37 protein-coding genes, 1 tRNA gene and 1 pseudogene are annotated in these 46,768 nt (G+C 73.0%); 26 read left to right on the top strand and 13 right to left on the bottom strand.

Annotation, left to right across the window (positions count from 1 at the left end):
* From BG452_RS46205 to BG452_RS32615, 3 genes are all read right to left on the bottom strand, one after another.
* Positions 1-241 (bottom strand): 2-oxoglutarate dehydrogenase E1 subunit family protein (locus BG452_RS46205; RefSeq protein ID WP_317621338.1); only part of this gene is annotated, 241 nt, incomplete at its 3' end.
* A 286-nt stretch (positions 242-527) separates the two neighbouring features.
* A complete protein-coding gene (locus BG452_RS32620) occupies positions 528-1,658 on the bottom strand; it encodes a sensor histidine kinase (protein WP_188307959.1) in 1,131 nt (376 codons plus the stop codon).
* Between the two features lie 81 nt (positions 1,659-1,739).
* Positions 1,740-2,477 carry a response regulator transcription factor gene (locus BG452_RS32615; RefSeq protein ID WP_094742879.1) on the bottom strand — a complete coding sequence of 246 codons (738 nt, stop codon included), beginning with the start codon at positions 2,475-2,477 and terminating at the stop codon, positions 1,740-1,742.
* 560 nt (positions 2,478-3,037) lie between these two features.
* Between BG452_RS32615 and BG452_RS32610 the strand changes: the two genes are divergently transcribed.
* The 4 genes from BG452_RS32610 (at position 3,038) to BG452_RS32595 (ending at position 8,381) form a co-directional block, all read left to right on the top strand.
* Positions 3,038-3,835, top strand: a complete 798-nt coding sequence (locus BG452_RS32610; protein ID WP_188307958.1) for a rhomboid-like protein — start codon at positions 3,038-3,040, stop codon at positions 3,833-3,835.
* A 208-nt stretch (positions 3,836-4,043) separates the two neighbouring features.
* The gene (lon, locus tag BG452_RS32605; RefSeq protein WP_188307957.1) at positions 4,044-6,491 is read left to right on the top strand and encodes an endopeptidase La; all 2,448 of its coding nucleotides are present in this window, start codon (positions 4,044-4,046) and stop codon (positions 6,489-6,491) included.
* An 81-nt stretch (positions 6,492-6,572) separates the two neighbouring features.
* Entirely contained in the window at positions 6,573-7,115 is a 543-nt protein-coding gene (locus BG452_RS32600) for a GtrA family protein (protein ID WP_188307956.1), read from the top strand.
* A gap of 54 nt (positions 7,116-7,169) precedes the next feature.
* Entirely contained in the window at positions 7,170-8,381 is a 1,212-nt protein-coding gene (locus tag BG452_RS32595) for an ROK family transcriptional regulator (RefSeq protein ID WP_188307955.1), read from the top strand.
* A 77-nt stretch (positions 8,382-8,458) separates the two neighbouring features.
* Here the strand turns inward: BG452_RS32595 and BG452_RS32590 are convergent, their stop codons facing one another.
* The gene (locus BG452_RS32590; protein WP_223243056.1) at positions 8,459-9,508 is read right to left on the bottom strand and encodes an ABC transporter permease; all 1,050 of its coding nucleotides are present in this window, start codon (positions 9,506-9,508) and stop codon (positions 8,459-8,461) included.
* Positions 9,509-9,620: 112 nt separating this feature from the next.
* Between BG452_RS32590 and BG452_RS32585 the strand changes: the two genes are divergently transcribed.
* Complete coding sequence (locus BG452_RS32585; RefSeq protein ID WP_317621337.1) at positions 9,621-10,070, top strand: MarR family winged helix-turn-helix transcriptional regulator; 450 nt, start codon at positions 9,621-9,623, stop codon at positions 10,068-10,070.
* 143 nt (positions 10,071-10,213) lie between these two features.
* Positions 10,214-11,767 carry an MDR family MFS transporter gene (locus BG452_RS32580; protein WP_223243055.1) on the top strand — a complete coding sequence of 518 codons (1,554 nt, stop codon included), beginning with the start codon at positions 10,214-10,216 and terminating at the stop codon, positions 11,765-11,767.
* Between the two features lie 72 nt (positions 11,768-11,839).
* On the opposite strand, the gene BG452_RS32575 is transcribed toward BG452_RS32580, so the two are convergent.
* Complete coding sequence (locus BG452_RS32575; protein ID WP_188307953.1) at positions 11,840-12,088, bottom strand: hypothetical protein; 249 nt, start codon at positions 12,086-12,088, stop codon at positions 11,840-11,842.
* A 26-nt stretch (positions 12,089-12,114) separates the two neighbouring features.
* Entirely contained in the window at positions 12,115-13,299 is a 1,185-nt protein-coding gene (locus tag BG452_RS32570; RefSeq protein ID WP_188307952.1) for an inorganic phosphate transporter, read from the bottom strand.
* Positions 13,300-13,659: 360 nt separating this feature from the next.
* Here BG452_RS32570 and BG452_RS32565 point away from each other — a divergent pair, with 360 nt between their 5' ends.
* On the top strand, positions 13,660-15,195 hold the full coding sequence (locus BG452_RS32565) for an NlpC/P60 family protein (RefSeq protein ID WP_223243054.1): 1,536 nt from the start codon (positions 13,660-13,662) through the stop codon (positions 15,193-15,195).
* 87 nt (positions 15,196-15,282) lie between these two features.
* Here BG452_RS32565 and BG452_RS32560 read toward each other — a convergent pair whose 3' ends face one another.
* Positions 15,283-17,568, bottom strand: a complete 2,286-nt coding sequence (locus BG452_RS32560; RefSeq protein ID WP_188307951.1) for an FdhF/YdeP family oxidoreductase — start codon at positions 17,566-17,568, stop codon at positions 15,283-15,285.
* Between the two features lie 232 nt (positions 17,569-17,800).
* On the opposite strand from BG452_RS32560, the gene BG452_RS32555 reads away from it, so the two are divergent.
* Positions 17,801-19,744 (top strand): protein kinase domain-containing protein, encoded by a 1,944-nt coding sequence (locus BG452_RS32555; protein WP_188307950.1) that lies wholly within the window; start codon positions 17,801-17,803, stop codon positions 19,742-19,744.
* A gap of 124 nt (positions 19,745-19,868) precedes the next feature.
* Here the strand turns inward: BG452_RS32555 and BG452_RS32550 are convergent, their stop codons facing one another.
* Positions 19,869-21,794 (bottom strand): FAD/NAD(P)-binding protein, encoded by a 1,926-nt coding sequence (locus tag BG452_RS32550; RefSeq protein WP_188307949.1) that lies wholly within the window; start codon positions 21,792-21,794, stop codon positions 19,869-19,871.
* Positions 21,791-22,756: an amino acid ABC transporter permease gene (locus BG452_RS32545; RefSeq protein WP_188307948.1), complete on the bottom strand. Its 966-nt coding sequence runs from the start codon at positions 22,754-22,756 to the stop codon at positions 21,791-21,793. Before BG452_RS32545 ends, BG452_RS32550 begins: the two co-directional genes overlap by 4 nt.
* 667 nt (positions 22,757-23,423) lie before the next feature.
* Between BG452_RS32545 and BG452_RS32540 the strand changes: the two genes are divergently transcribed.
* From BG452_RS32540 to BG452_RS32510, 7 genes are all read left to right on the top strand, one after another.
* Positions 23,424-24,593: an LLM class flavin-dependent oxidoreductase gene (locus tag BG452_RS32540; RefSeq protein WP_188307947.1), complete on the top strand. Its 1,170-nt coding sequence runs from the start codon at positions 23,424-23,426 to the stop codon at positions 24,591-24,593.
* A 71-nt stretch (positions 24,594-24,664) separates the two neighbouring features.
* On the top strand, positions 24,665-25,159 hold the full coding sequence (locus BG452_RS32535; protein ID WP_317621336.1) for a GNAT family N-acetyltransferase: 495 nt from the start codon (positions 24,665-24,667) through the stop codon (positions 25,157-25,159).
* Positions 25,160-25,169: 10 nt separating this feature from the next.
* Positions 25,170-26,123 carry an ABC transporter substrate-binding protein gene (locus BG452_RS32530; protein WP_188307946.1) on the top strand — a complete coding sequence of 318 codons (954 nt, stop codon included), beginning with the start codon at positions 25,170-25,172 and terminating at the stop codon, positions 26,121-26,123.
* Positions 26,124-26,151: 28 nt separating this feature from the next.
* Positions 26,152-27,156, top strand: a complete 1,005-nt coding sequence (locus BG452_RS32525) for an amino acid ABC transporter permease (RefSeq protein WP_188307945.1) — start codon at positions 26,152-26,154, stop codon at positions 27,154-27,156.
* A 53-nt stretch (positions 27,157-27,209) separates the two neighbouring features.
* Entirely contained in the window at positions 27,210-27,962 is a 753-nt protein-coding gene (locus BG452_RS32520; protein ID WP_188307961.1) for an amino acid ABC transporter ATP-binding protein, read from the top strand.
* A gap of 55 nt (positions 27,963-28,017) precedes the next feature.
* Positions 28,018-29,007 carry an ABC transporter substrate-binding protein gene (locus tag BG452_RS32515; protein WP_188307944.1) on the top strand — a complete coding sequence of 330 codons (990 nt, stop codon included), beginning with the start codon at positions 28,018-28,020 and terminating at the stop codon, positions 29,005-29,007.
* 100 nt (positions 29,008-29,107) lie between these two features.
* Positions 29,108-30,319 (top strand): serine/threonine-protein kinase, encoded by a 1,212-nt coding sequence (locus BG452_RS32510; protein ID WP_188307943.1) that lies wholly within the window; start codon positions 29,108-29,110, stop codon positions 30,317-30,319.
* Here the strand turns inward: BG452_RS32510 and BG452_RS32505 are convergent.
* Positions 30,275-30,973, bottom strand: a complete 699-nt coding sequence (locus BG452_RS32505; RefSeq protein WP_188307942.1) for an MBL fold metallo-hydrolase — start codon at positions 30,971-30,973, stop codon at positions 30,275-30,277. The genes BG452_RS32510 and BG452_RS32505 overlap by 45 nt on opposite strands.
* Positions 30,974-31,264: 291 nt before the next feature.
* Here BG452_RS32505 and BG452_RS32500 point away from each other — a divergent pair, with 291 nt between their 5' ends.
* Positions 31,265-32,116, top strand: coding sequence for a fumarylacetoacetate hydrolase family protein (locus BG452_RS32500; protein ID WP_188307941.1), 852 nt, complete (start codon positions 31,265-31,267; stop codon positions 32,114-32,116).
* A gap of 79 nt (positions 32,117-32,195) precedes the next feature.
* On the opposite strand, the gene BG452_RS32495 is transcribed toward BG452_RS32500, so the two are convergent.
* A complete protein-coding gene (locus tag BG452_RS32495) occupies positions 32,196-32,957 on the bottom strand; it encodes a TetR/AcrR family transcriptional regulator (protein WP_188307940.1) in 762 nt (253 codons plus the stop codon).
* A gap of 163 nt (positions 32,958-33,120) precedes the next feature.
* Here BG452_RS32495 and BG452_RS32490 point away from each other — a divergent pair, with 163 nt between their 5' ends.
* The 4 genes from BG452_RS32490 to BG452_RS32475 all read left to right on the top strand — a co-directional run bounded on the left by BG452_RS32490 (position 33,121) and on the right by BG452_RS32475 (position 38,104).
* Positions 33,121-34,878, top strand: a complete 1,758-nt coding sequence (locus tag BG452_RS32490) for a DUF885 domain-containing protein (RefSeq protein WP_188307939.1) — start codon at positions 33,121-33,123, stop codon at positions 34,876-34,878.
* Between the two features lie 170 nt (positions 34,879-35,048).
* Positions 35,049-36,677 (top strand): MFS transporter, encoded by a 1,629-nt coding sequence (locus tag BG452_RS32485; protein ID WP_317621335.1) that lies wholly within the window; start codon positions 35,049-35,051, stop codon positions 36,675-36,677.
* A 123-nt stretch (positions 36,678-36,800) separates the two neighbouring features.
* Complete coding sequence (locus tag BG452_RS32480) at positions 36,801-36,980, top strand: PfkB family carbohydrate kinase (RefSeq protein WP_317621334.1); 180 nt, start codon at positions 36,801-36,803, stop codon at positions 36,978-36,980.
* 113 nt (positions 36,981-37,093) lie between these two features.
* A complete protein-coding gene (locus BG452_RS32475; RefSeq protein ID WP_188307938.1) occupies positions 37,094-38,104 on the top strand; it encodes a trypsin-like peptidase domain-containing protein in 1,011 nt (336 codons plus the stop codon).
* A 104-nt stretch (positions 38,105-38,208) separates the two neighbouring features.
* On the opposite strand, the gene BG452_RS32470 is transcribed toward BG452_RS32475, so the two are convergent.
* Positions 38,209-38,280: transfer RNA gene (locus BG452_RS32470), tRNA-Arg, on the bottom strand.
* Positions 38,281-38,469: 189 nt separating this feature from the next.
* Here BG452_RS32470 and BG452_RS46200 point away from each other — a divergent pair.
* The 6 genes from BG452_RS46200 (at position 38,470) to thrB (ending at position 45,962) form a co-directional block, all read left to right on the top strand.
* Positions 38,470-38,889, top strand: a complete 420-nt coding sequence (locus BG452_RS46200; RefSeq protein ID WP_317621339.1) for a response regulator — start codon at positions 38,470-38,472, stop codon at positions 38,887-38,889.
* An 85-nt stretch (positions 38,890-38,974) separates the two neighbouring features.
* Positions 38,975-40,636 carry an arginine--tRNA ligase gene (gene argS, locus BG452_RS32460; protein WP_188307936.1) on the top strand — a complete coding sequence of 554 codons (1,662 nt, stop codon included), beginning with the start codon at positions 38,975-38,977 and terminating at the stop codon, positions 40,634-40,636.
* 89 nt (positions 40,637-40,725) lie between these two features.
* Entirely contained in the window at positions 40,726-42,117 is a 1,392-nt protein-coding gene (lysA, locus tag BG452_RS32455; protein ID WP_188307935.1) for a diaminopimelate decarboxylase, read from the top strand.
* Positions 42,118-42,254: 137 nt separating this feature from the next.
* Positions 42,255-43,547 (top strand): homoserine dehydrogenase, encoded by a 1,293-nt coding sequence (locus BG452_RS32450; RefSeq protein WP_188307934.1) that lies wholly within the window; start codon positions 42,255-42,257, stop codon positions 43,545-43,547.
* Between the two features lie 10 nt (positions 43,548-43,557).
* On the top strand, positions 43,558-44,655 hold the full coding sequence (gene thrC, locus BG452_RS32445; protein WP_188307933.1) for a threonine synthase: 1,098 nt from the start codon (positions 43,558-43,560) through the stop codon (positions 44,653-44,655).
* A 368-nt stretch (positions 44,656-45,023) separates the two neighbouring features.
* Positions 45,024-45,962, top strand: a complete 939-nt coding sequence (thrB, locus tag BG452_RS32440) for a homoserine kinase (protein ID WP_188307932.1) — start codon at positions 45,024-45,026, stop codon at positions 45,960-45,962.
* A gap of 680 nt (positions 45,963-46,642) precedes the next feature.
* Here the strand turns inward: thrB and BG452_RS46195 are convergent.
* Positions 46,643-46,768 (bottom strand): annotated as a pseudogene (locus BG452_RS46195) (succinyldiaminopimelate transaminase); the annotation flags it as partial.

The raw sequence follows: 46,768 nt of genomic DNA, 5'->3' as shown, positions 1-46,768 counted from the left end.
CAGCGGCGGGCGCGGGGGCAGCGGCAGGGGTCGGCGTGGGGCCGGCCTGGGTCGCGGCCTGGGTCACTGGGGTCACCTCGGTACCGGGCTTGTAGTCGGCGAAAAAGTCCCACCAGGCTCGGTCGACCGAGTTCGGGTCCTGGAGGTACTGCTGGTAGATCTCATCGACGAGCCACTCATTGGGGCCGAAGCCAGTGGAGCTTGCCGAGCTGTTGGGGGTTTCAGGGGACTGTGGCGACACGGCGGCAACCGCCCTCTTCCGCTTCCTTTTGGGATGTTTGGACAGCGGGGATTAAGGCTACGCCCCTGACCAGTGATCGCGCAGTCCCCGGACCCCAGGCGTCGCCCAGATCACAGTCCTGACCTGCAGGTTGGCTGAAAAACAACGTTAGAAAGCCGTATCTGAGGGGAAGCGATCGGGCCCGATCGCCCCCCAAATCGGGGCGAAAACGGACAAACAACCATACGAATCCATTGACGATCTTCGTATGCGTCTGTGTCGGATCTGTGACAAATGTCCCGGCCGCTCAGGACTGCCCCGGCAGCCGGACCTCGATGCGGCAGCCGCGCGGCGACTCCGCGACGGCGATCCGTCCGCCGTGCAGGTCCACCGCCCAGCGGGCGATCGCCAGGCCCAGCCCGGTGCCGCCGTCCGACCCCGCCCCGGCGGCGGTCGCGGTGCCGCTGCGGCTGAACCGTTCGAAGACCCGGCCGCGGTCCGCGAGCGGGATGCCCGGACCCTCGTCCTGGACCTCCAGCAGCAGGCCGCCCTCCTCGCCCTCGGGTCTGGCGCGCACCGTCACGGTGCCGCCGGGCGGGGAGTGCTTGCAGGCGTTGTCGACCAGGTTGGCGACCACCTGGTGGAGCCGCTCCGGGTCCGCCACCGCGGTCAGCCCGGCCGGGCTGACCTCCAGGGCCAGCCGGACGTCACCGCGCCGGGAGAACGCCCCGCCGGCCGTCGCGCCGTCCACGGTGACCCCGCGCAGCACGCCGTCCAGGAACTCGCGCACCTCGAACGGGCGGGCGTCCAGGTCGACCACGCCGTCGTCGATCTTGGAGAGGTCCAGCAGGTGGGTGACCAGGCGGCCGAGCCGCTCGGTCTGCTCCAGTGCGGCCCCCAGGGTCGCCGGATTCGGCTGGACGACCCCGTCCACCACGTTCTCCAGCACGGCGCGCAGCGCGGCGATCGGCGTGCGCAGCTCGTGCGAGACGTTGGCGACCAGCTCGCGGCGGTGCTGGTCGGCGGCCTGGAGGTCGGCGGCCATGGCGTTGAAGGCGGCCGCCAGCTCGCCGATCTCGTCGCGCGAACTCACCTCGACCCGGCGGCTGTAGTCGCCGGAGGCCATCGCGCGGGCGGCGGCCGTCATCTCGCGCAGCGGGGCGGTCAGCCCGTGCGCGAGGAACTGCATGAACAGCAGCGAGGCGATCATGGAGAAGACCATGATGATCCGGATCTGGGTCTCGGACCGGATCGCGACGACGACCATGCCGGTGGCCAGGAACACGGAGACGATCACCAGCAGGGCGAGCTTGCCCTTGATCGAGCGGACCGGGTCGAGCGGACGGATGTCGGCCCAGACCCGGCTGGCCGCGCGGGCGGCCAGGGTCTGCGGGCGCGCGCCGTCGGCGTCCCCGTTGCGTTGCTGTGGAAAGGTCATTGGTCCCCTGTGATCCCCGCGTGGTGTCACGGCGGTGCCGGGACACGGGCCCCCCGGTGGCCCGTCGCCCGGAAACCCCCGTCAGGAGAGCGGGGCCTCCAGCGCGTATCCGACGCCGTGCACGGTGCGGATCCAGCTGGCACCGATCTTGCGGCGCAGTGCCTTCACATGGCTGTCCACGGTGCGGGTGCCGGACGCGTCGGTCCAGTCCCAGACCTCGGCCAGCAGCTGCTCGCGGGTGAGCACCGCGCGCGGCTGGGCGGCCAGGCAGGCCAGGAGGTCGAACTCGGTCGGCGTCAGGTGGACGTCGCCCGAGGCGAGTCGGACCCGGCGCTGCACGTGGTCGATCTCCAGCTCGCCGAAGCGCAGGCTGCCGAGCGCGGGCGTGCGGGCGGCCTGCTGGGCGCGCTCGACGCGGCGCAGCAGCACGTTGACCCGGGCGGCCAGTTCGCGCATCGAGAACGGCTTGGTCATGTAGTCGTCGGCACCGACGCCGAGGCCGACCAGCAGGTCCGTCTCGTCGTCGCGGGCGGTCAGCATCAGCACCGGCACCGGGCGCTGGGCCTGGATCCGGCGGCACACCTCCAGCCCGTCGAAGCCGGGCAGCATGATGTCCAGGACCACCAGGTCCGGCTGCCAGGTGTGGAAGCCGTCCACCGCGCCGGGGCCGTCGTGGGCCACGGCGACCTTGAACCCCTCCGCGCCCAGCCGGGCCGCGATCGACTCGGCGATCGTGGGTTCGTCCTCCACCACCAGCACTCTGCGCTGGCTGCTCACAGTGCCGCCGGTGTTGGGGTTGTCCTGCTGAATTTCTGTCACGGTCACGCCACCGCCCCCAGGGCTGCGGGCCGGCCACCTGTGGGGATGGCGGGGCTCCGCTCGTAGTCTTGTTCCGTCGTGGACTGTGCCGGGTCCGCCGTCCCGTCGCGCGCCCGGAAGTGGCGGACGGATGGTGTTCCGCCCACTTCTCCCACGCACTTCGCAGCGTACGGACAGCGGATGCTTCCCGGCAGGTGGACCGGACGTTTCCGGCCCGTGGAGCGGCTGTCCAGCCGCCCTCGGGCCCACTGCACGAGTGGGCACGGGCCGATACCTTACCCGGCGAATTTTCTCTGCGTAACGGTACGTATGCAGTCCAGTTGACGCCAAGTCGCCGGTCAGAGGCCCTACTGACGCGTTAATCGGGAGAAGGTCTGGACCAATGTCGGAAATCCGGCCGGTCCCCGCGTCGACGGTCTTCACGGGCTTTTCTCAGGTGCCTCTCAGAACCTCGACGTAGCGTGGCCGCGACAACGCCCCGCAGGGCGGAATCCGGCGTCCGCGCCGGTCCTCCGAGCACCTTCGGACACCGCCGGCCGTGGGCGTGGAGCGGAGGCGTCATGGCGGGACTGCGGCGGGACGCCGTCGGGCGCGCGCTCGCGAGGGCGCCGTACGGAATGCTCCGGCGCGGACTTCGCGGCGGCGCCTTCGAATGGCTGCTGGAACGCGTGCCGACACCCCGGCGCACTCCCTTCACGATCGGATATCTGGTCGTGGTGGGGGCGACTTCCACCCTCACCCGGCTCGCCGATCCGCAACTCGTCCAGCGCTGGCAGGAGGCTTCCAGTTCGGACGGCCACAACCTGCTCCAGCACCCTCTGCGGGCCCTCGTGCTCAGCGGGGTCTGGGTGGCCGGCGGCGACTGGGTGCCCTACCTGTGGGGCTTCGCCCTCACCCTGGCGCCGCTGGAGCGCCGGGTCGGCCCGGCCCGGGCGGCGGCGGTGTTCGCGATCGGGCACGTCGCGGCCACGCTGCTCTCCCAGGGCGCGGTGATCATCGCGGTGGAGGCCGGGCGGATGGCGCCGGAGGCGATGGACCGCCTGGACGTCGGGGTCAGCTACGGCGTGTTCGCCTGCCTGGGCGCGGCGGCCGGAGCGCTGCCGCGGTCCGCGCGGGTGCCGGTGCTGGTCGGCGCCGGGCTGATGATCGCCCAGCAGATCGCCACCGGGAAGGACCTGGTCACGGCCGTGGGGCACCCGGCCGCGCTGCTCACCGGGATGGCGCTGTGGCCCTGGCTGCGCCGGATCGAGCGGCGCCCGCCACGGCCGGGGATCCGCTCGGCGAGGGCCCGGGCGGTGGGCGTCGCCTCGGCCGCCGCGATGGTGCGGGCCGGGGCGCGGCCGTCCGCCGTGCGCTGACGCCGCGGCCCCGGCAGGGATCCGGAGGAGACGGGCCGCAGGGTCCGTGGGTCCTCTTGGGCCGTTCTTTCCCCTCTTTTTGACGGCGCCTCCCCCCGGCTGTTCCGGTGACGGGAGCGTTCGCTCGCAGCGAACAAGGAGTCGGGAACATCCGGCGCGCGTGAAGCCTTAGTCAGGTCGACTCAAGTTCACTGACCGGGGAGAGATCATGGCATCGACGTCCACACCGCTCACCCTGCCCGTGCTGCCACTCGACGACGAGGTCGTCCTCCCGGGCATGGTCGTCCCGCTGGACCTCAAGGACGCCGAGGTGCGCGCCGCGGTCGAGGCCGCCCGCGCGGCGGCCACCGGCTCCGGCAAGCCCCAGGTCCTGCTGGTCCCGCGGGTGGACGGCTCGTACGCGGCGGCCGGCACGCTGGCCACCGTGGAGCAGGTCGGCCGGCTCGCCGACGGCGAGCCCGCCGCGCTGGTGCGCGCCGTGCGCCGGGTCCGGATCGGGGTCGGGACCACCGGCCCCGGCGCCGCCCTCTGGGTGGAGACCACGCCCTTCAAGGAGTCCTCGGTCGGCACACCGGTGGCCGGACGGGCCGCCGAGCTGGTCAAGGAGTACAAGGCGCTGTCCACCCAATGGCTGCGCAAGCGCGGCGCCTGGCAGATCGTCGACCGCGTCGCGCAGATCGAGGGCGTCGGCGAACTCGCCGACAACATCGGCTACGCGCCCTTCGCCACCGCCGAGCAGAAGCTCAAGGTGCTGCTGGAAGCCGACCAGGTGGCCCGCCTGGAGTACGCCCTCACCCTGCTGCGCGACCACCTCGCCGAGGAGGAGGTCAACGACACCATCCGCAAGGACGTCGAGGAGGGCGTGGCCAAGCAGCAGAAGGAGTTCCTGCTCCGCCGCCAGCTGGAGGCCGTCCGCAAGGAGCTGGCCGAGCTGAACGGCGACCCGGCCGACGAGGAGGGCGACTACCGCGCCCGGGTCGAGGCCGCCGACCTGCCCGAGAAGGTCCGCGAGGCCGCGCTCAAGGAGGTCGACAAGCTGGAGCGCTCCTCCGACCAGTCGCCCGAGGGCTCCTGGATCCGCACCTGGCTGGACACCGTCCTGGAGCTGCCCTGGAACGAGCGCACCGAGGACGCGTACGACATCGCCGGCGCCCGCGCGGTGCTGGACGCCGACCACGCCGGCCTCACCGACGTGAAGGAGCGGATCGTCGAGTACCTGGCCGTCCGCAAGCGCCGGGCCGACCAGGGCCTCGACCTGATCGGCGGGACACAAGAGGGGCAGCGCGAAGCGCTTCCCAGGAAGGGCGGCGGAGGGCGACGGGCGGGCGGCGCGGTGCTGGCCCTGGTCGGGCCGCCCGGCGTCGGCAAGACCTCGCTCGGCGAGAGCGTGGCCCGTGCCATGGGCCGCAGGTTCGTCCGGGTCGCGCTCGGCGGCGTCCGGGACGAGGCGGAGATCCGCGGCCACCGGCGCACCTACGTCGGCGCGCTGCCCGGCCGGCTGGTGCGGGCGATCAAGGAGGCCGGCTCGATGAACCCGGTCGTCCTGCTCGACGAGATCGACAAGGTCGGCTCCGACTACCGGGGCGACCCGGCCGCCGCCCTGCTGGAGGTGCTGGACCCGGCCCAGAACCACACCTTCCGGGACCACTACCTGGAGGTCGAGCTCGACCTCTCCGACGTCGTCTTCCTCGCCACCGCCAACGTACTGGAGGCCATCCCCGAGCCGCTGCTCGACCGGATGGAGCTGGTCCGCCTGGACGGCTACACCGAGGACGAGAAGGTCGTCATCGCCCGCGACCACCTGCTCCCGCGCCAGCTGGAGAAGGCCGGACTCGGCGACGGACAGGTCAGCGTCGACGAGGAGGCGCTGCGCCGGCTCGCCGGGGAGTACACCCGGGAGGCCGGGGTGCGCACCCTGGAGCGCTCGATCGCCCGGGTGCTGCGCAAGATCGCCGCCCAGGCCGAGCTGGGCGAGCGCGAGCTGCCCGCCGAAGTCGGCGCGGCGGACCTGCGCGCCCTGATCGGCCGGCCGCACCACGTGCCGGAGTCCGCCCAGGAGCCGGCCGAGCGGCGCACCGCCGTCCCCGGCGTGGCCACCGGCCTCGCCGTCACCGGAGCCGGCGGCGACGTCCTCTACATCGAGGCCTCGCTCGCCGACGCCGAGACCGGCGGCACCGGGCTGACCCTCACCGGGCAGCTGGGCGACGTGATGAAGGAGTCCGCGCACATCGCCCTCTCCTTCCTGCGCTCGCGCGGCGCCGAGCTGGAACTGCCGGTCACCTCGCTGCGCGACCGCGGCGTGCACCTGCACGTCCCGGCCGGGGCCGTCCCCAAGGACGGCCCGAGCGCCGGCATCACCATGACCACGGCGCTCGCCTCGCTGCTCTCCGGCCGCAAGGTGCGCACCGACGTGGCGATGACGGGCGAGGTGTCGCTGACCGGGCGGGTGCTGCCGATCGGCGGGGTGAAGCAGAAGCTGCTCGCCGCCGACCGGGCCGGCCTCAGCACGGTGATCATCCCCAAGCGCAACGAGGCCGATCTGGACGACGTCCCGGCCGAGGTGCTGGAGCGGCTCACCGTCCACCCGGTGGCGGACGTGCGCGAGGTGCTCGCGCTGGCCCTGGAGCCCGCCGGGGTGCTGGTCGCCGCGGCCTGAGCCCACCGGTAGCAGCAGGCGCCCCTTCGGCTCGCTCGCGAATCGACGGGGGACGGCGGCTCCGCATGCCACACTGCGGAGATGCCGTCCCCCACGCAGCGCGCCCTGGCCCGGGTGCCGGCCCGGCTGCGCCCGTTCCTGGTGCGGCACCGCCGGCTGGTGAAGTTCCTGCTGGTCGGCAGCGGCTGCTTCGCGCTCACCACGGTGATCGACTTCGAGCTCAAGTTCACCGTCCTGGCGCACGCGCCGGTGGTGGCGCTGACGGTGGCGACGGTGATCGCCACCGTCGTCTCCTATGTACTCAACCGCCGCTGGGCCTTCCGGACGGACGGGCGCCGACCCGAGGCGCTGCTGTTCTTCCTGGTCAGCGCGGTGGCGGTCGGCGTCAACGTGATCCCGCTGGCGCTCTCCCGGTACGTCCTCGACCTGCGCGTGCCCTACCTCAGCCCGTTCCAGCAGGAGGTCGCGGACTTCCTCAGCGGGATGGTCGTCGGCACCTTCGGCGCCATGCTGTTCCGGTTCTGGGCGATGCGGCGGTGGGTCTTCATCAGCCCCGCCGTGCGGGCGCGTGCCGAGGTGGAACCCGGTTACGCTGCACCCGAGATGCCACGGGACGCGTCCTGAACCGACGAGGTGCGCCGAGACCGTGAGCCGCTCCGAGACCGTGAGGTGAGAGTTATGCGCGGGGAGCCGGACGGCGTCCGGGCCGGGCCCGCCAGCCAGCAGGGGATGCGCCGGGCCAACCTGGCCCTGGTGCTCGGGGTGATCGCCCGCGGCCCCCGCTCGCGCGCCGAGGTGGCCGCCGAGACCGGGCTGACCAGGGCCGCGGTCTCCTCGCTCGCCGAACAGCTGATCTCGGCCGGCCTGGTCGTCGAGGAGGGCCCGGCCGCCCCCAGCGGCAAGGTCGGCCGCCCCGGCACCGCGCTCGGGCTCAACCCGCTGGGGCCCGGCGGACTCGGCGCCGAGATCGGCGTCCGCCACCTCGGCGTCTGCGTGGTCGACCTGCGCGGGGAGGTCCGCGCCGTGCGGCGCCAGGAGAGCGCCAACCACGGCCGGCCGCCCGCCGCCGTGATGACCGACCTCGCCCACCTGATCCGCTCGGCCGTCGCCGAGTCCGGTCTGCGCCCGGCCGGGCTGACCCTGGCCGTGCCCGGGCTGGTCGGCGGCGGAGTGCTCCAGCGGGCCGCCAACCTCGGCTGGCAGGACGTCCCGCTGGCCGCGGCCCTGCGCCCGGCGCTGCGCCTGGCCGGGGACGGCCTGGGCGAGCTGCCGGTCGAGGCGGACAACGAGGCCAACCTCGGCGGACTGGCCGAGCGGTGGCTGGGCGAGAGCCCGGAGGACTTCCTGTACGTCTCCGCCGAGGCCGGCGTCGGCGCGGCCGTGGTGGTCGGCGGCCGGCTGCTGCGCGGGGCGCGCGGCTACGCGGGCGAACTCGGGCACGTGCCCGTCCACCCGGAGGGGCCGCGCTGCGCCTGCGGGGCGCACGGCTGCCTGGAGCAGTACGCGGGCGAGACGGCGGTGCTGCGGGCGGCCGGGCTGGCGGGCGTGCGCGGCGACTGGGTGACGCTGTTGGCCGAACGGGCCGGCGCCGGGGACGAACCGGCCCGGGCGGCGCTGGCCGGGGCGGGCTCGGCGCTCGGCATCGCGGCCGCCGGGGCGGTCAACCTGCTGGACCCGGCCGAGGTGGTGCTGGGCGGCGGCTACGCCCGGTTGGCGCCCTGGCTGCTGCCGGCGATGCGGCGCGAGCTGACCTTCCGGGTGACGGTGCGGCCGTGGGCGGAGGAACGGCTGACGGTCTCCCGGCTCGGCCGGCGCGGGCCGCTGCTGGGCGCGGCGGTGGGCGTGGTGCGCGCGATCGTCGCCGACCCGGGTCCGCTGACGGGCGGCTGAGCCGTACCGGTCCGGAACGCGGGGGAGCCCCCGGCCGCGGTGGCCGGGGGCTCCTCGGTGTGCCGGTGCCGTCGGGCTCAGACCTCGGCGGGGGTCTCGGCGGCGAGCTCGCGGTCGGCGGAGCGCGGGCCGCGCAGGACGGCGAGGAAGGCGACGCCGACGCCGATCACCGCCCAGACCACCAGGACCAGGATCGGCATGCCCAGGTTGGTCGAGCCGAAGTAGGCGATCGACTTGGTGGCGCTGGTGCCGGCGCCGTTCGGGATCAGCGAGCCGATCGCCCGCCAGAACGGCGGCATCATCGGGGCGGGGTAGACGCCGCCGGCGCTCGGGTTGCCGAGGACCACGAAGACCAGTACCGCCAGGCCGATGCCGATGATGCCGAACAGGCACTGCAGCGCCATGGTGAAGGCGCCGACCGTGAACACCACCAGGGTGCCGATGGCGGTCAGTTCCAGGATCGAGCCGGGCATCGCGTCCAGCACCGGACCGGCGATGATCGTGCCGCCGAGGCCGGCGCCGACCGAGTACAGCGCCAGGACGCCGAGGCGGATCAGCAGGCGGTGGACGTTGGCCGGCTTGGAACCGGCGCTGATGCCGAGGATGGAGGCGACCAGGTAGCCGCCGACGCACCAGCCGATGACCAGGTAGAAGGCGGTGAGGCCGTTGGTGTCGCCCTTGGCCAGCGGCACGACGTCCTCGACCCTGACGGTGCGGCCCTGGGACTTGTCGAGCGCGGTGGTGACGCTCTCGGCGGCCTTGGCGGCGGAGGTGCCGCGGGCGCTGCCGGTGAGCAGGGTGTCCTCGGTGCCGTTCGGGTTCACGACCAGCGCGGCGTAGATCTTCTGGTCCTTGATCCACTGGGTCGCCGTCTCGGTGTCCGGCGCGGTGACGGGCTTGACGGCCTCGTCCGGCACCGACTCCAGGGCCTGGACCAGCTTGGGCGTGGCCTGCGGCGGGGCGACCACCGCGATCGACAGCTTGTGCGGGGTCGGGTGGTGCAGCGCCCCGACGTACGAGGTGATGAAGCCGAGCTGCAGCAGCAGCACTCCGATCACCAGCAGTGCCGCACGCGGTGTGACCGCGCCCTTCAGTTCGGCGACGAATCCGTGCCCCGGGGCGGCCATCCACATCTCCTTGCGTATCGGCGGAAAACGGATACTTAATACCATGAACTAGTTGGGTTGTCCTACCTCCCGCGCCGGTTCTCGGCCACTGCCACTGGGCGATACTGACGCGGTGACGGACGAGGAAGCCCTGGTGGCGGTGGAGCGTGAGGTCGGGCTGATGTTCCGGCGGGGCCGCGCGAGAGTGGCCGAACTCTCACGCCGGGTGCACCCCGGGCTGGACGGCATGGCGTACAGCATGCTCGGTTACATCGAGCAGGCCGGACGGGTGCGGATGACGGACGTCGGCGTGCACTTCGCGGTCGGCAAGGCGACGGTGAGCCGGCAGATCCGCGCGCTGGAGGAGCTCGACCTGGTCGCCCGGGAGGCGGACCCGCTGGACCGTCGGGCGGCGCTGGTCTCGCTGACCGAGGACGGCAGGCGGCGCTACGAGTCCGCCCGGGATGTCCGGATGCGGCGGGTGCGCGAGGTGATGGGCGGCTGGCCGCGGGAGGACGTGGACCGGTTCGCCGAGCTGCTGCACCGCTTCAACGAGGTGCTGGAGGAGTCGCCGGCGGAGTGAGCGGGCCGTCCGGGCGCGGTCTTTACTGGAGCTTGAAGAAAGTTGCCTTAGTCAACCATCGGTCGTATGGTTGCTTAAGGCAACAAATTTTCATGCCCGCGTATCCCCGCACCGCACTCCGCCCGCCTCGCCGAAGGACCCAGATGACCGTGACCACCGAGGCCTCGACCGGCACCGCAGCCGCCGTCGACGACCGACCGATGACCCACCGGCAGGTGATGGAGGCACTGTCCGGACTGCTGCTCGGCCTGTTCGTGGCCGTGCTCTCCTCGACCGTCGTCTCCAACGCCCTGCCGCACATCCTCACCGACCTGCACGGCGGCCAGTCCGCCTACACCTGGGTCATCACCGCGGCCCTGCTCACGCTGACCGCCTCCACCCCGATCTGGGGCAAGCTCTCCGACCTGGCCAGCAAGAAGCTGCTGCTGCAGATAGCCCTGCTGATCTACATCGCCACCTCCGCGCTGGCCGGCCTCTCGCAGAACACCGGCGAACTGATCGCCTGCCGCGCCCTCCAGGGCATCGGCGCCGGCGGTGTCGTCGCGCTCGGCCAGATCTGCCTGGCCGCGATGGTCCCGCCGCGCGAGCGCGGCCGGTACAGCGGCTACTTCGGTGCGGTCTTCGCCCTCGCCACCATCGGCGGCCCGCTGATCGGCGGCGTCATCGTCGACACCTCCTGGCTCGGCTGGCGCTGGTGCTTCTACGTCGGCATCCCGTTCGCGCTGGCCGCGATCCTGGTGGTGCAGCGCACGCTCAAGCTGCCGGTGGTCAAGCGCTCGGTGAAGATCGACTACCTGGGCGCGCTGGTCATCACCGCCGCCGTCAGTCTGCTGATGATCTGGATCACGCTGGCCGGCACCAACTACCCCTGGCTGTCCTGGCAGACCGCGGCGATGGTGGGCGGCGGCGTGCTGCTGGCCGCGCTGGCCGTGGTGGTCGAGCGCCGCGCCGCCGAGCCGGTCATCCCGCCGTCCCTGTTCAAGTACCGCACCGTCACCCTGGCCGCGATCGCCAGCGTGCTGGTCGGCGTCGGGATGTACGGCGCGACCACCTTCCTCAGCCAGTACTTCCAGCTGGCCCGGGACAAGTCGCCGACGACGGCCGGCCTGATGACCCTGCCGATGATCATCGGCCTGGCGGTCTCCTCCGCCGTGGCCGGCCGGCTGATCACCAAGTACGGCAAGTGGAAGGCCTACCTGGTCACCGGCACCGCGCTGCTCGCGATCGGCTTCGGGCTGCTCGGCACCGCCCGGGTCGACACGAACTACGGGCTGCTCTCCCTCTACATGGCGATCACCGGCGTCGGCCTCGGCCTGACCAGCCAGAACCTGGTGCTCGCGGTGCAGAACACGGTGCCCCGGCACGAGCTCGGCGCGGCCAGCTCCGTCGTCACCTTCTTCCGCACCATGGGCGGCGCGATGGGCGTCTCCGCGCTGGGCGCGCTGATGACCAACAAGGTCGGCCACTACCTGACCGAGAACCTGGCCGCGGCGCACATCCCGGCCGGGCACGCGGCGGCCGGCGGTGGCATCCCGGACCTGGCGAAGCTGCCGGCCCCGATCCTGCCGCTGGTGACCGACGCCTTCGGCCACGGCGTGGGCACCGTCTTCCTGTGGGCCGCGCCCTTCGCGGCCCTGGCCTTCGTCACCGTGCTGTTCATCCGGGAGACCGCGCTGAGGACCACCCAGGAGAGCTGACCGGCGCGGGGATACGCGCGACGGGCCGGGGAGTGTTCGACACTCCCCGGCCCGTTCGGCGTTCCGGAGGGGCTACGGCGCGGCGATCAGCACCAGGCCGTAGACCACGGCGCAGGCGCAGAGCGCGAAGCAGGCGTACGCGCCGGCCAGCAGCGCGGGCCGGCCGCCGCCGGCCGCCTGGCCGCCCGCCTCACGGGCGCCCAGCGCGGCCTCCCGGCGGGACAGCGCCAGGATGCCGAGGGCGAAGACGGCGACCACGGCGACGGTGACGCCGAAGCTGATGCCGGCGGTCTGGGCCAGGGCGTTCCACTTGATGTGCATGGTGAGTGCTCCTCAGCCTGCGGCGCTCAGGCCGCGACCGTGGTCGAGGCGGGGGTCGGGGCGGCGCCCGTCGGGTTGGCCGAGGTGATCTCGACGGGGGTGATCTCGGGGACGTCGTTGACGTTGTCCGCGCTGACCGGCTGGCGACGGGAGATCATCCACATCGTGGCCGAACCGGCCACCAGCACGGCGCCGACCAGGGCGACGCCCCAGGTGCCCTGGCGGGCCAGTACGGCCGCCCCGCCGGAGACCAGGCCGGCGGCCGGCAGGGTCAGGCCCCAGGTGTAGACCATGCGGCGGACCAGGCTCCAGCGCAGCTCCGGCTTCGGGCCGCCGAGGCCGGCGCCCATGATGCCGCCGGTGCAGACCTGGGTGGTGGAGAGGCCGAAGCCCATGTGCGAGGAGGTCAGGATGACGGTCGAGACGGCCGACTCGGAGGCGAAGCCCTGCAGCGGCTTGATGTCCGCCAGGCCCTTGCCCATCGAGCGGATGATCCGCCAGCCGCCCATGTAGGTGCCGAGCGCGATCGCGGCGCCCGCCGAGATGATCACCCAGGTGGGGGGCAGCGCGCCGTGCGGCAGGGCGCCGACCGAGACCAGGGTCAGGGTGATGATGCCCATCGTCTTCTGGGCGTCGTTGGTGCCGTGCGCCAGCGAGATCAGCGAGGAGGAGAAGATCTGGCCGGTCTTGAAGCCCTTGTCGGTGGCGGCGCCGCTGCCCTTGCGGGTGATCGCGTAGGCCAGCTTGGTGGCGCCCCAGGAGGCGAGGCCGGCGACGATGGGGGAGGCGACCGCCGGGATGATGATCTTGGTGATCACGGTGTCGAAGTTGACGCCGTTCATGCCGACGCCGACGATCGTGGCGCCGATCAGGCCGCCGTACAACGCGTGCGAGGAGCTGGACGGCAGGCCGCGCAGCCAGGTCAGCAGGTTCCACAGGATCGCGCCGGCCAGCGCGGCGAAGATGATCTCGGGGTGGACGCCCGCCTTCTCGTTGACGATGCCGCCGGAGATGGTGGTGGCGACCTTCACGGACAGGAACGCGCCCGCGAAGTTGAGCAGGGCCGCGATGGTGACCGCGACCTTCGGACGAAGGGCCCCGGTCGCGATCGCGGTGGCGGCCGCGTTGGCGGTGTCGTGGAACCCGTTGGTGAAGTCGAAGGCGAGCGCCGTGATGATCACAACGGCTACCAGGAACGAGATGTGTTCCATACCCAAACAATCGTCGTAGTTGTCGCACGGACGTTGGTGACGTCGCGACCGTAGGTCTGCTTGGTAAACGGAAGGTGAACTGGGCCGGGAATCGTGGTTCCGATGGTGTCCCGACGGTGGCCAGGGGCTTTCCGGGGGGTGACCTGGGCCGCGCTGAGCTGGACATTAGCCGAGAACATCCCGGTTCGCCCCCGTTTGCTGAGAGCTGTCTCACAGATCAACAGATCAATCGGAAATTAACCTCCTGGTCCGCGTGCGCTCTGTTTCCGCCGAGTAACCCGTGGGAGGATCTGCGGGTCGTCCCCGGGGGAGCCCGCGGACGGCGCCACCGGGGCAGGACAGGGCGGGGAGGACACACCCATGGGCGGGGCTGCACAGCGCACGGAGACGTCAGGGGTACGCCCCTGGGTACGGGCGGCCCTGCGGTGCGGAGCCGTCCTCGCGGCCGCCGCACTCGCCCTGCCGGCCGCCACCCAGGCCGCCTACGCCGCCCCCGACCCCGGCGCCGGCGTCGCCGTCGCACCCGGAGCCGACCCGCTCGCCGCCGCCAAGGCCACCCTCGGACCGCTGCTCGACCAGCTCCACGGGCTCTACCAGAGCGCCGAGGCCGCCACCGAGCAGTACAACGGCGCGGTCGCCAAGGTCACCGAACAGCAGACCGCGCTCACCGACCTCCAGGGCAAGCTCGACCGGCAGCAGAAGCAGGTCGACGCCGGGACGGACATCGCCTCCCAGCTCGCCGCCGCCCAGTACCGCAACGGCGCCACCTCGGCCTACGCCGAACTGCTGCTCTCCAAGGACCCGTACGAGGCCGTTACCATCGCCGAACTGCTGGCCGCGGCCAGCCGCTCGCAGTCCGAGTTCCTGGACAGGCTGAAGGCCGACCGGGAAGCGCTCGACGGACTGAAGAAGCAGACCGAGGACGCCCTCAAGACCTCCCAGGCGCTGGTCACCCAGCAGGACGCCGCCAAGACCAAGGTCGCGGCCGACCTCGCCTCGGTCGAGCAGCTGGTCTCCTCGCTGACCGGCGCCCAGCGGACCGAACTCGAACAGCTGGAGAAGGCCCAGGCCGACGAGGCCCAGCTCGCCTTCCTCGCCTCCGGGGCCCTCGGCAAGGGCGAGCGCACCCCCTCGCTGACCGGTCGCGGCGCCGTCGCCTTCGCGCTCGCCCAGATCGGCAAGCCGTACCTGTGGGGCGGCACCGGCCCGGACTCCTACGACTGCTCCGGCCTCACCTCGCAGGCCTGGCTGCACGCCGGGAAGGCCATCCCGCGCACCAGCCAGGAACAGTGGGCGCAGCTCCAGCACGTCCCGCTCAACCAGCTGCGGCCCGGCGACCTGGTCGTCTACTTCCAGGACGCCTCGCACGTCGCGATGTACATCGGCGGCGGACTCATCGTCCAGGCCCCGCGGCCCGGCGCCTTCATCAAGGTGTCGCCGATCGGCTCGATGCCGATCCTCGGCGCCGTCCGGCCCGACCCGGACGGCGCGGCGGACGACGCCGGCGGCACCTGGAAGGTGCCGGACCTGCCGAAGGGCTGGGACGCGGCCACCCCGATCGCGCCCAGCCCGGCCAACCAGACCCCGAACCCGCCGGCGCCCGGCGGCACCCCGGCCACCCCCGCCCCGGCCACGCCCACCCCCGGCGGCACCGGCACGCCGACCGACCCGGGCACCCCGACCGGGACGCCCACCGGCACGCCGACGCAGACCCCGACCGGCACCCCGACCCAGACGCCGACCGGTACGCCGACCGGGACGCCCACCGGTACGCCGACGCAGACCCCGACCGGCACGCCGACCGGCACCGGCACCCCGAGCACCACCGGCTCGTCGAGCGCCTCCGTGCCGGGCAGCCCCACGGCCACGCTGCCGCTGGGCGGCCTGCTGCACTGACACCCGGCACCGGCCTGGAGCCGGCCCGGCACGAGGAGGCCGCCCCGCGTCACCGGACGCGGGGCGGCCTTCGGGCTGTCCGGGGGGCTACTCGGCGGTGCCGGTGTCGGGCTCGAAGCGGATGACGACGGCCTTGGAGGTGGGGGTGTTGCTGATGTCCGCGGTGGAGTCGAGCGGGACCAGGACGTTGGTCTCCGGGTAGTAGGCCGCAGCGCCGCCGCGGGCGACGGGATAGTGGACGACGCGGAAGTGCGGGGCGCGGCGTTCGGTGCCGTCCGTCCACTCGCTGACCAGGTCGACGTACCGGCCCTCGGCGAGGTCCAGCTCGGCGGCGTCGGCGGGGTTGACCAGGACCACCCGGCGGCCGCCCTTGATGCCGCGGTAGCGGTCGTCGAGGCCGTAGATCGTGGTGTTGTACTGGTCGTGGGAGCGCAGGGTCTGCAGCAGCAGCCGGCCCGGCGGGACCTCGGGGGCGGTCAGCGGGTTGACCGTGAAGTTGGCCTTGCCGGTGGCGGTGGGGAAGGTGCGGGAGTCGCGCGGACCGTGCGGGAGGGTGAAGCCGCCGGGGCGGCGGACCTTCTCGTTGTAGTCCTCGAAGCCCGGCACCACCCGGGCGATCCGGGCGCGCAGGGTGTCGTAGTCGGTCGCGAAGTCCTCCCACGGCACGGTGTCCCGCGGGCCGAGGACGGCCCGGGCGAGGCGGCAGACGATCGCGGTCTCGGAGAGCAGGCCGGGGGCGGGCGGGCGCAGGCCGCCGCGGGAGGAGTGGACCTGCCCCATCGAGTCCTCGACGCTGACGAACTGGGCGCCGGCGTCGGTGACGTCCCGGTCGGTGCGCCCGAGGGTGGGCAGGATCAGGGCGCGGGCGCCGGTGACCACGTGCGAGCGGTTGAGCTTGGTGGAGACGTGGACGGTCAGCCGGCAGCGCCGTATCGCGGCCTCGGTGACCTCGGTGTCCGGGGTGGCCGCGACGAAGTTGCCGCCCATCGCGAAGAACACCTTGACCCGGCCGTCCCGCATCGCGCGGATGGTGTCCACCGAGTCGTGGCCGTGCTCGCGCGGCGGCTCGAAGCCGAACTCCTTGCCCAGCGCGTCGAGGAAGGCCGTCGACGGCCGCTCGAAGATGCCCATGGTGCGGTCGCCCTGGACGTTGCTGTGCCCGCGCACCGGGCAGACCCCGGCGCCGGGGCGGCCCACGTTGCCGCGCAGCAGCAGGAAGTTGACCACCTCGCGGATGGTCGGCACCGCGTGCTTGTGCTGGGTGAGACCCATCGCCCAGCAGACGATGATCTTCTTCGAGGCCAGCACCAGCCGGCCGAGCTCCTCGATCTGCTCCCAGGGCAGGCCGGTCGCGGCGAGCACCTCGTCGCGCTCGGTCTTCAGCGCCTGCGCCTCGAACTCCTCGTACCCGTGGCAGTGCTCGGCGATGAAGGCGCGGTCGACGCCGTCCTGCTCCAGGACGATCCGGTTGAGCGCGCGGAACAGTGCGAGGTCCCCGCCGAGGCGGATCTGCAGGAACAGGTCGGTCAGCTTGGTGCCGTGGCCGACCAGGCCGCGGGCGTGCTGCGGGTTCTTGAACCGCTCCAGGCCCGCCTCCGGCAGCGGATTGACGCTGACGACGGTCGCGCCGGCCCGCTTGGCGCGCTCCAGGGCGGAGAGCATCCGGGGGTGGTTGGTGCCCGGGTTCTGGCCGGCCACGATGATCAGGTCGGCCTGGTAGAGGTCCTTGAGGCTGACGCTGCCCTTGCCGACGCCGAGCGTCTCGGTCAGCGCCGAACCGGACGACTCGTGGCACATGTTGGAGCAGTCCGGCAGGTTGTTCGTCCCGAGCCGGCGGGCGAACAGCTGGTACGCGAACGCGGCCTCGTTGCTGGTGCGGCCCGAGGTGTAGAAGGCGGCGCCGTCCGGGGTGTCCAGGGCGCGCAACTCCTCGGCGATCAGCGCGAAGGCGTCGTCCCAGGAGACCGGGGTGTAGTGGGTGGCGCCCTCGTCCAGCAGCATCGGCTGGGTGAGCCGGCCCTGCTGGCCCAGCCAGTAGCCGGAGCGCCCGGCCAGGTCGGCGACCGGGTGGGCGGCGAAGAACTCGGCCCGGATCCGGCGCTCGGTGGCCTCCTCTGCGACGGCCTTGGCGCCGTTCTCGCAGAACTCGGCGGTGTGGGTCTTCTCCGGCTCGGGCCAGGCGCAGCCGGGGCAGTCGAAGCCGTTCGGCTGGTTGACCTTGAGCAGAGTGGCGAGGGTACGGCGGGCCCCCATCTGCTCGGCGGCCATCCGCAGGCTGTGGCCGACGGCGGGCAGGCCGGCCGCCGCGTGCTGGGGCGCGGACACCTCGGGGGCGTCCTGCGCCGGGTCGCTCTGCGGGGCCTGCTTGGCCATGACTGCGCTCCTCGGACTGTGCTGGTGCGAGCCCGCGCACCGTTGCGCGGCTCTCCCGTCCATCCTTCCACCCAGGGCGTGTCTTGAGGATCCCTGCCGGGTCCGCGGCGTTGGGGCACGCACCCCAACGCCGCGACCTATCCGACAAGATCCACAAGACGCGCCCGAGGCCGTGCCGGGGGGGAGGGCCGTCGGTAGAGTCTGGGCGTCACAACGGGAGGGGGAGGGGCACGTGCGAGTCGGGGATGTTCTGGACGGCCGGTACGAGTTGCAGGAGAAGCTCGGGCAGGGCGGCTTCGGAGTGGTGTGGCGGGCCCAGGACACCCGGATGCGGCGGCCGGTGGCGGTCAAGGTCATCGGGCACCACGGCGGCGACCAGGCGAAGGCCGCGCTGCGGTTCGTCCGGGAGGCCTGCGCGGCCGGCAACCTCTCGCACCCGCACATCGTCACCGTGCACGACCTCGGGCAGAGCGAACTCGCCGACCAGCAGGTCACCTTCCTGGTGATGGAGCTGCTCACCGGCCGCACCCTGACCGAGGTGCTGCGGGCGGGCCTGCCCGAGCCCGCGCTCAGCCTGCGCTGGGGGCGGGAGATCTGCGGAGCCCTGGCGGCGGCCCACGACGCGGGCATGGTGCACCGGGACATCAAGCCGGACAACGTGATGATCACCGACGCCGGGCACCTCAAGGTGCTGGACTTCGGCATCGCCCAGCTGGACATCGGCGCCGGCGGGCTGACCACCACCGGGACGATCGTCGGCAGCCCCGCCTACATGGCGCCGGAGCGGTGGACCGGCGGCCGGGTGGACGGCCGGGCCGACCTCTACGCACTGGGCTGCGTCCTCGTCGAACTCTTCACCGGGGCACGGCCGTTCAGCGGCGACTCGACGCCGGTGCTGATGTACCAGCACCTCAACGAGCCGCCCCCCGCACTGGACCCGACGCAGTTCGGACTGCCGCCGCAGGTGGCCGGGCTGGTCGCGGAGCTGCTGGCGAAGGACCCGCAGCAGCGGCCGGCCGACGCCCGTACGGTCGAGCGGCGGCTCGGCGAGCTGGCCGGGTGGCGGGGCGGCGGGGCGGGGGCGGCGGTTCCGACGGTGGTGGACCGGGCGGGGCCGGTGGGTCCGTCGACTCCTCCGGCTCCTTCGGATTCCGTCGGGTCCGCCGCTCCGGTGGCCGCGGTTGCGGTGGGTCCGGTGGGTCCGGTGGTGCCGCCCGTGCCGGTGGCGCCTCCGCCGCTGCCGCCCGTCGCCCCGTCCGCCCTGCCTGCTCCGTCCGCCCGGCCCGCCCCGCCCGCGATGCCGCCGGCGCCGCCCGCCGGGATCCCGTCCGTGCTGTCCCCGCTGACCACCCCGCCGGTGGTCGTCGCCGCGCCGGCCGACGACGCCGTCCGGGCCGGGCTGCGCGAGCGCCGGTCGGCCGCGTACCGGGCGGCGACGGCCGGGGAGTCGGCGATCCTGCTGCAGACGATCGCCCGGGAGAGCGTCACCGCGCTCGGGCCGGCCGACCGGGACACCCTGGGCGCCTGGCGGGACTTCAGCTGGTACCTCAGCCGGACCGGCGATCTGGACGGTGCGATCCGGCTGCTGTCCAGCGTGGTGGGCGACATGCGCTCGGCGCTCGGCCCGGCCGACCCGGACACCCTGGGCGCCCGCTACCACCTGGCCTGGTGCATCGGCGAGAGCGGCTCGTCGGTCACCGCGGTCCGGCTGCTGCACGAACTGCTGCCGGACCTCACCGCGGCCTGGGGCCCGCAGGACAGCCGGGTACTGAAGGCCCGGCACGACCTCGCCGTCCACCTGGCCAACCGGGGCGACCTGCAAGGCGCGACGGCGCACCTGCACGCCCTGCTGCCCGAGCTCGCGCGCTCGCTGGGCGAACACCACCCGAGCACCGTCCAGGCCTGGCAGGACCTGGCCGGCTACCAGCAGCGGCTCGCCCAGGCCGGGCGCAAGGGCGGCACCCGCCGCCTCCGGACGCCGAAGATCAGCCGGCTGGAGATGCTGATGCTGGTGCGGCGCCTGCGGGTGTGGGACTTCGCCACCGACCAGGAGGGCGCCGCCCACGTGGCCGCGCTGGAGCGGGGCATCGGCCTCAAGGGCGTCGCCGACGTGGTCTTCGAGGCGCCGGACCACGTCTCGGACGAGGACCTGGTGGAGGAGATCTTCGGCCCCTGAGCGCTCGGGACCCTGAGTGCTTGAGGCCCAGAGCACTTGAGGCCTTGAGCGCTTGAGGCCCTGAGCACTTGAGGCCCTGAGCACTTGAGGCCCTGAGCGCCGTAGCGCCCTTCCCGGGTGCGCCTCACCCCACCAGCGCCGCCGCCGGGAGCGCCGCCAGCGCCCGGAGCAGTGCCCGGGCGGCGGCGTCGTTCTGCCGGAAGCCCGGCGAGTTGGTGCGTGGACGGGCGAAGGCGGCGGCCGCCCGCAGGCTGGTGTGCGGGCCGAGCGCGGTGCGGCGCGGGTGCGGGGCGCCGCCCAGGGCCGGGTCGATCAGCCGGCTGTCGGACGGGTCGATGGTGACCAGGCCGGAGCGGTGGGTGTGCTCCGCGTCGCTGACCACCTCCTCCACCACCCGTCCGGCGCGGTGCAGTTCGCCCAGGACGGGGTCGAGGGTGCGGGCCAGCGCGTGCTTGGGCAGGTAGGCCTCGACCAGCGCGGTGGCGGTGACGGTGTGGCCGGGCACGGTGGCGCCGGAGGCCCGCCAGGTGCCGGTGGGCTCGTCCCGTTCGACCCGTACGTCCGCGCCGAGGAAGCGCACCACCCCGGCCTCGGAGAGCGCGAGCAGCTGGCGCAGCCGGAAGCCGGGCGGGCCGGAGGCGAGGAAGTTGAAGTAGCCGAAGAACCAGCCGTCCACCTCCTCGGCGACCGAGCGGGCGGTGAGCCGGCGGGCGGCCAGCAGCCGGGGGAGCTGGCCGAACAGGGAGAGCAGGGCGAGGAAGGCGCCCAGGTCGGCGCTGTGGGCCGGGTCGGCGTGGCGGTCGGCGTCGGCGGTGATGTAGCCGCGCAGCTGGGCCTGCAACTCCTCGGTGGAACCGAGTCGGAGCCCGGCCAGCGGGTGGTCGAGCCGTTCGAAGTCGATCCGGTCGCCCGGATCGGGGACGGCCTCGGCGACCAGCGCGGCGAGTTCCGGGGAGTACCAGCCGTGCCGGTCGTACCGGTCCAGGAACTGCGGCCAGGGCAGCGCGGTGCGCTCCGGGTGGGCGTGGAACAGCTCGTGGTAGTGCCCGAAGCCGATCTCCTTGGCCATCGACGGCCAGACGTCGCGCCGCAGTTCGAGCGGCCGGCCGGTGGCGAGCAGGGCGTCCACGGCGGCCGCGTCGAAGTACCGGGGGAGCGGGGCGGGTGGCCCCTGGAGCCGGTAGTCGGTCTTGGAGTGGTACGGGACGCCGCGCCGGGAGCCCAGGTGCAGCACCGGTTCGCGGCCGGACGGGAGGTAGCGCAGCGCGGGCCCGTCGCCGGTGGGTTCGAAGCGGCCGCCGCGCCCCTCGGTGAGCATCGCGACCAGGTCGACGGAGGCCAGGCCGAGGCCGCGCAGCACCACCGGCTCGCCGGGCGCGATCCGGGCCAGCTCGGCCTCGATGTCGGTGGAGTAGGCGGGCGGGAGGTGGAAGCGGCCGTGCCGGGCGGCGAAGGCGGCGTCGGCGGCGTACCGGGGGTGCGGGGCGGAGTCGAGGTGGCCGAGGGTGAGGGCGACGTGGTCGGCGGTGAGCGTGCCGCCGTCGAGGTGGACGGTCTGCGGGCCGTCGGCCGGTCCGTCGATCCGCCGTACGGTGCCGCGGTGGACGGTGACCGTGACGTGGGCCGGCAGGTCGGCGACGGCGCGGCGGAACACCCAGTCCAGGTAGGCGCTCTGGGCCCGCCGGGTAGGGAAGTCGGTGGGTGCCAGCTCGCGCAGCTCGGCCCGGACGGCCGGATCAGCGACCTCCCGGTAGGGTGCGAACTCCCGCTGCCGGAGGGCCCATTCGGCCAGTGAGGGGCCGGGCCGGACCGGTCCTTCGATGGTGGCGCGCTCGTCGGTGAACATGGTGACGTCCTCGGCCATCGAGTTCATCCGCAGCAGCGGGGACTGCTCGTGGCGCCAGATCCGGCCCGCGCCGGGCGGGTACGGGTCGACCAGGTGGATCTCCAACGGCCGGTCGGCGGGCAGCAGTTCGGCGGCGTTGGCGGCGATCCGCTCCAGCAGTCCGGTGCCGCGCGGCCCGGCGCCGACGATGACCAGGGACGTCATGCCCGGACCACCTTCCCGAAGGCCGCGCGGGCGCGCTGCAGCGGGGTGGGCGGCAGGCCGTCCCGGGTGGCTCCCCTGGCGAAGTGGCGTTCGAGGTAGTACTGGCCGACGGACAGCACGGTGGTGACCACCAGGTACCAGATGGTGGCGACCATCAGCATCGGGATGACCCGGTAGGACTGCAGGTAGACCAGCTGCACCGAGTAGAGCAGGTCGGAGACGGCCAGCACGCTGACGATGCTGGTGCCCTTGAGCGCGCCGATCAGCATGTTCCCGGCGGTCGGCACGATCGCGCGCATCGCCTGCGGCACCACGATCCGGCGCAGCACCCGCGACCGGCCGAGCCCGAGCGCGGCGGCGGCCTCCAGCTGGCCGCGGTCGACGGAGAGGATGCCGCCGCGGATCACCTCGGCGGCGTACGCGGTCTCCAGCAGGGTGAGGCCGATGACGGCGGTCAGGGTGGGGCCGATCAGGTTGACGGTCTTCACCGTGACGAACTCGGGGCCGAACGGGATGCCCAGGCCGAGGGTCGGGTAGAGCGCGCCGATGTTGAAGAAGAACAGCAGCTGCACCAGCGGCGGGGTGGAGCGGAAGACCCAGATGTAGGCCCACCCGATCGTGCGCAGCACCGGGTTGGTGGACAGCCGCATGGTGGCGAGGACGGTGCCGAACACGAAGCCGAGGGCGAGGGTGACGGCGGTCAGCCACAGGGTGAGGGTCAGGCCGTCGAGCACGGACCGGGCGGTGAACCACTCGGCGACCACGCTCCACTGGAAGGCCCTGTTGCGGATCACCGAGCTGACCGCCATCGCGGCCAGCAGCAGGGCGACACCGGCGGCGATCCACTGTCCGGGCTTGCGGCGGGCGACGATCCGGGCCTCGGGGGCCGGGGGCGGCGGTGGGCCGGCGGCGAGGGTGGAGGCGGGAGCGGGGGCGGGCAGGACGTCCTGCGGGGTGGCCATGGCGGCGGCTCCTGGGCGGAGTGCGGGCGGGGAGAGGTACGGGTGTGATCACGTACGGGCCCTCGGGCACCGGTCCGCGTCCCTCAACACGGCCGGCGCAGCGCACTGCACTCCGCGTCGATCGTACGCATGCGCGATCGACGGCTGTCAAGGGCGATCGGACCGCGATCGGGGTCGGTCCGGGGTCGGTTCGGGGCCGGTCCGGGGTCGCTCGCAACACGCCGGAAACGCGACAGCAGATCGCAACAGTGCGGCAATGATGCACGGTTGACGGACCGCTCGGCCGACTGCTCAACTTGAGGCCATGTACGCCGAGCAGCCTCTGGTCACCCGCGACCACATCGACTTCGGTCGAGTGTGGTCCGCGGCGTGTCGCGGCTGACCCGGCAGCGGGCCGCCCGTCCGGCCCTGATTCTCCTCGGGGAGTCCTCCCTCGGTGTGCCCCGTCGTGGGCCGGGAACCGTCGTCCGTCGCGTCAACTGACGGACCATCAGGCGCACGCTGCCGCCTCGCACTTCACCGCCCTCGCACCGCGCTCCGGCAGTTCCCCCTCGCACGCCCTCGCCCCGTCACCGCTCCACCGCCCGACGGCCGCGCCCCGTCGCGGCTGCCTCCGGTCTGCCCACCCGCAGCCCACCGGACCGGACCCACCCCGAAAGGTTCCGCCATGCCCGTCGAATTCCTCGGCATCGCCGCCACCGGCGACGGCTCGGAGACCAACCCGCGCACCACCGCCTCCTTCGACCGCGACTACACCCTGCGGCTGGCCCGGGCACACGAGGACCACGGCTGGGACCGGGTGCTCTTCGCGTACGGCTCCGGCTCCCCGGAGCCCGCCGCCGCGGCGGCCTTCCTCGCCTCGCACCTCGACACGCTGCAGATCCTGCTCGCGCACCGGCCCAACGTCTCCTACCCGACCTTCGCCGCCAAGACCTTCGCCACCCTCGACCGGATCAGCGACGGCCGGCTGACCGTCCACTTCATCACTGGCGGCACCGACCACGAGCAGCAGCGCGAGGGCGACTTCCTCACCAAGGACCAGCGCTACGAGCGCACCCGCGAGTACATCGGCATCGTGAAGAAGGCGTGGACCAGCCGGGAGCCCTTCGACCACGAGGGCCCGCACTACCGCTTCAACGACTTCGTCTCCGACGTCTTCCCGGTGCAACAGCCGCGCCCGGCGGTCTCCTTCGGCGGCTCCTCGGACGCCGCCTACGCGGCCGGCGGCGCCGAGGCCGACATCTACTGCCTGTGGGGCGAGCCGCTGGCCCGCACCGCCGAGCAGATCGAGCGGGTGAAGGAGGCGGCGCGGGCCGCCGGGCGGACGGACCCGCCGCGGATCCAGGTGGCGTTCCGGCCGATCATCGCGCCGACCGAGGAGCTGGCCTGGGAGAAGGCGCACCGCACGGTGGCCGCCATCCGGGCCCGCCGGGAGAGCGGGCAGCTCGCCCCCCGTCGCCGTCCGGTCGGCGCCGCCCCGGAGACTGCGACCCCTGAAAACGTCGGCTCCCAGCGGCTGATCGAGATCGCCGAGGCCGGCGAGCGCTACGACCGCGCGCTGTGGACCCCGACCGCCGCGGCCACCGGCGGGGCGGGCAACTCCAACGCGCTGGTCGGCACCCCGGAGACGGTCGCCCAGGCGCTGCTGGACTACTACGACCTCGGCGTGGACATCCTCTCCGCCCGCGGCTACGACCTGCTGGACGACGCGATCGACTTCGGCCGGTACGTCATCCCGATCGTCCGCGAGGAGGTCGCCAAGCGGGACGCCGCCAAGGCCGAGGCGGCGGCGCGCGCCAAGCGGGACCGGCACCAGCTGATCGCGGTGCAGGCTTGAGCGGCGCGGACGTGGCCGGTGCGGACGTGGCCGGTGCCGGCGTGGCCGGTGCCGGAGTGCGTGGCGCCGGCGTGAGCGACGTACCCCGGGAAGAGTTCCGCCGGGTCACCCTGGACGACCCGCTGGTCGAACCGCTCCTGCGCGAACTCACCCACGAGTACGTCACCCGTTACGGCCCCGGCGCCCACCAGGAGATGGCCCGCTACCCGGTCGACGCCTTCGCCGAGCCGCACGGCGTGCTGCTGCTCCTGCTGGAGGACGGCGAACCCGTGGCCGGCGGCGCGTACAAGCGGTACGACGAGCACACCGCCGAGGTGAAGCGGATGTGGACCCACTCCGCGCACCGCCGTCGCGGCCTGGCCCGCCGGGTGCTGGCCGAACTGGAGCGCACGGCCGCCGCCGCCGGCTACCGCCGGATCCACCTCACCACCGGCCCGCGCCAGCCCGAGGCCAAGGGCCTCTACCTGGCGGCCGGCTACACCCCGCTGTTCGACGTCACCGCCGACCTGACCACCGGCCCGCTCCCGTTCGAGAAGTCCCTGCCGGCCCTGCTCCCGACCCACTGAAAGGCCCCCCGTGAGAACCACCACCGCTCGCCGCCGCCTCCTCGCGACCACCGCCCTGCTGCCGGTCCTGGCGCTGGCCGCGTGCGGCTCGGACCCGAAGATCGCGGGCGCGGCCGGAGCGGGCGGGCCGGCCGCCACCGCCACCGCCACCGAGGACGTCGTCTCCGGCCTGGCCAGGTCGGAGGCCGCCGCCGCGCTGCTGCCCGAGGAGGTGCGCAAGTCCGGGGTGCTGACGTTCGGTTCGTCCATCGGCGCCCCGCCCAGCGCCTACTACGCCGACCAGGCGAGCAGGAAGCCGGTCGGGGTCGACGTGGACTTCGGCGACGCCGTCGCCAAGCTGCTCGGACTGACCGTGCGGCGCCAGGAGGCCGCCTTCGAGACCATCCTGCCCGCCCTGGACAGCGGCAAGTTCGACGTCGGCACCGGGAACTTCGGGGTCACCACCGCGCGGCTGAAGACCGTCGACTTCGTCACCTACATCGACGACGGCCAGGGCTTCGCGGTGAAGAAGGACGACACGGCCGTCCAGCCGGTCACCGACCTGACCCAGCTCTGCGGACTGACCATCGGCACCGGCGCCGGCACCACCTTCGAGACCACGCTCAACAGCAAGAAGGGCGTCTGCGCCGACGCCGGGAAGAAGCCGTACGAGGTCAAGGCGTTCAGCGAGGGCGGCGCCCTGCTCACCGGCCTCCAGCAGGGCCGGGTGGACATCGAGATGTCCACCATCAACGGGCTGCGCCACCAGGCCGCGCAGGAGGCCGCCGGGGTGCGCTTCCTCAACGAGTTCCACCGGCTGGACGTCGGCTTCGCCTTCAAGAAGGGCTCCCCGCTCACCCCGGCCTTCCAGGCGGCCGTCAACCAGCTGATCAAGGACGGGACGTACGAGCGGATCCTCCGCAAGTGGGGGCTCACCGACTCGGCGATCAAGGAGTCGCAGATCAGCCCGCCCGAACACCCGTGACGCCAGGGCCCGTTGAAGGAGTCCCCCGATGACCCCCGTGACCGTCGACACCCCAGCACCACCGTCCCCGCCCGGACTCGCCCCCGGCCCGGGCCCCGGCCTCGACGCCGCCGAACTGGACGGCCTGCGGACCGTCCCCGCCCGGCACCCCTGGCGCTGGGCGGCCGGGATCGCCGCCCTCGTCGTGCTGGCCCAGTTCCTGCACGGCCTGGCCACCAACCCCGGCTGGGACTGGGCCACCTTCCGGCTGTACTTCACCGCCGACACCATCCTGCGGGCGATCGGCCGCACCCTCGAACTCACCGCTTACGGCACCGCCCTGGGCTTCCTGCTCGGCGCCGTGGTGGCCGGGATGCGGCTGTCCCGCAGCGCGGTGCTGCGGGCCATCGCCTGGGCGTACGTCTGGGTGTTCCGCTCGATCCCGCTGATCGTCCAGCTGGTGTTCTGGTTCAACCTCTCCTACCTCTACAAGCGGTTCGGCTTCGGCATCCCGTTCGGCCCGACCTTCGGGGACTTCGAGACGGTCGGCGTGCTCGGCGCGCTCGGGGCCGCCGTGCTCGGCCTCGGGCTGCACCAGGCCGCGTTCGCCGCCGAGATCATCCGCGGCGGCATCATCGCGGTGGACGCCGGCCAGCGCGAGGCCGCCGCCGCGCTCGGCATCCCACGCCGTCGGCAGGCCTGGCGGATCGTGCTGCCGCAGGCCATGCGGGGCATCCTGCCGGCCGCCGCCAACGAGGTGATCTCGCTGCTCAAGGGCACCTCGGTGGTCTATGTGATGGCCATCGGCGAGCTGTTCTACCAGGCCCAGGTGATCTACGGCCGGACCGGCCGGGTGGTGCCGCTGCTGATGGTCGCCACGGTCTGGTACGTGGTGCTGACCACGGTGCTGTCGATCGGCCAGTACTACGTCGAGCGCTACTTCTCCCGCGGCACCCTGCGCACCCCGCCGCCCACCCCGCTGCAGCGCCTGCGGACCGTCCTGCGGAGCCTGCCCGCCCGTACCAGTGCCCGTACCCCCGGAGGAACCCCGTGACCGCGCTGACCAAGGCCGATCCGCCCCAGGCCGTCCCGGACCGGACCGCCCCGATGGTGCAGGTCCGCGGCCTGCACAAGAGCTTCGGCCCACTGGAGGTGCTGCGCGGGGTCGACCTGGACGTCCCGGCCGGCTCGGTCACCGTGGTGCTCGGCCCGTCCGGCTCCGGCAAGTCCACCCTGCTGCGGGCGATCAACCACCTGGAGAAGCTCGACCACGGCTACGTCGCCATCGACGGCGAACTGATCGGCTACCGCCGCTCCGGCGACCGGCTGTACGAGCTCAAGGAGCGCGAGGTGCTGCGCCAGCGCACCGGCATCGGCTTCGTGTTCCAGAACTTCAACCTCTTCCCGCACCTGACCGTGCTGGAGAACCTGGTGGAGGCGCCGATCGCCGCGCTGGGCCGGCCCCGGGCCGAGGCCAGGGCGGCGGCGCGGGCGCTGCTGGAGCGGGTCGGGCTGGCCGACAAGGCCGCCGCGTACCCCCGGCAGCTGTCCGGCGGCCAGCAGCAGCGGGTGGCGATCGCCCGGGCGCTGGCCCTGGAGCCCAAGGTGCTGCTGTTCGACGAGCCCACCTCGGCGCTCGACCCCGAGCTGGTCGGCGAGGTGCTGGACGTCATCAAGGACCTCGCCCGCAGCGGCACCACGATGATCGTGGTCACCCACGAGATCGGCTTCGCCCGCGAGGTCGCCGACACCGTGGTCTTCATGGACGGCGGCGTGGTGGTCGAGCAGGGCCCGCCCGACGAGGTCCTGGACCGCCCGCGGCACGAGCGCACCCGGGTCTTCCTGGCGAAGGTCCTGTAGCCCCCCACCACGCGACAAGCCCCCCAACCCGCCTTCACCGAGCAGGAGTCCCGCCATGTCCCTACCCCGTCGCGCCCTCGTGACCGCCGCCGGCTCGCTCGCCGCCGCCCTCGTCCTGGCCGGCTGCGGCAGCGGCGCGAGCGGCGCCTCGGCGGAGCTCGCCCCGGCCAAGGGCAGCACCGCGCCGGACGGCACCGTGGTGAACCTCTCGCCCCGGCAGAACCGGGTCGGCACGCCCAAGGTCGACGCCATCGCGGCGCTGGTGCCGGAGGAGATCCGCAAGAGAGGCACCCTGAGGGTCGTCGACTCCATCGGCTCCACCCCGCCGCTGGACTTCTACGCCGACGACGACAAGACCATCATCGGCGTCGAGCCGGACATCGCCTCGCTGATCGGCGACGTGCTCGGCCTCAAGGTCGAGTTCAACCCCGTCTCCTGGGAGAACATCTTCGTCGGCCTGGACAGCGGCAAGTACGACGTGGGCCTGTCCAACATCACCGTCACCGAGGAGCGCAAGGAGAAGTACGACTTCGCCACCTACCGGCTGGACGTCCTCGGCTTCGAGGCGAAGAAGGGCAGCGGCCTCAAGGTCACCGGCGCCAAGGACCTGGCCGGCCGGTCCGTCGGCGTCGCCACCGGCACCAACCAGGAGAAGCTGCTGATCTCCTGGAGCGAGGAGAACGTCCGCAACGGCCTCAAGCCGATCGACATCAAGTACTTCTCCGGCACCGAGTACTACCTGGCGCTCTCCTCCGGCCGGATCGACGTCTACACCGGCCCCAACCCCAGCCTGGCCTTCCACGCCGTGCAGACCGGCCAGACCGAGGTGGTCGGCACCTTCTCGGGCGGCGGCGCCGACGTCCTCGGCAAGATCGCGGCGACCACCCACAAGGACAACGGGCTGGTCAAGGCGCTCAACGGCGCGCTGGACGAGGTGATCCGGAACGGCACGTACGGACAGGTGCTCAAGCGCTGGGGCCTGGAGAACGAGGCGGTGCCGACGTCGGAGATCAACCCGGTCGGCCTCCCCAAGCCCAAGCCGTGACACCAGGCCCTGCTTCGTTCACCCGTTCGTCCCCGACCGCCGCTATGGTGACCCCGCCGACGGCGAACGCCGTTCGGGCGCGGGCACGTTGGGGGAGTGCATGCACAAGGGCAAGGTGCTCGGCGGACGCTTCCGGCTGGACGAGTGGCTGGGCAAGGGCGGCTTCGGCGTGGTCTGGCGGGCGACCGACACCGTGCTGGACCGGCCGGTCGCGGTCAAGCTGCTGCTGGCCGAGCACGCCGCGGACCGGGAGGCCGTCGCCCGGTTCGTCCGCGAGGCCAAACTGGCGGGCAACCTGTCCAACCCGCACATCGTCACCGTGCACGACTACGGCCGGGTCACCGACGTCACCGGCGAGATCCACTACCTGGTGATGGAACTGGTCCGCGGCCGCCCGCTGTCCGTGGTCCTCAAGGACGGCCTGCCGGACCACGGGCGGGCGCTCGCCTGGATGGCGCAGATCTGCGAGGCGCTGGACGCCGCGCACCGCAGCGGGGTCGTCCACCGGGACATCAAGCCGGAGAACGTGATGATCACGGACGGCGGGGACCGCGCCAAGGTGCTGGACTTCGGCATCGCCCGGCTGCTCACCCAGTCCACCGGGCTCACCTCCACCGGCAGTGTGGTCGGTACCGTCCCGTACCTGGCACCCGAGTGCTGGTCCGGCGGCACCGTCGACGGCCGGGCCGACCTCTACGCCTTCGGCGTGATGCTGTACGAGGTCAGCACCGGCCGGCGCCCGTTCCGCGCCGACTCGCCCTTCGACTACATGCGCAAGCACATGACCGACACCCCGCCCCGGGTGCGCGGCAAGGACCCGGCACTGGCCGAGCTGGTCGCCCAGCTGCTCGCCAAGCGGCCCGCCGACCGGCCCGCCGACGCCGCCGAGGTGCTGGAACGGCTGCGCGGGATCCGGCCCGGGATGCTGCGGCCGGACGACCCCAGTCCGGAGCAGCTGCGCCGCCGGGCCGACCTGGCCTGGCAGCACGGCGCCGAGGGCCGGGCCGGGGACGCCGTGGACATCCTGGTGCAGCTCGTCCCCGACTTCGCCCGGATCTGCGGCCCGGCCGACCCGCGCACCCTGCGCAGCTGCCACGACCTGGCCCTCTGGCTGGCCCGGGACGGCCACCGGGGCGCCGCCGCCGCCCTGTTGGAGGCCCTGACCGAGCAGCCCGGCACCGCCCCGGAGGCCCGGGCCGACCTGCGGCGCGACCTCGCGCACTGGCAGCGGGAGGCCGCCCGGCTCGGCCCGGGGCCGGGGCGGACGCTAGACCTGCGGGTACTGCTCGGCGGCGGCGCGCAGCGCCGCTGAGGCGCCCGCGGCGATCGGGTCGCCGTGCCCGAAGACCGCCGTCTCCACCGGCAGCGCGGCCAGCCGGTGGAAGGAGGCGAAGGCGCGGGCCGGGTCGGTGTGGAACACCCCGGGCCTGGTCTGCCCCTGCACGTTGGACACCACGTCCCCGGTGAACAGCACCCCGGGCCCGGGCAGGTGCAGTGCGATGCTGCCGTCGGTGTGGCCGGGCACGTGCACGACCACCGCGCCGCCGCCGATGTCCAGCACGTCCCCGTCCTCGACCTCGCGGTGCACCGGGCAGGGCTCGGCCGGCGGCATCGGCGGCAGCCCGTCCCACAGCTGCTGTTCGAAGGGGCTGAGCACCGGTGGCGCCGCCGGCTGCTCGCGCCGGACGACCGGTGCCTCCAACCGGTGCGCCACCACCTCGGCGCTCCAGCGGCGGGCCAGCTCGGCGGCCGAGCCGGTGTGGTCCTCGTGGTGGTGGGTGAGCACGATCCGGCGCACGGCCGTCGGCTCCAGCCCGATGGTGCGGATTCCCTTCTCGATCCCCTCCGCCGATCCGGCGATGCCGGTGTCGACCAGGGTCAGTCCGTGGTCGTCCCGCCAGAGGTAGGCGGTGCCGAACTCCAGGGTGATCATGTGCAACTCGTCGCGTACCCGGGTGATCTCCATGCCCCGGATCCTGCACCCTGCGGCGCCCCGGCACGCGGGCGTTCGCTCAGGGCCTGTCCTCGCCGCCGACGGATCCGCCACCGATGGATCCGCCGGCGGCGGGCGCCGGGCGGCTGTCAACCGTACGGGTCACCTATTCGGGCCCCGGTGCCCTGGTGCGATTTGATGGGAATCCGCCCATCGGGACGGTCTGGTCCACCGGTCCGGGCCGTTGATATACCTCGTTGCCAGACTCGGGAGCGGTGTCCGCGCCGCCCCGGTGAGCTGCGACGAAAGGCTGGTGACGGATCCATGAAGCTCCTTCGCGTCGGACCCCCGGGCGCCGAGCGCCCGGTCCTGCTGGGCGAGGACGGCACCGCGTACGACCTCTCCGGGCGGGCCCGTGACCTCGACGGGGCCTTCCTGTCCGGGCTGGACACCACCGAGCTGGCCCGGGAGGCGGCCGCCGGTGTCCTGCCGGTGGTGGACCTGGACGGCCTGCGGGTGGGCGCCCCGGTGGCCCGGCCGGGCAAGGTGGTCGGCATCGGGCTCAACTACCGCGACCACGCGGCCGAGGCCGGGGCCGCGATCCCGGACGAGCCGGTGATCTTCCTCAAGCCGAGCTCCACCGTGGTCGGCCCGTACGACGAGGTGCTGGTGCCGCGCGGCGGCGAGAAGACCGACTACGAGGCCGAGCTGGCGATCGTCATCGGCCGCACCGCCCGCTACCTGGACTCGCACGCCGAGGCCGCCGGGGTGATCGCCGGCTACACGATCGCCAACGACGTCACCGAGCGGGCCTTCCAGTTCGAGCGCGGCGGCCAGTGGGACAAGGGCAAGTCGGCGGAGACCTTCACCCCGCTCGGGCCCTGGCTGGTCACCGCCGACGAGGTGGCCGACCCGCAGGCGCTGGCGCTGCGGCTGTGGGTCAACGGCGAGCGGCGGCAGCACGGCAACACCGCCGAGATGATCTTCCCGGTGCTCGAACTCGTCCGCTACGCCAGCCAGTTCATGGTGCTGGAGCCCGGCGACGTGATCGTCACCGGCACCCCGGCCGGGGTCACCCTGGGCCACCCGGGCAAGCCGTTCCTCGCCCCGGGGGACGTCGTCGAGATCGAGATCGACGGCCTCGGCCGCCAGCGCCAGGTGCTCGGCAAGGCCTAGCCGACGCGCCGCGCCGCGCCGACCCGACCCTTGGCACGGGGGTCGGGAGGTCTCACCGAACCGCAGCTACGAACCGCCGCTACGAATCGCCGCTACGAAGCACCGCCCGCAGCCGCTCGGCCCGCTCCGCGCGCGGCCCCTCCAGCGCGAGCAGCCCCGCCAGCACCTCCGCCGTCTGCGGATCGTGCAGCGCCGTGGCCGCCGCCATCGCCGTGAACTGATCCACCAGCCAGTCCCGCAGTCCGTCGACCGGCAGCTCGCGCCCCTCGTCCAGCCAGCTGAGCGACGCCCCCTCGACCACCGCGATCCAGGAGCGCACCAGCAGGGTCAGCCGCGGCCCGGCCTCCCGTACGCCCAGGTGCCGCAGGGTCCGCTTGAGCGCCGCCCGCCGGACGTCGTCCACGATCGCCGTGGTGCGGGCCGTCTCCACCACCGAACCGCCGCGCAGCAGCGCCGAGTAGCCGGCGTCGTGCTCGGCCACGAAGGCGAAGTAGCCGTCCAGCGCGGCCGCCAGCTGCTCGGACGGCGTCCCGGTCGGCGGGACGACGAACCGGCCGGTCAGTTCGTCCGCCGCGGTGCGCAGCGCGGCCTCGTACAACTGCTGCTTGCCGCCCGCGAAGTAGCGGTAGACCAGGGGCCGGGAGGCGCCGGCGGCCTCGGCCACGTCGTCCAGGCCGACTTCCTCGGGCGGCCGGGAGGCGAACAGCTCCAGGGCGACCGCGATCAGCTGCTCGCGCCGCTGTTCGACCGGCAGTCGCCGGTAGCCGGAGCGGCGCGGGCGCGGTTGGGGGGCGGCCTGGGCGGGCTCCGGCTCGGTTGCCGTGGTGGGGCGGGCTTCCATGGCCGTCAGCGTAATGGGCGTCGGACCGATCGGGACCTGTCGCGCACCGGATCTCTCCGAACGGGTGTTCAGGTCGCGCACTGTGCGTCAGAACCGAACCGCAGCAGGTCAACAGAGGGCATCCGGGGCTTGCAATCGGCCCGGGCACCGAGATGATGTCCGAATGGTTGAAGAACTGATCACCACCGGCGGGGACACCCCCCGCCGCATCGCCGACGGATACGTCCAGGCCCTGGCCGACCTCGATCCGCTGACCGCGGTGTACCTCGGCCTCAACCCGGAGGACGACCGGCTGCCCGACCTGTCCCCGGCCGGCTTCGAGGCGATCGCCGACCTCGGCCGCCGCACCCTGGCCCGGCTGGACGAGGCGGAGCGAGCCGGCGCCGCCGACGACGAGGTGGAGCGCCGCTGCGCCCGTCTGCTGCGCGAGCGGCTGAGCGCCGAACTCGCCGTGCACGACGCGGGGGAGGACTACCGCGCGGTGCGCAACCTGGGCTCCCCGGTGCACAACATGCGGGAGGCCTTCACCCTGATGGCCACCGGCACCGAGGCCGAGTGGCAGCTGGTCGGCCGTCGGCTGGCCCGCTTCCCGCTGGCGCTGGAGCAGTACCGGCGGACGCTGGCCGAGGGCATCGAGCGCGGCCTGCTGTCCGGCCCGCGCCAGGTGGAGACGGTGGTCGGCCAGTTCGGCGAGTGGCTGTCCGGGCACGCGGCGGAGGAAGGTGCGCCGGGTGGCGGCTCGGACGAGGGCGGTGCCGGGCGACGGGCGGGCTGGTTCGGCGAGTTCGTCCAGGACGCGCCGGAGGCCGTACGGGCCGAGCTGACCGGGCACGCGGTGGCCGCCGCCGACGCGCTGGCCGCGCTGCGGGACTGGCTGCGCGACGTGTACGGGCCGGCCGCGGCCGACACCCCGGACACCGCGGGCCGGGAGCGCTACGGCCGCTGGGTGCGCTACTGGACGGGCGCCGACCTGGACCTGGACGAGGCGTACGCGTGGGCCTGGAGCGAGTTCCACGACCTGCTCGCGCAGATGGAGGCCGAGGCCGAGAAGGTCCGCCCGGGCGTCGGCCCGATGGCGGCGATGAAGTGGCTGGAGACGGACGGCCCGGCGATCGAGGGCGCCGAGGCGGCCCGGGAGTACCTCCAGGGCCTGATGGACCAGGCCATCCGGGACCTCCAGGGCACCCACTTCGACCTGGCCGAGCCGGTCACCCGGGTCGAGTCGCGGATCGCCCCGCCCGGCAGTGCCGCCGCGCCGTACTACACCCAGCCGGCGCTGGACTTCAGCCGTCCGGGGCGGACCTGGCTGCCGGTGCTCGGCGAGGAGCGCTTCCCGGTCTGGGACCTGGTGTCGACCTGGTACCACGAGGGCGTCCCGGGCCACCACCTGCAGCTCGCGCAGTGGGTGTACGTCGCGGACCGACTCTCCAACTACCAGGTGAGCCTCGGCGGGGTGAGCGCCAACCTGGAGGGCTGGGCGCTCTACGCCGAGCGCCTGATGGACGAGCTCGGCTACCTCACCGACCCGGGCCACCGGCTGGGCTTCCTGAACGCCCAGATGATGCGGGCGCTGCGGGTCATCGTCGACATCGGCATGCACGTCGGCCTGGACTTCCCGGCGGACTCCCCGTACCGGCCGGGCGAGCCGGTGAGCCCGGAGTACGCGCGGGAGTTCTTCGGCCGCTACTGCGGACTGTCCGCCGACTTCCTGGACAGCGAGCTGGTGCGCTACCTGGGCATGCCCGGCCAGGCGATCGGCTACAAGCTGGGCGAGCGCGCCTGGCTGCGCGGCCGGGCGGCGGCGCGGGCGGCGCACGAGGCGCGCGGTGAGGAGTTCGACCTCAAGGCCTGGCACATGGCGGCGCTCTCGCAGGGCTCGCTGGGGCTGGACGACCTGGTCACGGAGCTGTCCGCGCTCTGAGCGGGGCGGGGGCCAGGGCCCCGGGACTCGGTCAGGAGTCCCGAGGCCCTGGTCCTTTTGTCCGACAAAGGTCGATTTGGTGAGGTTTTTCCTTGCCATTCCCCTGGGGCGGCGTTTGGCTGGAAGGCGACTGCGTGACCTCTCCGTCCCCCGTTCGGAAGGCTCGACCAGTGTCTGCTCAAGCCGTCACCGGTCATGAGGAAGCGGACAGCCGCCGCTGGTGGGCGCTGGCGGTCATCGCCATCGCCCAGCTCATGATCGTCCTCGACATCACCATCGTGAACATCGCACTGCCATCGGCCCAGCGGGACCTGGGCATCTCGGACGCGGACCGGCAGTGGGTGATCACCGCCTACACCCTCGCCTTCGGCGGGCTGCTGCTGCTCGGCGGCCGGCTGGGCGACCTCTTCGGCCGCAAGCGCGTCTTCATCATCGGCCTCCTGGGCTTCGCCCTCGCCTCCGCCCTCGGCGGCGCGGCGGTCAGCCCGGCCATGCTCTTCGGCGCCCGCGCCCTCCAGGGCGCGTTCGGCGCCCTGCTCGCCCCCTCCGCGCTGGGGCTGCTCTCCACCACCTTCTCCAATCCGAAGGAACGCAGTACGGCCTTCGGCATCTTCGGCGCGATCGCCGGTGGCGGCGCCGCGATCGGCTTCATCGCCGGCGGCCTGCTGACCGAGTACCTGAACTGGCGCTGGTGCCTGTTCGTGAACTCCCCGATCGCCGTGGTCACCGCCCTCGCGGCGTTCCGGGTGCTCAACCGCGACCACATCGCCAGGGGGCGCCGGATCAAGCTCGACCTGCCCGGGGCGCTGCTCGGCTGCGGCGGCCTGCTGGCCATCGTGTTCGGCACCTCCGAGGCCGTCACCCGGGGCTGGAGCGACGGCCTGGTGATCGGATCGCTGCTGCTGGGCGTGGTGCTGCTCGGGGTGTTCGTCCTGGTCGAGAAGCGCTCCGCGCACCCGCTGCTGCCGATCCACATCGTGGCCGAGCGCAACCGCGGTGGCGGCGCGCTCTCGGTGGGCCTGGCCATGGTCGGCATGTTCGGCCTGTTCCTGTTCCTGACGTACTACATGCAGGCGATCAAGCACTTCTCGCCGGTGGTCTCCGGCATCTCCTTCCTGCCGATGACGGCTGCCATCGTGCTGAGTTCGACCGGCGTCGCGGCCCGGCTGATGACCAGGGTGCCGTCCCGGAACCTGATCACCCCCGGGCTGCTGCTGGCCGCCGGCGGCATGGCCTGGCTGACCCAGATGAAGGTGGACAGCCCGTGGGCCGCGATGGTGCTGCCCTCGGTGCTGCTGATCGGCTTCGGCATGGGCCTGGTGTTCATGCCGGCGATGAGCCTGGCCACCCTCGGGGTCGCCCCGAACGAGGCCGGCGCGGCCTCGGCCACCATCAACTCGGCCCAGCAGGTGGGCGGTTCACTCGGTACGGCACTGCTGAACACGATCGCCGCCAGCGCCACCGCCTCGTACCTGTCGACCCGGCTCGCGGGCGGTCCGCTGGTGCGGGCCCAGGGCGCGGTGCACGGCTACGTGGTCGCGACCTGGGTGGCGATGGGCGTGCTGCTGCTGGCCGCGCTGGTCGCCTTCCTGATGATCGACCACCGTCCGGCGCCCGGTGAGGCGACCGCCGTCCCGGGCGCGGTGGAGGTGCCCGCCGCCGTGGACGGGTCCGTGGTGGACGGGGCCGTCCTGGACGGCCGGCCGAGCCCCAGGGCCGCGGCCATCGCCGATGTGCGGGCCCATGTGCAGCCCGGGGTCCGGGCGGAGACGGGGGCGGAGCGGCCACCGGCCGACTGACGGGAGCGCCCCGACTGAAAGCTTGCAGCAAGGTCTGCGGTCAACCTCCGGCGCCTGCTCGACTCCTGGCCACCGTCCGGGGATCGAGGAGGCGCCGTCGTGCCGCCGAGCGGGTGATGCCCGGTGGTGGACACCGACGGCGCCGGAGACGCCTTCGCCGCCGGCTTCCCGTGCGCCTGGTTCCGCGGCCACCCGCCGCGGGACCGCGCCCGGGCCGGCTCGGCCGCGGGGGCCTTCGCCCGCACCTCCGCCGCGGGACGCACACCGGCTTCATCGCGGCGGCCGCCTTGGATACCCTCCTGACCCGGTGAGCGATTCTCATCGAGCTCCAAGCCTGCGGTAACGCGCCTTCCAGGCTGAGGCGTCATAGTCATGGACCGAACGAGGCGCCACCGACCACGGCAGGGGAGTCAGAAATGGGCGATCACCGCCGCGCAAGGTCCCGCCGCCACCGCCTGCTGGCCCCTTCGCTGTTCACCGCGCTGTCCGCGGTCGTGGTGGCCACCGTGGTGGCCGGCACCCACGGGTTCGGCCTGTCCGACGCGACGGCCGCCGGGAAGGAGGCCCGCAGCGTCCGGGCCGTCTCGCCCGCCCCGGCGGCCTCCCCGGCCGCCACCACGGCGGCGCCCGCCTCGCCCGGCCCGGCCGCCGACACCACCCAGAGCGCGGCGCCGACTCCCGGCGACACCCCGGCCCCCGGGGACGCCCCGACGGCCACCGACACCCCGACCGTCCCAGCCTCCGCCCCCGCCACCCCCGACGTGCACAGCGCGGCGTTCGGGACGACCGCTTCCGCCCCCGCCGACAACCGGGAGACCTCCACCGTCGGCGCCCTGTTCAGCGGTCCGGTCGCGGCCGGCAACCACTTCTGCACCGCCAGCGTGCTGCACAGCGCCACCGGCAACCTGCTGCTGACCGCCGCCCACTGCCTCAGCAGCGCCGACGGCGTGACCTTCGCCCCCGGCTACCGGGACGGCTCCGCCCCGTACGGCACCTGGCGGGTGACCGCGGTGCACACCGCCGCCGGCTGGTCCCAGAACGGTGACGTGGACGAGGACTTCGCGATCCTGGAGACCGCCCCCAACAACGGCCGCAAGGTCGAGGACGTGGTCGGCGGCAACAAGCTGGGCGCCGACGAGCCCTTCGGCGCCACCGTCCGCCTCTACGGCTACCCGGCCGACGCCGAGGCGCCCAGCCTGTGCACCAACACCACCGGGCAGCAGAGCAGTTACCAGCGCGCCGTCCAGTGCCCGGCCTACCCGGCCGGCACCAGCGGCGGCCCGTGGATCAACACCGCCACCGGTGACGTGGTCGGCGCCATCGGCGGCTACCAGCAGGGCGGCGACTCCGACGACACCTCGTACAGCGCCTACTTCGACCACACCATCGCCACCCTGTACACCCAGGTCGAGGGCAGCGCCCCCTGACCCGGCGGCACCGGCCCGGGGGCAGCCGTGCCCGGGCATGACGAAGGCCCAGATCCGTGGATTCAACTCCACTGATCTGGGCCTCAGTTGCACTTGCTGCGAAGTGCCCCCGGTAGGATTCGAACCTACGCACCCGCCTCCGGAGGGCGGTGCTCTATCCCCTGAGCTACGGGGGCCTCTTGGCCTGTCGGTCACTTGCGCGTTCCGACGGGATGAACACTACCAGGCTTCCAGCGGCGTCCGTGCACGGGTTTCCGGAAAGATCGTCGGGGCGGGCCGGGCGGGCCGGGCGGTCCGGTGGGCGGAAGTGCCCAAAGGCCGGACGGGGCGCTGGGGTCGCCGATACCCTCGGTGAGGTGTCGGGAGTGTCCGGGCGGGTCCTCGTGGTGGACGACAGCGAGGTGATCCGCCAGCTGATCAGGGTCAACCTGGAGCTGGAGGGCTTCGAGGTGGTGACCGCCGCCGACGGCGCCGAGTGCCTGGAGGTGATCCGCCGGGTGAAGCCCGACGTGGTGACGCTGGACGTGATGATGCCGCGGCTGGACGGCCTGCGGACGGCGGCCCGGCTGCGCGCGACCCCGGACACCAGCGGGCTGCCGATCGCGATCGTGAGCGCCTGCACCCCGGCGGACCTCGACCTGGGGGAGGCGGTCGGGGTGGACGGCTACCTCGGCAAGCCCTTCGACCCCGCCGACCTGGTGGCCCTGGTCCGGCGGTTGATGCGGGCCGGGGAACGGTCCGAAGCGTTTCGCCCTGAGCGAACAGAACGGACTGATCGCGGCTGACACCCCCCGGCGGAGCGGTGCCGCGGCGTCTCAACCGGCAAACCGAGTGGCGGGCGGGTACCCCGTCTCGCCTACGCTTGGCGTCGTGACCCCCGCAGACCTTTCCCAGGCAATCCAGGCCGCAGTGAGCTCCGCCGTCGAGGCGGGCGAGCTGTCCGTCGCCGTGCCCGAGCACGTGACGGTCGAGCGGCCCAAGAACCGGGACCACGGCGACTACGCGACGAACGTGGCCCTCCAGCTCGCCAAGGCGGCCGGCAAGCCGCCGCGAGCCATTGCCGAGGTCCTGGCCGGACGCCTGCGAGGGATCACCGGCGTCGCCAAGGTCGACATCGCCGGTCCGGGCTTCCTGAACATCACCCTGGACACCGCCACCGCCGGTGCGCTCGCCCGCACCATCGTCGAGGCGGGCGAGGCCTACGGCCGCAACGAGGCCCTCAAGGGCCTGAAGATCAACCTGGAGTTCGTCTCCGCCAACCCGACCGGCCCGATCCACATCGGCGGCGTCCGCTGGGCCGCCGTCGGCGACTCGCTGGCGCGCGTGCTGCGGGCCTCCGGCGCCGACGTCACCACCGAGTACTACCTCAACGACGCCGGTGTGCAGATCACCAAGTTCGCCGCCTCCCTGCAGGCCGCCGCGAACGGCCGCGAGGTGCCCGAGGGCGGCTACGTCGGCGAGTACATCGTCGACATCGCCAAGACCCTCACCGACGCGATCCCGGGCGTGCTCGACCTGCCCGAGGCCGAGCAGCTGGAGGTCTTCCGCACCGAGGGCCTCAAGCTCATGGTGGCCGAGATCAAGCGCTCGATGGACGAGTTCGGCACCCACTTCGACGTGTGGTTCTCGGAGAAGACGCTGCACGACTCCGGCGCCGTCGAGAAGGCCATCGACCGGCTGCGCGAGCAGGGCCACGTCTTCGACCAGGACGGCGCGGTCTTCCTGCGCACCACCGACTTCGGCGACGACAAGGACCGCGTCCTGGTCAAGGCCGACGGCGACAAGACCTACTTCGCCGCCGACGCCGCGTACTACCTGTCCAAGCGGGACCGCGGCGCCGAGGTCGCGCTCTACATGCTGGGCGCCGACCACCACGGCTACGTCAACCGCCTCAAGGCCATCGCGGCCTGCGCGGGCGACGACATGAACCGCAACATCGAGGTGAAGATCGGCCAGTTCGTGAAGATGCTTCGCGACGGCGAAGAGGTCCGCATGTCCAAGCGGGCCGGCAACATCATCACGATCGACGACGTGGTCGAGTGGATCGGCGTCGACGCCGCCCGCTACACCCTGGCGCGTTCCTCCACGGACTCGACGATCACGCTGGACATCAACATCCTGACCAGCCAGACCAACGAGAACCGGGTCTACTACGTCCAGTACGCCCACTCGCGGATGTGCGCGGTGCAGCGCAACGCCGACGAGCACGGCATCACGCGCGGTGCGGCCGAGGACTTCAAGCCGGAGCTGCTGGCCACCGACTGGGAGTCCGACCTGCTCGGCCACCTCGGCGAGTTCCCGCGCGTGCTGGCCGCGGCCGGCGAGCTGCGCGAGCCGCACCGGGTCGCCGTCTACCTGGAGGAGCTGGCGGCCAAGTACCACCGCTTCTACGACAACTGCCGCATCCTGCCCCGGGGCGACGAGGAGGTCACGGACCTCACGCGCGCCCGCCTCTGGCTGGCCGACGCGACGCGCACGGTCGTCGCCAACGGCCTCACGCTCCTGGGCGTGACGGCGCCCGAGCGGATGTAAGCACCACCCCCAAGCGCACAGCGGGGGCGGCTGACGGTCAACGGGGACCGTCGCCGCCCCTCGCCATAGGTCTCGAAGGACTTGTCGACATGAGTCGCTCCGCACACCCCGCAGGCCCCCGCCACGGCGACGTCCTGCCCGAGGGCCACTACCAGGCCCCGCCGGCCGACCTGAACGCGCTCGACCCCAAGGTCTGGTCACGGACCGTCGCCCGTGACGCCGAGGGCGTGGCCACCGTCGGCGGGATCGACGTCAAGCGGCTGGCGGCCGAGTTCGGCACCCCGGCCTACGTGCTGGACGAGGAGGACTTCCGCGCCCGGGCCCGCGCCTGGCGGGACGCCTTCGGCACCGACGCGGACGTCTACTACGCCGGGAAGGCGTTCCTCTCCAAGGCGATCGTGCGCTGGCTGCACGAGGAGGGCCTCAACCTCGACGTGTGCAGCGTCGGCGAGCTGGCGGTGGCGCTGGCCGCCGGGATGCCGCCGGAGCGGATCGCGCTGCACGGCAACAACAAGTCGGTGGACGAACTCGAGCACGCGGTGAAGACCGGGATCGGGCACATCGTGGTCGACTCCTACGCGGAGATCGAGCGCCTGGCCGCGATCGCCGCCCGCCAGGGCGTGCGCCAGCGGGTGCTGATCCGGATCACCGTCGGCGTCGAGGCGCACACCCACGAGTTCATCGCGACCGCCCACGAGGACCAGAAGTTCGGCCTGTCGCTGACCGGGGGAGCGGCCGCCGAGGCGGTGCGCCGGGTGCTCGGCCACGACAGCCTGGAGCTGCGCGGCATCCACTCGCACATCGGCTCGCAGATCTTCGACATGGCGGGCTTCGAGGTCGCCGCCCGCCGGGTGGTCGGCCTGCTGGCCGGGATCCGCGACGAGCACGGCGTCGAACTGCCCGAGATCGACCTCGGCGGCGGCCTGGGCATCGCGTACACCAGCGAGGACGACCCGCGCGAGCCGGCCGAGATCGCCGCCGCGCTGGCCGAGATCGTCCGCCGGGAGTGCGCCGCCGCGGGCCTGAGCACCCCCCGGCTGAGCGTGGAGCCGGGCCGGGCGATCGTCGGCCCGACCGCGTTCACCCTGTACGAGGTCGGCACGGTGAAGCCGCTGGAGGGCCTGCGCACCTACGTCAGCGTGGACGGCGGGATGTCCGACAACATCCGCACCGCGCTGTACGACGCCGAGTACTCGGTGGCCCTGGTGTCGCGCACCAGTGACGCCGAGCCGATGCTGGTCCGGGTGGTCGGCAAGCACTGCGAGTCCGGTGACATCGTCGTCCGGGATGCCTTCCTGCCGGCCGACCTGGCCCCGGGCGACCTGATCGCGGTGCCCGCCACCGGCGCCTACTGCCGCTCGATGGCGAGCAACTACAACCACGCCCTCAAGCCCCCCGTGCTCGCCGTCAAGGACGGTGCGGCCCGGGTGATCGTCCGGCGCGAGACGGAGGAAGATCTCCTGCGCCTGGATATCGGATGACGAAATTCTCGTCTCAGATCATGGAACGACCGTAGATCCGTGCGGAAAGTCCCCGAGACTGGTACGGACCGAAGTTCCCGGCGGCCCCCGAATAACCGCCGGAAATACCGAAGACGAAGAATGCAGAGCGGAGTCGGATGATGCGTACGCGCCCGCTGAAGGTGGCGTTGCTGGGTTGTGGTGTGGTGGGCTCCGAGGTGGCGCGCATCATGACGACGACGGCCGACGACCTCGCCGCTCGCATCGGTGCCCCGGTCGAGCTCGCCGGGATCGCGGTCCGCCGGGCCGGCCGGGTGCGTCCCGGAGTGCCCGAGCACCTGATCACCACGGACGCCGAGGCCCTGGTGGGCCGGGGCGACATCGACGTGGTGGTCGAGGTGGTGGGCGGGATCGAGCCCTCCAAATCGCTGATCCTGTCCGCCTTCCGGCAGGGCGCCTCGGTGGTCAGCGCCAACAAGGCGCTGCTCGCCCAGGACGGCACCGAACTGCACGCGGCCGCCGCCGCGGCCGGGGTCGACCTGTACTACGAGGCCGCGGTGGCGGGCGCGATCCCGCTGCTGCGCCCGCTGCGCGAGTCCCTCGCCGGGGACAAGGTCAACCGGGTGCTGGGCATCGTCAACGGCACCACCAACTTCATCCTCGACAAGATGGACACCACCGGCGCCGGCTACTCGGAGGCGCTGGAGGAGGCCACCGCGCTCGGTTACGCCGAGGCCGACCCGACGGCCGACGTCGAGGGCTTCGACGCCGCCGCCAAGGCCGCGATCCTGGCCGGGATCGCCTTCCACACCAAGGTCACCGCGGCGGACGTCTACCGCGAGGGCATCACCGAGGTGACCGCCGCCGACATCGCCTCCGCCAAGGAGATGGGCGCCGTGGTCAAGCTGCTCGCGATCTGCGAGCGCGCCGCCGACGGCGAGTCCGTCACCGCGCGCGTCCACCCGGCGATGATCCCGCTCTCGCACCCGCTGGCGTCCGTCCGCGAGGCGTACAACGCGGTGTTCGTCGAGGCCGAGGCGGCCGGCCGGCTGATGTTCTACGGCCCCGGCGCGGGCGGCTCGCCGACCGCCTCCGCGGTGCTCGGCGACCTGGTCGCGGTCTGCCGCAACAAGCTGGCCGGGTCCACCGGTCCCGGTGACTCCGTGTACACGCGGCTGCCCGCCAAGCCGATGGACGAGGTGGTCACCCGCTACCACGTCAGCCTGGACGTGGACGACCGGGCGGGCGTGCTCGCCCAGGTCGCGTCCGTCTTCGCCGAGCACGGCGTCTCCATCGACACCGTGCGCCAGCAGGGCCGCGACGGCGACGCCTCGCTCGTCGTGGTCACCCACCGTGCCACCGACGCCGCGCTGTCGGCGACGGTCGACAAGCTCCGCGCGCTGGACAGCGTGCGGGACGTGGCCAGCATCATGCGGGTCGAAGGGGAATAAGGAACCAGCCATGAACGCCGTTGCCGAGAACGTCGTCCGAGGCGCGCACACCCACCAGTGGCGCGGCCTGATCGAGGAGTACCGGGACCGCCTGCCGGTCACCGCGGCCACCCCGGTGGTCACCCTGCTGGAGGGCGGCACGCCCCTGGTACCCGCCCAGGTGCTCTCCGAGCGCACCGGCTGCGAGGTCTACCTCAAGGTCGAGGGCGCCAACCCGACCGGCTCCTTCAAGGACCGCGGGATGACGATGGCCATCTCCAAGGCCAAGGAGGAGGGCGCGCAGGCCGTCATCTGCGCGTCCACCGGCAACACCTCGGCCTCCGCCGCCGCGTACGCGGTGCGGGCCGGGATGGTCTCCGCGGTGCTCGTCCCGCAGGGCAAGATCGCCCTGGGCAAGATGGGCCAGGCGCTGGTGCACGGCGCCCGGATCCTGCAGGTCGACGGCAACTTCGACGACTGTCTGACGCTGGCCCGCGAACTGTCCGAGAAGTACCCGGTGGCGCTGGTCAACTCGGTGAACCCGGTGCGGATCGAGGGCCAGAAGACGGCGGCCTTCGAGATCGTCGACATGCTCGGCGACGCCCCGGACATCCACGTCCTGCCGGTCGGCAACGCGGGCAACATCACCGCCTACTGGAAGGGCTACCGGGAGTACGCCACCGACGGGATGGCCGCGCGCACCCCGCGGATGTGGGGCTTCCAGGCGGCCGGCTCGGCCCCGATCGTGGATGGCGCGCCCGTCCTCAAGCCGCAGACCATCGCCACCGCGATCCGGATCGGCAACCCGGCCTCCTGGGACTTCGCGCTCGCCGCGCGGGACGAGTCCGGCGGCCTCATCGACAAGGTGACGGATCGTCAGATCCTGTCCGCCTACCGGCTGTTGGCCTCACAGGAGGGCGTCTTCGTGGAGCCCGCCTCGGCCGCCTCGGTGGCCGGCCTGCTGGCCAAGGCGGAGGCCGGCCTGGTCGACCCGGGCCAGCGGATCGTCTGCACGGTGACCGGCAACGGACTCAAGGACCCGGACTGGGCGGTGGCCGGCGCGCCGCAGCCGCAGATCGTCCCGGTCGACCCGGCGGCCGCGGCCCAGCGGCTCGGACTGCTCGACTGACGACGGGGTCTGACACTTCGACGGGCCGCCCCTTTCGGGGGTCGGCCCGTCAAAGTTCTCCGGTGACACTTTGGTGTCAATTCCGCTTCGCATTCCGATCCGATTCCACCCCCCTCCCTGACCGGGAGGGGTGCGCATTCCGGCCAGAACCGGCAACACACCAGATCGAAGGCCCACGGGGTGTACCACTGGGGAACCTCTCTTCGATACTCTGGGTTCGGCCGTGTGGCACATGCCCCGGGCCCGTCCTACGTACGGGCCGCGCCGACGACTGTGACCGCCACACCCGAGTGGTCCGCGGCCCTTCCCCCACCCTCGCACCGACGACGCGCTCCGCGCCGCCCGATTTCTCCAGGAGAGTCCACCGCATGGCCGGTCCCGCGTTCCGTGCCGCCGCCGTCCGGGTCAGGGTTCCCGCGACCAGCGCCAACCTCGGCCCGGGCTTCGACGCCTTCGGGCTCGCGCTGAGTCTCTACGACGACGTGGTCGTCCGGGTCTCCGACTCCGGTCTTGCCGTCGACATCGCCGGTGAGGGCGCCGAGACGCTGCCCCGGGACGAGCGCCACCTGCTGGTCCGCTCGATGCGGGCCGCCTTCGACCGGCTCGGCGGCCAGCCGCGCGGCCTCGAAGTGGTCTGCGCCAACCGGATACCGCACGGCCGCGGCCTGGGATCCTCCTCGGCCGCCATCTGCGCCGGCATCGTGGCGGCCCGGGCCGTCACCATCGGCGGCCCGTCCGCGCTGGACGACGACGCGCTGCTGGCCCTCGCCTCCGAGCTGGAGGGCCACCCGGACAACGTCGCGGCCTGCCTGCGCGGCAACTTCACCATCGCCTGGACCGACGAGGAGGCGGCCAGGGCGGTCGCCCTGGAGCCCTCCGAGCAGGTCGTCCCGGTCGTGTTCGTCCCGGCCGGCGAGGTGCTCACCGAGACCGCCCGCGGCCTGCTGCCGAAGACCGTCCCGCTGGCCGACGCCGCCGTCAACGCGGGCCGCTCCGCGCTGATGGTGGAGGCGTTGACCCGGCGGCCCGAACTGCTCCTCGCCGCCACCGAGGACCGGCTGCACCAGGACTACCGCGCCTCCGCCATGCCGGACAGCGCCGCGCTGGTCGGCGTGCTGCGCGCGGAGGGCGTCCCCGCGGTCATCTCCGGCGCCGGTCCGACCGTGCTGGCGCTCACCGACGAGGCGGGCGTCGACAAGGTGCTCTCCTTTGCCGGACACCACGGCCACGGCGGCGACCCGGCGTTCGCCGCGCACCGGCTCGGCGTCGACCGCACCGGGGCCACCGTGCTCCCGCTGGACGTCTGAACTGCCCGCTGAGCAGGCAGGACGGCCCGGCGCCGAGCCGGGCCGTCCGGACACGATTGGCAAGCCCGAGGTCGGGGAATGTCTGAGGGGGTCGGTAGTGTTAACCTCATTGCTGCACCAGGTGCCCTCCGGGGCTCGGTGCGCCGCGTCCCGATCCCAGCGTTCCACTGCCGTGGAACCGCCACGATGTCCGGGGCGACGATTCTCCGGGAGCCCACCGCAGCGCGTACGCAGCCTGCCTGCGCGACATGCGGCCGCATCCCGAAGCCGTGACGGCACCTGACTCCCACCCGCGGCCTCCCACCTCGAGGCACAGGACGGGCGGAGCGCGGGCCACCGTCACGCGACGGGGGCCCGGGATTCGCAGGCAGCGTGGGGGCAACGCCCTCTGGGGAGGCCGACACACGGCCCGCCCACGCGCCACCTCAGCACCACCGTGCTTCACGCACCGCACCTCGCAGCCCTCCCTCGACAGGCTCCCGCCGTTCGAGGGATCACCGCCTCGGACCGACGCAGTCGAGCGTTGGTCAGGACAGCACAACCGGTCGCCGAGCCAGACAGGCCGACGTCCGCTCCAGGGAAGGACCCTTAGTGAGCGACTCCACCGATCTGATGGGCGCGCGCCCGGACGCCGAAGCGTCGGACGCAGCCGCCGCCCCCGCTGCCCCGGCCCGCCGCCCCCGCAGCGCCGAGCGCCGGGCCGCGTACCGCTCCCGCTGCTCGGCCACGTGCGCGTCGTCGGCCAGCGCCGCGATCGTCGCCGCCTGGACGGGCGCCGGCACGATCATGCCGCCGTGCTTGCGCAG

It is taken from the genome of Streptomyces sp. CBMA123 (assembly GCF_014596465.1).
In the GTDB taxonomy this organism is placed as follows: domain Bacteria; phylum Actinomycetota; class Actinomycetes; order Streptomycetales; family Streptomycetaceae; genus Kitasatospora.
The sequence above is the reverse complement of the archived record's forward strand: the minus strand, read 5'-3'. Positions and strand labels throughout refer to the sequence as shown.

Coding starts and splice junctions, on each gene's coding strand:
- BG452_RS32620 (WP_188307959.1), bottom strand. CDS start 1,658: ATGACCTTTCCACAGCAACGCAACGGGGACGCCGACGGCGCGCGCCCG.
- BG452_RS32610 (WP_188307958.1), top strand. CDS start 3,038: ATGGCGGGACTGCGGCGGGACGCCGTCGGGCGCGCGCTCGCGAGGGCG.
- lon (WP_188307957.1), top strand. CDS start 4,044: ATGGCATCGACGTCCACACCGCTCACCCTGCCCGTGCTGCCACTCGAC.
- BG452_RS32600 (WP_188307956.1), top strand. CDS start 6,573: ATGCCGTCCCCCACGCAGCGCGCCCTGGCCCGGGTGCCGGCCCGGCTG.
- BG452_RS32595 (WP_188307955.1), top strand. CDS start 7,170: ATGCGCGGGGAGCCGGACGGCGTCCGGGCCGGGCCCGCCAGCCAGCAG.
- BG452_RS32590 (WP_223243056.1), bottom strand. CDS start 9,508: ATGGCCGCCCCGGGGCACGGATTCGTCGCCGAACTGAAGGGCGCGGTC.
- BG452_RS32580 (WP_223243055.1), top strand. CDS start 10,214: ATGACCGTGACCACCGAGGCCTCGACCGGCACCGCAGCCGCCGTCGAC.
- BG452_RS32575 (WP_188307953.1), bottom strand. CDS start 12,088: ATGCACATCAAGTGGAACGCCCTGGCCCAGACCGCCGGCATCAGCTTC.
- BG452_RS32570 (WP_188307952.1), bottom strand. CDS start 13,299: ATGGAACACATCTCGTTCCTGGTAGCCGTTGTGATCATCACGGCGCTC.
- BG452_RS32565 (WP_223243054.1), top strand. CDS start 13,660: ATGGGCGGGGCTGCACAGCGCACGGAGACGTCAGGGGTACGCCCCTGG.
- BG452_RS32560 (WP_188307951.1), bottom strand. CDS start 17,568: ATGGCCAAGCAGGCCCCGCAGAGCGACCCGGCGCAGGACGCCCCCGAG.
- BG452_RS32550 (WP_188307949.1), bottom strand. CDS start 21,794: ATGACGTCCCTGGTCATCGTCGGCGCCGGGCCGCGCGGCACCGGACTG.
- BG452_RS32545 (WP_188307948.1), bottom strand. CDS start 22,756: ATGGCCACCCCGCAGGACGTCCTGCCCGCCCCCGCTCCCGCCTCCACC.
- BG452_RS32540 (WP_188307947.1), top strand. CDS start 23,424: ATGCCCGTCGAATTCCTCGGCATCGCCGCCACCGGCGACGGCTCGGAG.
- BG452_RS32525 (WP_188307945.1), top strand. CDS start 26,152: ATGACCCCCGTGACCGTCGACACCCCAGCACCACCGTCCCCGCCCGGA.
- BG452_RS32520 (WP_188307961.1), top strand. CDS start 27,210: ATGGTGCAGGTCCGCGGCCTGCACAAGAGCTTCGGCCCACTGGAGGTG.
- BG452_RS32515 (WP_188307944.1), top strand. CDS start 28,018: ATGTCCCTACCCCGTCGCGCCCTCGTGACCGCCGCCGGCTCGCTCGCC.
- BG452_RS32510 (WP_188307943.1), top strand. CDS start 29,108: ATGCACAAGGGCAAGGTGCTCGGCGGACGCTTCCGGCTGGACGAGTGG.
- BG452_RS32505 (WP_188307942.1), bottom strand. CDS start 30,973: ATGGAGATCACCCGGGTACGCGACGAGTTGCACATGATCACCCTGGAG.
- BG452_RS32500 (WP_188307941.1), top strand. CDS start 31,265: ATGAAGCTCCTTCGCGTCGGACCCCCGGGCGCCGAGCGCCCGGTCCTG.
- BG452_RS32495 (WP_188307940.1), bottom strand. CDS start 32,957: ATGGAAGCCCGCCCCACCACGGCAACCGAGCCGGAGCCCGCCCAGGCC.
- BG452_RS32490 (WP_188307939.1), top strand. CDS start 33,121: ATGGTTGAAGAACTGATCACCACCGGCGGGGACACCCCCCGCCGCATC.
- BG452_RS32475 (WP_188307938.1), top strand. CDS start 37,094: ATGGGCGATCACCGCCGCGCAAGGTCCCGCCGCCACCGCCTGCTGGCC.
- lysA (WP_188307935.1), top strand. CDS start 40,726: ATGAGTCGCTCCGCACACCCCGCAGGCCCCCGCCACGGCGACGTCCTG.
- BG452_RS32450 (WP_188307934.1), top strand. CDS start 42,255: ATGATGCGTACGCGCCCGCTGAAGGTGGCGTTGCTGGGTTGTGGTGTG.
- thrC (WP_188307933.1), top strand. CDS start 43,558: ATGAACGCCGTTGCCGAGAACGTCGTCCGAGGCGCGCACACCCACCAG.
- thrB (WP_188307932.1), top strand. CDS start 45,024: ATGGCCGGTCCCGCGTTCCGTGCCGCCGCCGTCCGGGTCAGGGTTCCC.